Raw genomic sequence first — 57,671 nt, 5'->3', positions numbered from 1 at the left:
CCCTCACCGAAAAGCAGAAGCAGGACTTCATCGCGCTGATCGAGGCCCACGCCCGGATTCAGCTTCCCGAAGTTTCCGCCCAGCGCCTGGCCCGCATCCAGAAAGCCGGCATTGACGATGTTAAATTTGCCTGGATGGGCAGTCTCGAAAAGGGCCAGGGCCACTACTACCGCCTGCAGGGCAAGACCTTCATCGTGGAATATGACAACACCCAGAATAACGCCAACCACGTCCACGCCGCCTGGCGCGATTTCCACGGCGACTTCGGCCGCGACCTGCTCAAAGAGCACTACGCCGCCGACCACAAACACTGAGGACAAGAATGGGTCTTATGGGTTCAATGGGTCTTATGGGTCGTATGATTCATGAGGCCCTTTTTTCATAAGACCCATAACGTCCCGCCTACGTAGTCACGGGCGGATGTTGAAATCGTGACGCGCGGCAGTCACAAGGCCCCTTGCCCCCTTCTTTATATCATCGCTTTCCCGTTGCAACTGCGTTGCACGGGTCGGGGGCTGGAAAGCCCCCGCTCCATGGCCCGCCGCAATCACTGAAATAACGATACGATTTCCCCGCCTCCCACACCTGCTTGTGCTATCATAATGTTACCAACCGTATCGGAGGACATCTCAGGCATGGAAAGCTTTTCATTGACTTTTGTGGTCGAGCCCGATGGCGATCATTGGTTCGCCTGCGTGCCGGAACTGTTGGAGCAGGGCGTGTCCACTTGGGGCCACACCAAGGAAGAAGCCGGGCGTAATCTGGTGGAAGTCCTTAAGATGACGATTGAGGAGCTCCCGAAAGAAGGCAAGGATCTCTACGATTGCCTTCAACGTGCGGCAGAGGTTAAGGAGGCCGTGGGGCACTAGTCGTGGACTTTTCTCAGCTTAAGTCGCTTACCGTTCGGGAATTGATTTCCGCACTGGAAAAAGATGGTTTCCTCTGCTCACGCACCGTCGGCTCGCACCACCGTTACATACACGAAGACGGGCGGGCCGTAACGGTCACGGTACACCGTGCCTCCGATACTTTCCCGCTGGGCACCCTCTCCGTCATGCTCAAACATCAGATCAAATGGACAGAGGACGATTTGCGCCGCCTGAGACTGATCAGGTAACGCAGGGCACATTGGACGCAGGAATCGCGACTCGATGCAGCACCTGGTCATCTCACTCATCCCCTGGGACAGGCACGCGTGATCGGGCTGCCTTCTCGACTCGATGCGGCCGGAGTGTCGCGGTGCGGCTTGACCTCATTCCAGTGACGGGCGCGTGTCCGTCCCCAGCGACTCGACAAACCCCCGCGCCTTCGCCGCCAATGCATCCACCCACGGCTTGGCGTTCGCCGGTTCGTGCAGGTTGTTTTCGTCCATCCAGCGCACGACGTCTCGGACACCGTCTTCCCACTTCATTAAGTTCCGAAATTCCGGCACGTCGCGCTGGAGCGCCTGGCTGCTGTAGGCCGCGTGGTATTGAAAATTCTCTTTCAGCCACTCCGCTTTGCCCTGCGGCGTACCCGCGGCGATCTGCTCGGTTGTCATGGTCACAATGTTCGCCGTGACGCCGATGGCCTCCGCCATGCGCTCATGGAAGCGCCGCCAGGTCATGATCTCGTCGCCCACGATATTGTAGGCCTGACCAAGCACCGTCGTGCGGCCGAGGGCGCCCACGAATCCCTTGGCCATATCGTCCACGTGCCCCGGCTGCCACAAGCCATGGCCATCCCCCGCCACGAGGATCGGTCGGCCCTCCCGCAGGCGCGTGACCAGGCTCGCGTCATAGCCCCAGATGTCGAGGAGCGGCTGACCGGGCCCGTAGCAGTGGGACGGACGGAACAGGGTCACGGGAAAACGGTCGCGGGAGAACGCTTCAAAGAAAACATCTTCCGCTTCCAGCTTCTTTTGCCCGTAAGCGCTCACCGGAGTACGCGGCTCGTTTTCCAGCGCGGGAATCTTCGAAAGCGGCCCACCATAGACACACACCGTGCTGCAGAACAGGTACTGGCTCACCCGTCCGCGGAATAGCGAAACCGCGTGCTGGGCCGTGGGTCGGTCATAGGTCAACATATCGACCACGGCATCGATCCGCAGTGGAGCGACGGCGGCGGCGAAGCCCTCGAAGTCCTGCCGGTCCCCGTGGAGCATTTCCACATCGCCCTGGAGCCGTGAGGTCGTCGTCCCCCGATTGAACAGGATGGGCTCATGGCCGGACGCCAACAGCCGTTGGACGATGGCGGTGCTGATGAGGCCGGTGCCGCCGATAACCAAAACACGCATGATCTGCTCCTGAAGGGTTGGGGGCGGCGCAGGTAGTGGCGACCGCCATGACGTGCGGTATAATACCCCCATGCGCCGCACCCAGTACAGCCATTCACGAGGCTTCGCCTCACCCATGGAGGATGAAGATCGTGTTCAGTTTATACTCCCCCTACCCCCCCGCAAGCGGGGGGAACCTTTTTTGTCCCAGCCCACCCGCGGGCGAGGGGAACCTTACTTGCCCCTGCCCCCCCGCAAGCGGGGGGAACCTTTCTTGTCCCAGCCCACCCGCAGGCGAGGGGAACCTTACTTGCCCCTGCCCCCCTGCAAGCGGGGGGAACCTTACTTGTCAAAGTGAACCTCTTGGTCCCCCCCGCTTGCGGGGGGGCAGGGGGGGGCTTCTACAGCGGCACCTCACCAGGAACGTCTTCATGCGCTTGCTAATCTGCTGCCTTTTCGTCGCCGTCGGCCCCCTTTCGGGTTGTCCCGGCCCGGTTGATCCGGGTCCAACGCTTGCGGAAGTCACCATCCTCCTTCGGGACCATTTTTCCTCCGCAGACGCGGATCACAGCGGCGCCTTGAGTCTGGCCGAAGCACAGGCGCAAGTCGAAGCAATGACGGACGATCAGTTCGCCCAACTGGACACCGACAGCAATGGCGAACTCAGCGCCTCGGAACTGGGGGTGTCCGGGGGTGAAGGAGAGGGTGAGGGCGAAGGCGAAGGTGAGGGGGAAGGCGAGGGCGAGCTACCGATCTTCTATACCTACACCGTCCTGAACACCTACCCCCACGACACCGCCGCCTTTACCCAGGGCCTCGAAATCGAAGATGGCATCCTCTATGAAGGTACCGGTCTGAATGGCCGTTCCTCCCTCAGGCGTGTGGATCTGGCCACCGGCTCCGTCGAACAGCAGGTGAACCTCGACGCCACCTATTTTGGCGAGGGCATCACCGTATGGGGGGATAGCATCGTGCAACTAACGTGGCGCAACAAGAAGGGCTTCGTCTACAACCGCAACACGTTCGAACAGTCCGGTGATTTCTCGTACAACACCGAGGGCTGGGGCCTCACGAAAGACGACGACGAACTCATCATGAGCGACGGTACGAACATCCTCCGAATTCTCAATCCCGAGACCTTTCAGGAGGTGCGCCAGCTCCACGTCTATGATCGGGGCGCGCCCGTGACCCAGCTCAATGAGCTCGAATACATCAACGGCGAGATCTGGGCCAACGTCTGGCAGACCGACCTGGTCGCCCGCATCAACCCCACCACAGGTGTCGTGAGTGGCTGGATAGACTTCAGCGGCCTCCTCACCGAGGCCCAGGACGCCCGCGCCGACGTGCTCAACGGCATCGCCTGGGACAAGAACGGCAGTCGGCTCTTTGTGACCGGCAAGCTCTGGCCCCTCATGTTTGAGGTAAGCGTGGTGCCGGCCAATTGACAATTGACAATTGACAATTGACAACGAGGAGGGAGCCTTAGTACGACGAATTGGACCGATAGGACTGATTTTGTAATAACGGTCGTATCGGTCTTATCCGTCCTATCGTTGTCAACCGTCAACTGTCAACTGTCAACTGCTAACTCCTTCCCCCGCAAAAGTTTGCGAAAAACTCCCCCACTCCGGTATACTTCGGAGTTTCCGCAAGAGACTCAGGAGCCCCCTATGACCCGCAGCATGACCGGTTTTGGCCGCGTAAGCGCCGATATCGACAACGAAAGCGTCACCATCGAAGTGAGCACGGTGAACCACCGCTTCCTCGAATGCACCTTTCGCATGCCCAGCGTCTGGGCCGCTCTGGAAACGCCTCTGCGCAATCTGGTCAAGGATGCCCTGTCGCGCGGCAAACTCAACGTCTCCATCCGCCGCAGTCGGGGCCCCATGGGCCGCCCCGCGATCCATTTCGATGCGGAAAACGCCAAACAGTATATCGACGCAAGCAAAGAGCTGGCCCGCTTGATGAACAGCACCGGCGCCATGTCCCTCGACGTGCTCGCCCAGATGGAAGGCGTCTTCTATCAGGAAGAGCAGGAGCAGGATCTGGACGCGGTGAAAGATCCCCTTTGCGCGGCCTTTGTGGAAGCGCTGAACCAGTTGAATCAGTCCCGCGCGGAAGAGGGTGAATCCCTCGCCCGCGATGTGGCCGCGCGCATCACCGAGATGCAGGACGCGCTCTCGATCATCGAGGGCATGCTCCCCGATCTGGCCCAGGCCTACGAAGAGCGCCTCCGCGCCCGGGTCAACGAACTGAACGTGGACGTGGGACTTACCCAGGAGCGCCTCGCCATCGAAATCGCCCTTATGGCCGACAAGATGGATGTTAACGAGGAAGTCGTTCGACTCAAGAGCCATTTTGAGAAAGTCTTGAGCCTCCTGCGCCAGAAAGAGCCCATCGGCCGCGACCTCAATTTCCTGTCTCAGGAGTTGCAGCGCGAGATCAATACGCTCGGCTCGAAAATGCGCGATCTGGATGTCACCCGTGAAGTCCTCCGCCTCAAAGCGGAACTGGAAAAGCTGCGCGAACAGGCGCAGAACATCGAGTAGAGGACCCGCGTGGCGAAGCAAGGTGTACTTCTGGTAATTTCCGCGCCCTCCGGCGCCGGCAAGCTCACGCTGCTCAACAAGGTGCGCGAGAGCCAGGCCGGTTCTTTTGTAACGACCGTTTCAGCCACGACACGCTCACCCCGAACGGGAGAAGAGCACGGGCGGGACTACTATTTTCTGTCGCGCGAAGAATTTGAGTTAAAGCGAGAAGCTGAGGAGTTTGTGGAGTGGGCCGAGGTCCACGGCAATCTCTACGGCACCCTCTTCAGCGAGTTGGACCGCTGCCTCGCCACAGGCAAGGACGTGATCCTCGAGCTGGACGTTCAGGGCATGGAAAGCCTCAAGGAAATCCGCCACGACGTGGTGACGGTGTTCCTCATGCCCCCCTCGCTGGAGGTGCTGGAGAACCGGCTGCGCAACCGGGGCACGGATGAAGACGATGTTATAGCCCTGCGGCTGAAAAACGCCAGCGACGAATTGGCCCAGCGCCATGGCTTTGACTATATTGTGGTGAATGATAAAATTGAACAGGCGGCCAGTGATCTGGAAGCGATTATTCGCGCCGAACGCTGCCGCGCCTTTCGGCAACCTTAGGAGACTGCAAATGCCCACCCCGTTCTCGGTAGATGAATTCCAAGGCAAAATCGACAGCCTGTACCGCCTTGTGATCGTGGCCGCCCGTCGCGCCAACCAGATCAACAAGAACGAGTCCCACGGCTTCGGCACGGTGACCAACGCCAAGAAATCGACCATCACGGCCCTGGAGGAAGTGCTGGACGACAAGCTTGGCTACATCACGGCCACCCAGGAAGAAGAGAACTACCTGGAGTAACCCATGGCCGGCGACTTTGATGGCAAGGTAATCGTCCTCGGCGTTACCGGCTCCATCGCTGCCTATAAAGCGTGTGATATCGCCTCCCGGCTCGTGGAGGCCGGCGCAACCGTTCTGCCGGTCCTCTCCGCCGGGGGGCGCGAATTTTTGGGCGCGGCCAGCCTCGAAGGCATCACCGGCCAGCGCGCCATCACGGATATGTTCGAGCCGGCTCAGAACCCGGAAATCGAGCACATCGCCGTGGCCCGCCGCGCGGACCTTTTCCTCATCGCGCCCGCCACAGCCAACATCATCGCCAAAGCGGCCCACGGCTTGGCGGACGACTGGCTCACCACCACACTTCTGGCAACCCGCGCACCCATCCTCTTCGCGCCGGCCATGAACACCATGATGTACCAGCACCCCGCCACGCAGGACAACATCGCCTTGCTGAAATCGCGGGGCTGCCATTTTGTCGGGCCCGGCACCGGCGCCCTCGCCTGTGGCGAGTTTGGCCCCGGACGCCTCATCGAAACCGCCGCCATCCTCGAGTCCGCCCGCATCGCCCTGCGCAATGATCGCAGCCTCGCGGGTAAGCGCGTGCTCATCACCAGCGGCGGGAACCACGAACCCATCGATCCCGTGCGCTACATCGGCAACCGCAGCAGCGGCAAGATGGGCTACGCCATCGCGCTGGAAGCCCTCATGCGCGGTGCCGAGGTTACCGTGGTTTCCGGCCCCTGCGAGGTTCCCCCGCCCGATCTCGCCCACGTCGTAAACGCCCCCACCGCGCAGGCGATGCTGGATGCCGTAAACGCGTGCCTGCCACAGGCCGATATCTTCATCGCCGCCGCCGCCGTGGCGGATTACCGCGTGGATCATCCGGCCCAGGAGAAACAGAAACGGGACGAAAGCGGTCTCACCATCAATCTGGTGCCCAATCCCGATATCGCGGCCCACGCGGGCCTGACGCGCCGTCCGGATCAGATCGCGGTGGGATTCGCCGCGGAGACGAACGACATCCTCATAAACGCCGCGGCCAAGCTGGAAAAGAAACACCTCGACCTGATCGTCGCCAACGACGTGAAAAGCCACGATTCCGGCTTTGGAACGAATACCACGCGCGCCTGGATTCTGTCGCCCGACGGGGAACACGAGACACTCCCGCTGGTGACGAAGGCTGAGCTTGCCCGACGCCTCTTCGACCGCATCGCGACACGCATCCCCGCCGCTCCCGCCCACTAGAGCGGCACGTCTGGCCGGTTTCACTACACGAAGTACAACGTTGCGGTACTATGGACCGTCGGGAGATCGCTCCGCCATCCGTGGCATTCTTCTTGGTTTATTGCACGCAAAGGCGCGAAGGCGCAAAGACAATTGGGATGCGATCTTACCCGATTGCCGGGGGATTCACAGGCGCGCAATGACCCTCTTTCCTCTTCCCTTTTTCTTCTTCGTGCCCCCTTCGTGGCCTTCGTGGTGAAACATTGGGTTGCGGCCAACGGCTGATCCCCCCTGTAACAACATCGCCCCACCTCGCCACAGTGTGGGTGTTCGTTCCGATACCAGGGAATCCGCGGGCACTCCAGGCCCGGGGACGCGAAGCATGGATGGCGCCATCCCCTTTCTCACTCCTTGATCCGGCCGCGCCGCTAACAACGCGAGGCCATGTTTCTCATACCCTTTCCACGGTGCGCCCCCAAACCGCGCCGAATCCCCATGCAGCGCCGGGCGCGCCCCTCCCGGCGCTGCCCCTTTTTGCGCCGTCGTGCGCTTGACATTTTCCGCACGCACCCCACACTATATTTCCCCAAGGGCGGACACTTGATGCTGCAACGTGTTCCGGGCCGGTCCCATGGGAAAACCGGTCCGCGTCGCCCCCTACACCCCTGACTTGCTGAATGGAGAGGCGATTGATGGACAAGTCCGAAGCGGAACGACGCTTTCAGAAAGCTGACAAGCTGTTTACTTATGGCCGCTTTGAAGATGCGCTGGCCGATCTGGATGCCCTGGATGGGGCCTTCCCGAATAACCACCGGGTATTGAACGCTCGCGTGCGCACGCTGGAGCAGTTGCAGCGCTACGACGAGGCCCTCGCCCTGTGTGATCGGCTGGTCAACGAACTGGGCTATGAAAAAGCCCAGACCATGCGGGATCGGCTGGCCGAAGAGGTGGCCCGCGCGGGTAGTGCGCCGCAAGCCGCCTTCTGGTCCAACGAACCCGGTCCCGCGCCCTCAGGGTCCGCCACAGCGCCCCCTGCCCCGTCGCCAGTTCCGGCGGTGACCGCAGGCGACGAAAGCACGCCCGATACGCCGGCAAAGAAGCGCTTCAAACTCAAGCCGGTGCGACTCCTGATCCTGCTGGGCCTGATTGCGAGCATGTACTTCGCTTATGTCCCCTACTGGCTCGGCGGCGGGCTCATCGGGGCCTACTTCGTCATTAAGTATGTGTTGATCGGACTCATCGGCAAATGGCTCATGTACAAGATATTCACCGCACCCTTTAAGATGAAGGGCAAGGCGCTGGAGGGGGCCACCTGTCAGTTGCACGGCCATGCCTGGACGGAGAAGCCCGCTTCAATCGCCGAGGAGGAGCAGGACGGCGACGAAGACGACGTCAAACCCTTCGTACCCCTGCGCTATGTCTGGCTCGATGTCACTATCACGCCCCAGGAGCGAACCCAGGGCTTCACCCACTGGGAGCCGGGCGAGCTGGCCCTGGCGCCCCTCGGACTGAAGTACACGGGACTGGACGACATGGAAAAGTGTTTCAGTGTCCACAATATCAAAGTCCTCGTGGACGGTCAGGAAACGGAGGACGACGGCATGAAGTATCATGGTCCCATGCGCCTCAAGATGCTCTTCGGCGTGCCGCTCGACCAGGATGCCTTCAAGTTTGTGTACTACTTCGAGCAGTTCGGCGAGCTGAAACTCGCGCGCTGAACCCGACGAAGGGGTCGGACAGGGCTTTCGTGATTAGTCTATTTACCTCGGTTGTGGTCTGAGGCTCAAGGGAATCCAACCACGAATGAACGCGAAACCACATAGAACAGCCGTTGACCGCAACCAAAATTTTGAACCACGAATGAACACGAATTTTCACGAATAAGAACGTTCACATTCGCGTTCGATGAGAAAGAGGTCTTCCGGCCCGAAGGGCCACTGACATAGTAGCCCTGGGCAACGCCCAGGGAAAACGATGTAACCTGGTTCAAGCCCTGAAAGGGCGGCAGAGCACGGCCACAGTTGGCAAACTGTGTCGCCCTTTCAGGGCTGAATATTAACTAATTCAACTTACCCAGGGCGTTGCCCTGGGCTAAGCTGTGATGCCCCTTCGGGGCGCAAAACCATAATTCGTTTCATTGCGTCCGATCAATATGATACCGTGACGCGTTGGGAAAAGCAGCGGAACGAATCGATCACGATGGCACAGAAAACCACAGGCCGATACACCATCCACGACATTGCCCATGAGTTGGGGGTGTCGGCTCGCACCGTAAGTCGCGTGCTGAACAAACAGGCGGGCGTGGGCAAGGGCACCCGGAAGCGAATCGAGGACTTCATCCAGGAAGTCAACTTCCACCCCCACTCCGGCGCGCGCAGCCTCCGACGCCAGCGGCTGGACTGCATCGGTGTTGCCGTCACCTCGCCGCTGGACGTATTGCCCATCAGCAATGACATCCTCACCTGGCTCTTCTTCGAATTGAACCGGATTTTCAACGACGGCGAGTTCATCGGCTTCGACATGAATCCACCGCCACGCGACGGCCAGTACGACTACGCCCGGGGCGTGAGCGAGCAGCGATTCGGCGCCTGCGTAGTGGCCGGCCCTCTCCGCTCCGACGACTCGGTCATACGCCGCGTACACACCGCAGGGTGCCCCTATATGGTACTTGGTCGGCTCGACGCGATGCCCGAGATCAGCTCCGCCACGGTGGACTATGAGGAGGCTGCCTACCTCAGCACCCGCTTTCTTCTTGAGCGCGGCCACACCCGGGTGGGCATGCTCCTGGGGCTCGATGGTTTCCAGCCCGGTGTCGAGCGTCGCAGAGGCTATCGCCGCGCCCTCGATGAAGCGGGTGTCCCCTATGACGAGTCCCTGTTACGCCCGGCCACCTTCGATTCCGATCAGAACATTCGACTTACCCATCGCCTCCTGCTCGATCGCGATATCACCGCGCTGGTGGAGAGCAGCGGCACCGAGGACGCCTCCGGACTTCGGGAGGGCGCGCGTCGCGCGGGTCGAATGCCCGGCGAAAACCTCGACATCGTGGAATGGACCTACACCTACAAAGCGTCGGTTGTCTCCGAGGCCGTCGCCCACGTCTGGCTCCCCGTGCGCGAGGCGGGCTCCGAGGGCCTGGAGCTGCTCGCCGACTGGTTCTATGAGCGCCGCGCCGAGCCGTTTCAGGTGCTCTACCGCCCCATCCTCTACGAGACCCCCAAAGACGGCGATACGGCACCGCCACGGCCCGTGTTCAGCGTGCATAGTTGACAACACGGGGACAGTTGCCGAATGGCTCGCGACCGTAGGGACTGACGCACCCGCGTTTTCGGTGGAGATCTTCGTGATCCACAACGTATCGATTGTCCCGGCTGCGAGTCCATGATGTCGCGGGGTGTGGCTGTCCCGTCGCTCGCGGAGGTAAACCCAGTTTACGGTGCCACATCAACCAGACGACACGTTGCCTGTTGAGATGTCTATGGTGGCGACGAGTCCACTTCCCGCACGACGGGACAGCCACACCCATCAGGAAAATCGACGCCTTGTCAGAGCGGATCTTTGGTCGCAGTGCAAGACGATCCGGGCGAGTCACAGTGGGTGCGTCAGTCCCTACGCGCGTGGATGAAACTTCCGGTGGGCCTCCTGTTGCCGCGCGATACTCACGTGGGTGTAGATCTGGGTTGTACTGATATCCGCATGGCCCAGGAGTTCCTGGACGGCGCGGAGGTCGGCACCGTGATCAAGGAGGTGCGTGGCGAAACTGTGGCGGAGCATGTGGGGCGTCACGTTGCGGGAGATGCCCGCCGCGCGAACCCAGTGCTTCACCACTTTCCACACCATGCCCCGGCTCATGCGCTTGCCTTTGCCCGTTAGAAAGAGCGTGTCATCCAGGCGGGGCTGGTTCTCGCGCACCCCATGCCAGGCACGGATCGCTTCGCGCGCGCGCGCGCCCAGGGGCACGATACGCACCTTGCTGCCCTTGCCCCGGACTCGCACGATGCTCTCCGCGAGGTCCGCGTGATTCACGGGCAGATTGGCGAGCTCCGAAATGCGCAACCCACAAGAATAGAACAGTTCGAGGATCGCCGCGTCTCGTATGCCGTGGACCGCCTCGGGATCGAGGCCCGGCGCCGCGAGCAGCCGCTCCACTTCATCATTACTCAGGCTGTGGGGCAGCAGGCGCGCGAGCTGGGGCGTCTCGATGCCTTCGGAGGGATCGAGGGGCGCCAGATGCTCATCGCGCAGGAACACATGGAAGCGGCGTATGGCGCTCAGGTGCCGCGCCAGCGAGCGCGCCTGAAGCCCGGACGCAATGAGGCTGCCCAGATGGTCCAGCACATCTTCACGAACCACCTCCGACGCCGAGGTCACGCCATTGTCGCCGAGAAAGCCGATATAGCGACGCAGATCGGTCCCATAGGCCGAAAGCGTGGCTTCGGACAGGCCGGCTTCAAAGACGGCCATTTCCAGGTAACGATCGAGAGCGGTTTCGAGGAGCATTATTTCAGTTGACAGTGGACAGTGGACAGTTGACAGCGGGGGCGGGGTGCCTTGCGCTGCGCCGTGGGGCTTACTATAGCAGAGAAATGGGTCGTATGGGTCGTATGGGTCGTATGGGTCGTATGGGTCGTATGGGTCGTATGAAAGGGATTGAAGCAACTGCCGATGACCCATACGACCCCGACTCCGACCCACAGGACCCACAGGACCCATAAGACCCATCCCCCATTCTTCGCTGTCAACTGTCAACTGTCCATTGTCAACTGAAATAAAAAACCCGGCGCCTCGAAAGGCGCCGGGGAATCTTCAGCTTTTGTTACCCGAGCTTAGTTGCCCAGGGTGATTTCGAACACGGCACGGCGGTTAAGCGCGCGGTTGGCGGCCGAGTCGTTCGGCACAGCCGGGGAGCTCTCGCCCATGCTCTTGGAGCCGATGCGGGCGGCGTCGATACCGGCAGCCTTCATGTAGGCCACCACGGCATCCGCACGACGCTGGCCAAGGGCCATGTTGTACGCATCGGTGCCGACGCTGTCGGTGTGACCGACCACGACCACCGTGTCACCGGGGAACTTGGTCATCTCAGCGACGAGCTTGTCGATTTCAGCTTTGCCTTCGGGCTTCAGCGTGGACTTGTCGAAGTCGAAGAGCACGTTGTTCAGCACGATAGCGGTGCGCGTGGGAACTTCGTTCGCCTTCTGCTCAGGTTCGGGCGCTACCTCTTTGGCGGGTTCCGCCGGAGCGGCAGGAGCGTACGTGTGGTACACAATACCACGGTTGCCCCACAGCTCGCCGTCGTCGGCGTTGGAGGCGGGTTCAATCGGCCACCACCAGTAACCGGAACGGCCCTTGGTGTCAGCGGTCGGTGCGGGGGTAGCACCGGTGTTACCCCACCAGGACATATCGTCCCAATGTTTTGCGGCTTCTGCCTTGCCACCAAAACCACATACGGCGGCAATCAGGGCCAATGCAACTAATCGTTTCATGGCGGTCTTTCTCCTTCTTCGCTGCAATTTAAATTGTCATTCCGCGTCTTTTTTGGTCATACAAAGCATACATAGCTCCGTACCAACCATTTAACCACAATACTCAGGGCGTGTCAAGCAATACCCACCTGATTCGGCGGTTTCCCGACACCATACCGCCTGAGTCCAATCCGTTAGGATTCAAACTCTGGGGGCTATTCTATCATGCCGGGAAGGGGCATGCAACTTCCGTCGGGCGCCCTTGGGCGTTGTCCAGGGTACTGGAAATAAAGGGCTTGACCCGACATCAGACGGCCTCCTTGAGTCGGCCCTGAAGGGTTTCAAGTGCGCCCGCGATCACCGGGTTGTCGGTCCGGTCGATCAATTTGCGCAGTTTCGGAATGGCCCCGCCCACTTTCTTGCCGCTCCGGACGGTTCCGAAAAGGTGGCGGCTGACGGTGGACTGGGTCAGTTGGAGAATGACGGCGATATCTTCCTGCGTCTTCCCATAGTAATAATAAAGCTTCACCACTTCCTTCTGACGGGGGGTGAGGCACTTCTCGATGAAGTCGCTGACGGACGGCTTCACGTCCTCGTAGAACGACTGCATGGCGTAGCGTCGTTCGCGGTCGTCTTCGGACTCGTAATACAAAGCTTCGGTGGCGGGCACCCGGTCAAGGGTCGCCATTTCGGTGGGGATTTCCCAGAAATCGGGATTATAGCTGGCCATATCTCGGCTCTCTTTCGTCTCTGAATTTTTGTTGTGTGTCGCCCTGACCCGCGTAGAACAGGGATTCGGTAAACATAATTCGGCGCCACGTGGGGGATACGTTGGCGCGTTTTACTCGGGCGGCTACATTGACGTGTTTCATGTTGAGATTCCTTCTGGGTCTGTTTGGTTGTGGCGGGCCGAACATCGGCCAACCGGGTTTAAAAGAAAACCACAGGCTTTTGGGGGCCTGTGGCTGGGTAAGCTGTGCTATGTCTTCGCGGAATTGCTAGTGCATATGCCTCACCCGGAGCCCGGCCACGCCAATTACATTGGCATGCCACACGAATACGAGGAATCGCATCGTGTTGCATTTCGTGGCTTTTTCGCCCGGGTTGGTAAACATGGTAGGAATTCCCTGGTTGAAGTGAATGGTGCGTAGTCTATCAGGAGAGACATTTCTGCGCAAGAAAAAATTCCCGCGCGCTAGAATTCGCCCTCGCCACCGTGTTCTCTCCCCCATTAACGGGAATATGCGCACTTTCTCGGGTGTCGCTCGATCTTTTTTTTCGTGCTGGCGTCCAGCAAAACTCGAAAAACATGTAATGGTGGCGTACAAAATTGAACGGATTCTCTGGGCGACAGGGGCGCTGTACAAAAACGTACACCACATCTCCGCGCCGACCATGGCGTAAGGTACTGATACCAATAAACTTAGTGTGACAAACCAAGTCTGGCACGCTCCATGCGTTACACAGTGCAGCATTCAGGTTCTTCCCTCCGGAAAGAACCAGAGGCTTTCTTCGGGGGTCGAGGAAGCGGAAAATCTGTAACGGACGCAGTTAGATCGGAGCCCCCGTGGACGCAGTCACACAAATACTCCCCCTTCCCAGCGCAGCCCTGACGATAGCTTCGGCTCTGGGGGACGCGAGCCCCGAAGAACGCCGGCCGCGCCGCAACCTCATGACCAAGGTTCGCAGTTCCAGCCGCCCTCCGATCGATTTCAATTTCAATACGACGCCACGCATCCTGATTGTGGATGACGAGAACGGTCCGCGCCAGTCCCTTCGCATGCTGTTGAAGGAAGAGTACGACGTGTCCCTGGCGACGGGCGTGGACGATGCGCTGGGCCAGCTCAAGGAAGAGCTGGTGGACATCATCATTACGGATATCCGCATGCCGCATAAGACGGGCATGGATCTCCTGCGCGAAGTTCGCGAAGAGCACGATGACATCGAGTTCATCATCCTGACGGGCTATGGCGAGCTGGATACGGCGATGAAGGCGATAGAGTATGGCGCCTTTGCCTACCTGGAAAAGCCCTTTGATCACCGCATCATGCTGGAAAAGATTCGGGCGTGTGTGGAAAAGCGCCGCCGGGAAGAAGACCGGAAAGCGCTGGAATGCCTCACCATGGAGGCGAATCGCTTCGAGACGCTGGGCCGACTGGTATCGGGCACGATGCACGATCTGGGCACGCCCCTCTCCGTGCTGGGCACGCACCTTGAACTTCTGAGCGCCGACCCCTCGCACGAGAGCCTGATGAAACGCCTGGGAACGATGGAGTCTCAGGTCCGGCATTGCACCGAGCTGGTCCGCTCCACGATGAATTTCCTGCGCCATACGCCGGACGAACAGTCCCCTTTTGATATCAACACCGCGGTGGAAGTCTGCCTGGATGTGGCGCGGCCACTGCTTACGCGCCAGCAGGTGACGCTTCGCACGGATCTGAGCCCGGACATCTCGATCTGCGTGGGCGATTTTGTGCTGGTGCGCCAGGCGATTCTGAACCTGATTTACAACGCCTGCCAGGCGATGGAAGCCCAGGCGGATCCGCGAGAGATCACCATCACGACACGCTGCGAGACGAACCAGCTTGTGCTGACCATCGAAGACACGGGCCCCGGCATACCGGAGAAGGACCGCCAGCGCATCTTCTACACCCTCTTCACGACGAAGGGTAAGAAGGGCACGGGACTGGGCCTGAGCGTGGTGCGGAATGTGATGCACCAGCATGGCGGCGAAGTGACGCTGGTCCCCCGGGAGGGTCGCGGCGCGTGCTTCCAATTGACCTTTCCCTACCGCCGCTGAGCCTCAGGCGCCCCGGAGGGATTTTCGGGAACGATCGGGGTCCATCCAGCGCTCGAGGACTTCGTGGAGCAGGCCGGGGTTGATCGGCTTGCTGACGTAATCATCCATGCCCGCGGCGAGGCAGCGCTCCCTGTCGCCCTGGATCGCGTTGGCCGTCAGCGCGACGATGGGAATTCTCCGCCCGCCGTCCTCTCTCGCCCGGATTTGCTCCGTGGCTTCGAATCCGTCCATTTCGGGCATCTGGCAGTCCATCAAGACCAGATCGAAGTCTTCCCGGCCCACACTCTCCACCGCCTCCCGGCCATTGCAGACCACGTCGCAAACGTAGCCCTGACGCTCCAGCATGCGCACGGCCACCTTCTGATTGACGAGGTTATCCTCGGCCAGCAAGATACGGAATTTCTGCTGCCGCCGCGCCTCCTGAACATAGTGGCGGGTGACCATGGCGGGTTTTCCTTCGCCTTCCTTCTTTCCGAGTACGGCCGCGATACAGTCGAGGAGGCGCTCCGCTTTGACCGGTTTCGGCAGGAATCCGGAGAAGCCCGCCTCCTCCATCTTGCGCGCGTCGCCGCGAACGGCGAGACTGGCGAGGAGGATCAGGGGCAGTTCGCGGGCCTGAGGCAGCGCGCGGATGTGGCGGGCCAGCGCGGGGCCGTTCATCTCCGGCATACCGTGGTCGAGGAGGGCCACTTCAAAGGGTGGGACGGCGGGATCGGCCAGGAGTTCCAGGGCCTCGGGGCCGCCGGGGACACTTGATACGGCGGCCCCGCAGCCTTCCAGGATGGTGCTGATGAAGGCGCGGCTCACGGCGTTGTCATCGGCGAGGAGCACCCGCAAGCCGGTCATGTCGATGGACTCGATGACGGGTTTGCTGGCCGGCTTGAGGGGGGGCCGGAACTGGAGCGTGGCGGTGAAGGTGGTACCCCGGCCCGGCTCGCTCTCGCAGCGCAATCCGCCCTGCATCAATTCGGCCAGTTGCTTGGAGATGGCCAGCCCCAATCCGGTACCACCGTACTTCCGGGTGGTGGACTCGTCGGCCTGGGTAAAGGATTCGAAGAGGCGGCTCATGCGATCCTGCGGGATACCGATCCCCGTGTCGGAGACTTCGAAGCGGACGCGGTCCCCGTCGTCGCCATTCTCATCCAATGCGACGACCACGGTGACCTCGCCTTCGTCGGTAAATTTGAGGGCGTTGCTGATGAGGTTAAGGAGGATCTGGCGGAGCCTTCCCGGGTCGCCGTTGACACACTGGGGCACTTCGGCGTGTACGAGGCAGGCCAGCTCCAGGTTTTTCTCTTCGGCGCGTGCGCCGAGGAGTTCCAGGCATTCGTCGAGGGTATTCCGGAGGTCGAAATCGAGGGATTCCAGTTCGACCTTGCCCGCTTCGATCTTGGAGAAGTCCAGGATCTCATTCAGCAGATCGAGGAGGGACTCCGCCGAGGTCTTGATGGTGTCGGCAAAATCCTGCTGTTCCGCCGTGAGTTCGGTTTCGCGGAGCAGTTCCAGCATGCCCAGCACGCCGTTCATGGGGGTACGTATTTCGTGGCTCATGTTGGCCAGAAACTGGCTCTTGGCCACGCTGGCGGCGCGGGCGGCCTGGGCCATTTCGCGGGCATGCTCGACGGAGACCGCGAGTTCGTTGTTGAGCCGCAGGGCGGCGTCGCGGGCGCGCTCCACCTCGGATTTTCTGCGCTGGTCAAGCACGGCCATGCCGAGCTGACCGCCGATCCCTTCGAGTACCGACAACCAGAGGGCGTCGCGCCGGGGCCGGCTGTGGCAGCGGGCATAGAGGAGTCCCTGAATCTCGCCGCCGGCGTAGAGGGGTATGATGTAACTTCCGAATCGCTCTTCGAGGGCCTCTCCCTGGGCGGCGCTATACACGAGCACCTGGCGCCCTTCAATCTCGCCTTTGGCCCAGAAAGATTGGACCACCTTTTCCATATCCGGTCGCCAGGCGGGGTCCTGGTCCTCATCGTAGACCGCGGCAAGGTGGAGTTCGGCTTCGGCGGGCTCATTCAGATAAACGGCGACGCGCCGCTCGGCCTTCATTTCGCGGATGCTCGCGATGACCGGAAGGATGCTCTGGAAGAGGTGTTCGAGGCTGTAGGCGTGCTGTATGAAGGCGTAGAGGGTAGCCTGGAGGCGGAGGGCTTCGTTGTTGAATTCCAGCGCTTCCTGGGTCGCCTTGTGGGCGGTTATATCGCGGATGACGCCGGTGAAGGCGGGGCCTTCGCGGGTTTCCATGGCGGTCAGGGATATTTCGACAGGAAATTTTCGCCCATCGCGGCGTCGGGCGATCAGCTCGCCCGCCGCCAGGCCGATTTCGCTGGCGTGCTGGGCGTGGAGATCGGCGATGCTGGGCAGGAAGTCGGAGGCTTCGGTCTGGCCGAGGAGGAGATCGAGGAAGTTCTCCCCGGTCATGTTTTCGTTTTCGAAGCCGAACATGGTGCGAATTGCGGGGTTGGCCGCCTGGATCAGGCCGCGGGCATCGAGCACGACAACGCCGTCGGTGATGGTGTCGAGGACTTTCTTATACTTAACCTGGCTCTCCAGTTGCTGCTCGATCATGGTATTGAGTGCGATGGCGAGTGAGCCGACTTCGTCCCGGGCGATTATGTTGGCGTAGACACCTTCCTCCCCGCGTGCGCGCGAATCGAGGGCGAGTTCGATGGCGTGGATGGGATCGAGCACGTAGCGCCGCAGGAGGACATAGGCGAGGAGCGTCATCATGGCCATGAGCAGGGCCACCAGGCCCCCGAGACTGGCGGAGACGGTGCAGACGGCGGCCACGGCAAGAACGGCCGCGACCACGAGGGGTAGCAACACTTTCAGGGCCACCGAGTGGCGAATGGTGTCCCGCATCACGATGGCGAGCCCTCCCGGCGGGCACCCGCCTTGAGGGTGGCGCGTCCCCGTGCGGCGGGGCCATCGCCCCCGCGCGGCACCGCGGCCACAGAAAGATACGCTCTCATGGTTTACAGCCTTTTGCTCTCGATCCAGCAGGTGGTCATCCTGCCCCGAATGGCGGCGCCGCTCCCGGCGAGCCGGGATTGGCGTGGAGACCCACACTGTGAGTATAGCTCAACAGCGCCGGGGGATAAAGCGGCGGCCCCGCCACGAAAATCCGGCGATACCGGACGGTTTGGCGCGGCGGACCCGGGATGTCCGGGGGGCTGCGCCGGCGGGTGGGGGATTGTTAATATGGCCGCTCCGGATGCTACGATAGGCGATATCATTATGTAGTTCACTCGGGCCGCCTTGTGGCCAAATCAAGGAGCACTTGTATGCGTTATCTCAGTCGGGGCGTTGTTGCACTTCGCGTGGTTGCGGTAGTTGCGATTCTGGCCGTGGTCAGTTCGGGGTGCGGCTGGATCGCGGACACGGACCGGATCGTGGTTGCCAAGATTGGCGACAAGAACATTACGAGAGGCACGTTGCAGCATTACATCTACGACATGCCGGATGACAAGCGACCAATCATCCGTACGCGCCAGGACTATGTTCGGGTGCTGAGACAGTACATCGACAAGGAGATCAAGATCCCGCTCGGTATCGAGCTTGCCGCCAAAGGTGAAATCAAGGTCGACCGCGACGCCGTGCGTGAAGAGTTTTTCAAGACGGCCGGCGACAAAGAGGAGACCTATCGCCACATGTGGGCCATTCCGGTTCCGAAGCCCGGTGAGGAATCCCAGCTCATGCAGATCTACAACCTGACCGCCGAAGAGATCCAGCGGGTCAAGGACATGATCGAGCAGGAAACGGACGTGATGCTGGATAAGATTCAGGGCGATCAGGCGGTCTCTTATCTGGCTCAGAAGGCTTTCCTGGCGAAAGAACTGGTGCTCGACGAGGAAGACCTCAAGATGGAGTACGAGGTCAACAAGGAGAACTTCAAGAGTTTTGAGAGCCTCACGATTCTCGGGCTCCAGTTTCCCACGTCCGAGCCCGGATCCTCCGCCGAGGCTTCCAAGGTGCGGGAACGGTTGAATGCCGGGGAGACCTTTGAGGATATTCTGAACGAATACCTTGCAAAAGACATCCGCTATGGAATCGAGTCCGTTATCGAGAACAACCCCTCGCTCGAGCGTTTCAAGGGCTTCTGGCAGGAGGCCTCCGGCGCGGCGGTTGGCGATGTGCTCGGGCCGACGTATATGCCCGACTATGGCCGGGTGAGCAAGGATGCGAACGGCCAGGCGGTTCAGGAGACGGTGCCGGAGTGCTGGATCGTATTCAAGGTACTGGAAGCCAAGCCCGCCGAGGTGTTGCCTTTCGAAGAGGCGCGCCCCTATGTCTCGGGTCCGGTGGCCTTCACCGCGATGATGGACAGACTTTGGGAAGAAAAGGGCGCGGAGATCTTCGAGGACAAGATTCCTGAACCCCGGGGTGGTGATAAGGACATCTTTGAAAGCTAGGCTTTGTCGCCTCCGTCCGATGTCGGAATATAGCGCCCTCGCGCCAACACCTGGTTGGGATCGAGGGCGCTTTTAATTTGCGCCGCGGCCTCCCAATAGACGTCGCCCCGGCGGACGAGGCGCGCCATGCCTGCTGGACTGCTGCGGTAGGGGATGTAGCCTTCGGCGATGACGGCCTCGGCGGCGGCCGCGTAGCAGGACCGGGCACGGTCCACGTCGTCCGGCTGTGACTTGTCGAAGGAAACGTTCATCACCGCGACCATGGATCGCTCGTTGAGCAGGGTAAAGGTCATGGGCAGGTCAAAGCCGTGGCGCTGGAATATGGGAGTGACGATATCGACAACCCGCCGGGCGTCTTCCCCGCGGAGGGGCAGCACGGGCGCGAGCCAGATCAGGCCCGCCGGGGTGTCGAGTGGATCGGTGATACGTCCCTCCCACCCTTCGCGCAGTCGCCAGCCGAGGCTCTGGAGGGGCATGTCGGTGGGAATGCCCTTGAGCAGGCCATAGTTTGGTTCGAGGGCGTCGAGGTGCTTGCGCAGGGTGGGAGCCAGGCCGATTCGGCCGAGCCAGCCTGCGACGCGCCTGCCGAGGGCGAGCTTGCGATCATTGACGAAGACGACCTTGCCCATGTCGCCGAAAATCCGCTTCAGCCGACGTCGGGCCTCGCGCACCTGGGGCGGCGTTCCGGAAAAGGATCCGGTGATGTTCCACGCGCCGAGGCGGGTTTCCGCGCGCAGGGTGCGGCGCAGATCCTCCGGCAGGGGCGTCTCGCCCTTGGCGCGCTCCCAGGGGTATTGGTCCATGCTGGTGAAGACCCGCAGGTCGTTGCCGATGTGCACCGCGCTGTTCAGGATGCCGTGGAGCCGCAGGGGCCGCAGTCGATCGATGGCCTCGGCCAGTTGGTCCTCATCGGGCACGCGCACGAGGAAAAAGCTGAATGCTTCGGGCTTCGGGCAGAGCCATATGCCGATGCGCACGACGATGCCGAGGTTGGATTGCATGAATAGCCCGTCGAGGATGGGCCCCACACCGTAGGGATAGACGTGGGCCGATTTTGCGCCCGGAAAGTGGCCAAATCCCGTGTCGAGAAGACGTCCGTCGGGCAGGACCACCGTCATGCCGCAGGTAGTGCGCACATGATCCCCGTAGGCGGTGTGACCAAAACCCCGCTCGCACATGTTGCCGACGATGCTGGCATCCGGTCCGGCCCCGGTAACGTCCACCCAGTATTCCGGGGCCTGCCGGCGGACGGCGTCGAAGAGTTGCTGCTGGGTGACGCCGGGCTCGATGACCGCGTAGCCCAGTTCGCGGTTGATCTCAAAAATCCGATTCATGCGCCCGAGATCAATGATGGCGGCGTCGTCCACCGCCGCGCAGGCGTCGCCATAGCCCCAGTTCTTCCCGCCGGAGATGGGATAGACGCCGTGGGCATGCTCCTGGGCAATGCGAACGATAGCCTGCACATCTTCCGGCGATTCGGGATAGAGCACGCAGTTGGGCGTGGTGCCCTGGGGCTGCATGGTGCGGGCAAAGCGGGCGATGGCTTCAGAGGTGGTGTCGACTTTCGCCTGGCCCAGGGTCTGTCGCCAGGCATCGATGGCGGGGTGCGCCATGGTTCAGAACCGGAAATGGACGAAGAGCCGCCCGAAGTTCTTGCTGTCTTTTTCGACGCGGTGGTAGAGCGCCTTGATCTCGCCGCGTTCCAGGAACCTGAGGACGCTTTTCTTCAACTGGCCACTTCCCTTGCCGGGGATAATCTCCACCAGCACGATCCGCTTCTCCACCGCCTCGCGTATAATGCGGTTCAGTTCTTCTTCGATGCGTCCGCCTTTGTTGTAGATGTCGTGGAGGTCGAGTTTCAGCTTGGCCATGAATTCAGATCCAGAGTTCGCCGCTTGCTCCAGCGGACGTCATGCGTTACCATCAGCCCGGGCGCTTCGAGAGCACGGAGCGGTCTGGGGAAGTATAGCGGATTCGCGACCTGAACGCGAAGGAGAGCGCGATGTTGAATGGCATGGACTGGATTGTAATCGGCGGCTATTTCCTCGTCGTCTTTGCTGTGGCGTGGTGGGCCTCGCGCGGCGAGAAGAACCACGAGCGCAACAGCGCCGACTACTTTCTGGCCGGGCGCAACGCGGGCTGGTTTGTCATCGGCGGATCCCTCTTCGCCTCGAACATCGGCTCGGAACACCTGATCGGCCTGGCGGGCACGGGTGCGGCCAGCGGGCTGGCCGTGGCCCAGTTTGAGATTCAGGCCTCGCTGATACTACTGCTCCTCGGCTGGTTTTTCGTGCCCTTTTACCTCCGCAGCGGCGTCTACACCATGCCGGAGTTCATGGAGCGGCGCTACTCCCCCACCGTGCGCTGGTATCTCGCCCTCATCTCCGTCGTGGGCTATGTGCTGACCAAGATATCGGTCACCATTGCCGCCGGCGGCATCGTCTTCGAGTCGCTGATGGGGATGAATTTCTGGACCGGTGCGATTCTGGTCGTCGTTGCCACGGGGGCCTACACGGTCCTCGGCGGCCTTCGTGCCGTGCTCTATACGGACCTGCTGCAGGTCTTCGTGCTCGTCGGCGGCTCCGTTCTGATTACCGTCGTCGGGATTAATCAGGCCGGAGGATGGACCGCGCTTCGGGAGGCGGCCCCGGCGGGCTTTTTCTCCGTGTGGAAGCCCATGACCGATCCGGCCTTCCCCTGGACCGGCATTCTCTTCGGCGCGCCCATTCTGGGCGTCTGGTACTGGTGCACGGATCAGTTTATCGTCCAGCGCGTGCTCGCCGCTCACGGGGAAGACGACGCGCGGCGGGGCACGATAATGGCCGGATTCTTGAAGCAACTCCCGTTGTTCATTTTTGTTATCCCCGGGATTGTGGCCTATGTGCTGAGCCAGCAGGGGGCGCTCACCCTGGAACGAAGCGACGCGGCCCTGCCCACGCTCGTGGCGACGGTGCTCCCCATGGGGCTGCGCGGCGTCGTGGTCGCCGGACTCCTGGCGGCCCTCATGAGCTCCCTGTCCTCCGTGTTCAATTCCTGCTCCACCCTCATCACCTGGGACATCTATCGCAAGATGCGCCCCGACGCGACTGAGAAGACCCTTGTGCGCGTGGGCCAGTGGTCCACGGGCGTACTCGTGGTCCTGGGACTTCTGTGGATCCCCCTGATGGCCCATGTCTCGGAACAGCTCTATCAGTATCTCCAGAGTGTGCAGGCCTACATCGCCCCGCCCATTGCCGCCGTCTTTCTCATTGGCCTCCTCTGGGGACGGGTCAATGCCCAGGGCGCCATTGCCTCGCTCCTCACCGGCTTCCTCCTTGGGATGGGACGGCTCGCGCTGGAATTGAACAAGGACAGCCTCTCCGGCTTTGCATTGGAACTAGCCTCCATCAACTTCCTGCACTACGCCTGCCTGCTTTTTGTCGTGTGCAGTGGCGTGCTCGTACTGGTGAGTCTGGCGACCCCGGCCCCGAGTACCTCGCAGGTTCATGGACTCACCCACGCTACGGTCAAGGGCGTTCCAACGCTGGGACGCCCCGTATCGGCATCGTGGCGCGCGAAGGATGTGGGTCTGAGCCTGGTGCTCTTTGGTATTGTGGCCTTTTTGTGGATCTACTTCCGGGGGTAATTCCCGGAGATCTTGTATTGGTTATAACAATTGACACGGGCCGGGCCTGTTCCGCTACGATGGGCGCGAAAGGAAATCAACCCCATGACACGCTTTCTACCCCTGATCCTTACGTCGATTGCAGGGCTCGCAAGCACGGCATCCGCCGCCGAGCCCGTTACCATGCCGGAGAATCTCCTGCTGGCGCCCACGCCAGCCAATCCACGCAATTCCGAAGGTGACTTCATCGCGCTTAAGGATGGCCGAGTACTTTTCGTCTACACCCACTTCACCACGGGAGCGAGCGACTATGCGGAGGCCCACCTGGCCTCGCGCGTGTCCAGCGATGGCGGCCAGACGTGGAGCAGCGAGGATCGGGTTGTAGTGGCTCACGAAGGCGGACACAATGTCATGTCCGTCTCGCTGTTGCGACTTCAGAATGGCGCCATCGCCCTGCTCTATCTGCGCAAGGTCGATTTCGACAATTGCCTGCCCCAACTGCGCATTTCCACCGACGAGGGCGAGACCTGGTCGGAGCCCACGGCGTGCATCACGGAGCCCGCGGGGTACTATGTGGTAAACAACGATCGCATGGTCCAGCTCAAGAGCGGCCGCTTGGTCATTCCCGCGGCACGGCATGTCCTCAAGGGCGAAGAAAAGTTTCAGCCGGGCAAAGCGCTTTGCGTGCTCTCCGACGACAACGGCAAGACCTGGCGCATGAGCCAGTCGCTGCTGGAAGCGCCGACGGAGATCTCGTCGGGCCTTCAGGAACCCCTGGTGCTCGAAATGAAGGATGGGCGGCTGCTGATGATCTGTCGCACGAACGGCGGCGCGCAGTATCGCTCTTTCTCCGCCGACGGCGGCGACACCTGGAGCGCGGTGGAGCGCACGAATCTTCTCTCCCCCACTTCGCCCGCCACGGTGGAGCGCATTCCCGGCGGCGACGACCTGCTGCTGGTCTGGAACGACCACACCGGCATCTCAGAAGAATTGAAGGATAAGCGAACGCCCCTTCGCGCCGCGCTATCGCAGGACGACGGCAAGACCTGGCGCGTGGTGAAAACATTGGAGGACAATCCGGCGGGATGGTATTGTTATACCGCCATGGATTTCGCGGAGGGGCATGCGCTCCTCGGCTATTGCGCCGGTATCCGCGGCAAAGAAAACAATGGCCTGCAAACGACCAAGGTCACCCGGCTCAAGCTGGAGGATCTGTACACCAACCTGGAAAACGCCCCCGTAATCCAAGAGGAATTTTGACCATGAAAAACCTGCTTGTCGTATCGTGTATTGCCCTGGTGGCCTGCGTCGCGGGCTCCGTACTGCGCGCCAGCGCCGTGGAAGAGAAAGCACCCATGAAAGTATTGCGCCACATCGTCATGTTCAAGTTTTCCAGCGAAGAAGCGGCCAAAGAAGTTTCCGCCGCTTTTGTGAAGCTGGAAGAAGAGATCGACCAGATCAAGGGCTTCGAATGGGGCACGAACGTGAGCAAGGAAAACCTGGACAAGGGCCTCACCCACGCCTTCACCCTGACTTTCCACAGCCAGGAAGACTTGGACGCCTACATCGTCCACGAAGCGCACAAGAACTTCGCCGGGAACCTGGGCAACAAGGTGACCGACGTTTGCGTGTTTGACTACTGGGCGGAATAAGGGCAATTGGGAGCGCCCGGGATCTCGACGAGATCCCGGGCGCTTTGCTTTTGGGCGGGGGAATGGGGCGTATGGGACCTATGAGAAGGACTTCCTGAATGCCCGCGCGACCCATAAGACCCCTACCATTGACATCCCGGCGTCCGGCGTGCAGGATAAAGGCACTCGCCATTTTCCATTGCCCTGAAGGAACCCGTCCGGATGAAGTCATTATTTGTGTTGCCCATTCGTTTGTGCCCGATGGCGTTCGCCGCGCTTGCACTGACCCTTCCCGTTTTCGCCCAGGTTTCGATTGTGAGCGAGGGCAGGGCTACAGCCGCCATCGTCACCGCCATGCAGCCCACACCCACCACGCAGTATGCCGTGAAGGAACTCACGGAGCATGTGGAGAAGGCCACGGGGGTCCGGCTGGCGGTGGTCACGGAAGCGGCAATTCCGGAGACGCTGCACACCCGCGTCTTCATTGGCGATACGGAGACGGGACGACGACTGGGTATCGAGCCTGACCAGTTGCCCCGTGAAACGTACCTGATCCGTTCCGTGGGCAATGACCTGTTCATCGCGGGGCGCGACGCGGGCGGCGATCCAATGTCCGACAGCAATCCCGATTCGGGGACGCTCTTCGGCGTTTACGAGTTGCTGGAGCGCTTCGTCGGCGTACGCTGGCTCTGGCCCGGTGAACTGGGGACTTATGTGCCGGGAACCGCGACCATCGCTTTCTCGGCCGTGAACGAGACCAAAGCGCCTGCGCTCCAGTTTCGCCGTTTCTATCTGTCGCATATCCATTCGGTCATCAACGGTCAACCCATCGACGCGGACAATGCGCGCGTGGGCTTCAGTGTGGAAGGCGCGGCGGCCTACGCGAAAGCGCTGGAGGTGCTGCTGCGCCGGCACCGCATGGGCGGGATGGACATCAAGCCGCCGACCGGCCACTATTTCCACGGTTGGTGGAAGCGCTATGGCAAGGAGCACCCGGAGTGGTTCGCGCTGCGCACCGACGGCACCCGAGGCCACCCTGACCCCGACTACGACAACACGCCGATGTGCGAATCGAACGAGGAATTGCAGGACTTCGCGATTGACCAGTGGGACGGCCAGGGCGTGCTGGTGCTGGGCCCGGTGGACCGTCCAGGCCGCTGCACCTGTGCGAATTGTCGCGCGTGGGACGGCCCTCAGCCCGTGAATCCGCCGTGGTTTGCCTCCTACCACTATGGCGCGGACCCGCGCAGCGAGGGACTGTATGGCGGGGCGACCTCGGACCGCATGGCGCGCTTCTGGAAAATCATGCAGGAAAAAGCCCGCAAGAAGAACCCCAACGCGCAGGTGTCGATTTCCTTTATCTATGAGAACGAATTCACTGCGCCGGTGACGGGCGTCACGCTCAATCGGGATTTCTACGGCGAATTCGTGCAATGGCAGGACCCGCACCTGCGCTATTTTCCCATGCCGGACGAGGCCGTGGAATGGCTCAAGGAACAGTGGCTCGGATGGCGCGCGACGGGCATCCGGATGGGCTACCGCCCCAACTACCTGCACGACGGCTACGTGATGCCCCACTTCGAGACCCGACAGGAAGGCGAGTTCTTCAAGTTTGCCGTCGAGCACGGTATGGAAGGCGCCTCCTTTGATTCCCTGACGGGTCAGTGGGCTGCGCAACTGCCGCGCCTGTACATGCATTTGCGACTTTTCGAGAAACCGGAACTGGAGCTGGAGGCCATGCGCGCGGAGTTCCTCGCCGCCTTCGGCCCCGCGGCGGACGCCATCGACCGCTATTACCAGTACTGGGAAAACTACGCTACGGAAAACACCCTCCCCTTTACGGAGCTGTATCGGGAAGTCGAACGGCGCTACGCCAACTACGTGAAACGCGCCCACCATATGTTTCCGCCGGAATCTTTTGCCCCGGCGGAGGCGCTGCTGGAGGAGGCTCTGGCCGCAACGACGAGCCTGCCCGACACCCAGTTTGCCGAGCGGGTCCGCTTCGTCCAGCTTGGTCTCGAACACGCCAAACTTGCCTCGCGCCTGGCCGCAGTTTACGACGGAGAAGAATCACTGCCACCGGAGAAGGTGGGCGAAGGCTTGGCGGCGCTTGAGGCGCTGGTGGCCTTCCGAAAGGCCCATGAGCTCAGCTTCTTCTCGGATCTCTTCCACGCCACCGCGTACTGGGAACGCCCGCGCATGAACCTGGATGAGCTGATTAAGCAATGATGGGTCTTGCGCGCCCCGCGACCCGATGGGACGAATGAGTCTGGCTTGACGTTGGTATATCAGGTTGGAGATCCCGCCATGAACAGCCCGTACTTTTCCGCCGCACCAATGAGCGCCCTGATTCGCGGGACGACCATCTTCACCTATGCCCTGCTTGCGGTCATCATCGGCTTTGGCCTGTTTACCGGTCCGAGAGAGCTTGCGGTCTGGACCCTGTCGATGGTGGTTATGCCGCTTGGTTTTATGGCAATCGGCCCGATTTTCATGGTCCGTGGATACTCCCTGGAGCCTGACCGGCTTCGTATTCGGCGGCTGGGCTGGAGTTCCACCGTCGATCTCCGTGATTTGCGCGATTTCAGCATCGACCCGGATGCGATGAAGGGGAGCTGGCGCATTTGCGGCAATGGCGGGCTCTTCTGCTACTCAGGTTATTTCCGGAGCCGGAAACTGGGTAACTTCCGGCCTTTCGTGACGGATCCCAAGCGAGCCGTGGTCCTTCGTACGGCGCGGAAGCCCTTGGTCGTCTCGCCGGAAGATCCGGAGCGCTTCGTGGCGGCGCTTACGGAGCAATTCGGCGGCTCGGACTCGGCCACGTACGACCAGGAATAAGCTGGAGAGAATTCCTTCGGGGTGCGTTCAGTCGCCCCTGGCATACATTCTGATGTCTTGCACGCAAAGGCGCGAAGTCGCAAAGAAAGTTGGGACGCAAGCTCAAATCGGCCCCGCCTTGTTCGCCGGGAGGAATCATGTACGCAGAGCGCTTCCTTACCTGCTTGTTCTTCGTGCCCTTCGTATCTTCGTGGTGAAAAATCTTCCGGCCATGCGGGCATGGAAAATCTCGGAGAACTCTCGATCTGCTCCACGTCTTGGCGCCCCATTTTCGAGGTCTTATGAGACCATCGGTGAGTTTCAGTTATTTTCGTGGTCAACTGAAAGAAAAAGGCCACGGAGCACGCTGAGGCGCGGAGCGTAAAGCAGACGAGAGACTTCCGTCCCAAGAGCCAGACCTCTTCAAGAACGGTGTCGCGGCCAACGGGGGCTGCCTCTGGTATTTTTTGTCCCGCTTGGCGGGGCTGCGGCGTCTTACAAGACAGGATCGCGGAGGCGGCGGCAGCGCGGGCGATGGGATTGGGAAATCGTGCGCCCGATTATCCGAGAGTAGCCCACGATGCCCGGCCACGCGATTGCGTTGCGACCTTTGCCCCGTACATTTTTGTACAAGCCAAGCTACCCTATTGAGCCGAGGAAAGTTAGCCCTGGATCCGCCTCGTTGAGGTTCTGCTTCGTTTGTCACCCCGCGCGGGCGCGATGTGGGCTCAGATCCTTGTCGTAGGGGATCGGTGCGGACTGTATCCGCACGGCCCGGACATCGCGCCCGTGCATTGTTTCTTTGGGGGCTCCGTGGACTTGCGTTGCTGAGGCGTGCGACGCGTCAGGAGTATGAGGAGACCAGCACGTTTTCGAGCTTGTAGTTCAAGTACACCTGTTGCTCGGACTTCGGCTTGGGCTTGGGCTTGGCTTCGGCGCCGCCCACAATCTGGGCCGCTTCTTCCAGGGTCACGGGCTGGGCTTCAGCGGATTCTGAATTCAAGTCGTCTATCTTTACAGTTGCCATAGTGGGACTCCTTTCGTTGATGTCTGGTGTTTCGCAGTGAAAATTGAATCGTTAGAATCGAACGGAGCCGTCGCCAAGGGCCACGTTGACGCCGCCGATGTGCTTGCTCTGGACGGAGACATCGCCTTTGATGCCTTCGTACTGCATGTAAATCGGGCCACCTTTCACCTGGGCAGCTTCCTGCTCGTTTACGGCGGTTGTGTCGGTCAATTCGTTCAGTTTAATGGTGCTCATGGCAGGTTCCTCCTCCCCATCGCGGGGCGTTGAGTTGATGAAATCGTTAACAAAGAATCAGGACTTGGGCGTGGAAAAGCTCATCAAGATTTCACCCTTGTGGTCAGCCCGCTTGCTTTCGCCGTCGATACCATCGAACTTGATGTAGGCGGCGCCCCCCTTCACATTTTCAGCCTGGACTGTGGTGACTTCCGTGGTCTCGTTCAAGTCGGTGATTTTGATCGTGCTCATGGTTTCTTCCTCCACCCGAGTTCGGGATTTTTGTTTGGCCCGTGCCTTTCATCGGCACATGCTCACGCTAAGCGCCTTCCGTGCCAAGTGCCACCCCCGCCATGCAACATCCTTTACTCCAATCACTTAGGCTTTGGGATTGCCTCCGTGATACGATAGCGGAACTCGGATTCGCTGGGTCTGAAAATGTAGCCAAACGCTACCATGGCCCGATATCGAATCCATGCATGCACGAATTCAGGATGGCGCGCACGGGGCTGGCCCCAGCGCCGCGAGGACCCCTTCATGTTCATAACCACTGCCCTGGCCCTGCTCGTCTTCGCCCTCCTGCTCTGGGGGCTCAGCCTGCTGATGCGCAACGCCAGCATCATCGACTGCTTCTGGGGCCTCGGCTTCATCCTCGTATGCACCGTCGGACTGCGCCTCTACGACCCGCCCACCCCGCACCAGGTCCTGCTCGCGGGCATGGTTTTCCTCTGGGGCGCGCGCCTCTCCCTTTACCTCACGTGGCGCAACTGGGGCCAGCCGGAGGACTACCGCTACAAGGCCATGCGCGATCACCACGGACCCGCCTTCGCGTGGAAAAGCCTCTTCACCGTGTTCCTGTTGCAGGGCTTCCTCACATGGTTTATCTCCCTGCCGCTGCAGGTCGCAATCGCGTCGGAATCGCCCGTGCCCTGGGATGGCCTGGCACTGGTCGGCGTGGTGATTTTTCTCGCGGGCCTGACCTTCGAAAGCATCGGGGACTGGGAGCTTGCGCGCTTCAAAGCGAAGCCGGAGAACAAGGGCAAGGTCATGGATCAGGGACTCTGGCGCTACACCCGCCACCCGAACTACTTCGGTGACGCCCTACTCTGGTGGGGCCTCTTCATCACCGCCCTCCCCGCGCCCAACGTGATCTACACCGTGCTAAGTCCCATCGTGATGACGCTGCTGCTCATGAAGGTCTCCGGCGTGCCCCTGCTGGAAAAGCGCATGGCCGAGACGCGACCAAAATACGCGGAGTATGTGCGGAAGACACCCGCGTTTTTTCCTGGGCGGCCGAGGGACTAGGGCCGGAGCTTTCGCTCCTGAATTCCTGGTAATTCCGTCAAACCGAATTGTGCAGAAAGTCGGTGCGTTCCATAGTTGGCGCAATCTAGAAAAAATCGACTTTCCCCTGCGGATGGGCGGCAAGAGAATGTGGCACAGCCGTCCCGGCTGTGTTTTCTCGCTTACTCGAAGTCACTTTCGACCATTGTTTGCACCAACTCCTCGAGAGGAGAATCGGGTGCAAACATGGGTTCTCGTCGATGCTATCCAGCTTCCCCCCCGCACCCAATCACAGCCGGGACGGCTGTGCCACATTCCTTTGCGATCTTTGCGTTCCTTCGCGGCCAAGTTTTCAATTCACCACACGGACCTACAGGTAAAGACGACGCCATTGACAGTTACCACAGCATGTGTTACTGTCGGGATGCACTAGCGATATAAAAATTTTTCCCTCACTCATCCGCAAGGTAGTTGTTATCCGGAGATCCTCCCATGGCTCGCACGTTGGTCTTCGCAACGCTGCTCGCTGGACTTTGCATTTCGCCCCCGGCACTCAACGGCAAAGTCTCCTCCAACTCCGGCGCATCGGCCCAGACCGTCCAGCAGACCGTAACGCGCGCCACTGCATACTTGCGAACCGAAAGCGCGGCCTGGCTGAGCTCACGCACCTGCGCCGCCTGCCACCACATTCCCATGGCCCTTTGGGCGCTGAGCGAAGCGGACCGGCGGGGCTATGAAGTCGATAAGCAATTCATTACTGATACCACCGAAACCGCGCTGGGCAGCGTGGAAAAACTGATGGCCGTGGGATTGCAAGCGAATCCGGCCAATCCGCCCGACCCGCGCCCGATGGCGGCGGGCGTGAACATCGGTGCCGCCTTCATGGCCGCCGTAGGGTCATCGCTGCTACCGCTGGAACCGGGCCAGAGAGACACCGTCACTTTCATCGCCGACGACATCGTCAAGAAGCAGCGCGGGGACGGCTCCTGGGAGTTCTTTCTCAGCCGCTCACCGGTCAACGAAAGCCAGACGACGGATGCGGTCTGGATCATCATGGCGTTGCAGGCCGATAATCGACCTGGCGCGCTGGATTCGCGCCGTGGGGCCATCGAAAAAGCTTCGGCGTGGTTGGCGAACGCATCGCCGCCCGATAATCTCCAGGACAAGGCCCTGGGGCTGCTCCTGGCCAGTCGCGCGGGCAAATCGCGCGCCGAGATGCAAACGCCCATCGACGAAATCCTCGCTCTCCAACTGGAAGACGGTGGTTGGGGCCAGAAAGCAGACATGCCCAGCGACGCCTTCGCCACAGGCGAGGTCTTGTACGTGCTCTCCCTCGCCGGGTATACGCCTGCCGACGCCCCCATACAACGCGGCATAGATTTCCTCGTCACGACGCAAGCGGAGGACGGCAGTTGGCTGATGACTTCACGCGCCACGCCCGACGGCAGCCCGGGGAGTTCGAAGCTGTTGACGCCGATCACCTGCGCCGGTGCGGCATGGGCTACGTTGGGATTGGCGAGTTTGGTGCCGAATGGGCCGTGAACGAGGGCGGGCTGGATTTTGTGGTGCAACTGAGAAACGCGGCATTCAAGACAAATCAACTTGCCGATTCCCTACTCGAATTCAGAAACCAAATATAAATCTCGCACCAAATAGAATAGAAGGAAACCCAACAAACACGAAAAGAAACCGCAATCTGTCGCGTCGAGTCCACGGAGACAATTTCTCGTCCGTGCGTTCAATGGGTACAGTAACCCTTCGCTCAAGTTCAGCGATGAACGCAGGCATATTCGCGAGAGGATGGACTACCAACGCGTTCCCGTGCTGATCCTCAACGAGCACTCGATACTCTCCATCACTTGGCCCTCTACCCGCGACCACCTTTGACACCAAAGACAAAGTGATAACCGGGAGCCATACATTTCCTTGAAGTATATGGCTGAGGCTGTCACCGTCAATCCTGTATAGCCCCCCGAGTCTCGACAGAATGGGCGTGAGTACCACGTTGAATAGAACCATCACGAAGATTGTTGCCCCCAGTAGTGCGCCGAGACCAGGAAAGTTCTCTCCTTCTACAGGAACTAACCAGATCATGGAAGGGGAAGAATCCAATAGTACCAACACAAAAGCCAAAATGCTTCCCGATCTTCTTATATGTGAATTCATCCACTTTCTGGTTTCAGGCGAATAGCAGAAATCCATTGACACCGCGCAGCTTTCCCGATCTTCCGACATGTCAATTCGAAATCTCCCTGGTCCCTGGTCGCCGCGTTGTTCCGCAAATCGGACACGGGTCCAAGACTGTTCTTCCGTTGGGCAACCTCTGGCCCCAGTACTTGAGTGCATACGGCATTTTCAAACCAAACCCGTCCGACGTGTCGTCGTGAAGAAGAAATTCTTCGAGGCCAACATCCCGAATTCTGTCCAGCCGCGTCATGGCGTCCGCCAGCGAATGATACGGAATCCCACCGTCCAGCGAAGACTCCATAACATCGTCCGCGTCTTCGCTTTGCTCGTATTCATCCGACCATGTCCAGTGCGCCAACGCTTCTATTTGCGCTTCGATAAGGGCAATGTTCGCTGCATCCTGCGACAAGGCCAGACCCGACGCCGCTTGCATCCGGACACTCTCTACCGTGTACGATGCACTATAGTCGTCCACTGCATGGGGCACGTTGACCCATGTCCCAATCAGCTCTTCCGCGCCTTCCTTGGTAAACGCCCGCCTGAGCGTTGACGTTGCGGAATCAAGCTCGAAGAAACCAAGTAAACCCACAGCCGCCGCCTTCCCATAGACGTTGACATAGCCATGGCCTTTACTTGCGTCGGCGTCTTTCCAGAGGTCTGGACGACGAATATAAGCGAGTATGGCGTTTAACGAAGCCTCATCCCTGCTATCGCTCAGCCATGCGAGCATGCTGCTAATGGAGCGCCAGCGATTCTTATAGGCCGGGTCTTTCAGCATATCGCGCAGCAGTGGAAGGCACTCCCGATCTAGCCCACTCGTCGCATCTGCGTAAAGCGTATGAATAGGGATTTCTTCGGTGCCGACAAGAACGAGAATCTTCTGCATCATCACCTCCTTCTCATCCGGCACTCGCATGGAATCAGCGCCGCTGACCGGCAGATACGGCTCAAGGGGAACTGCCCTTGCTGGAGATGGTTTGTCTCCTTCATCCGCGACCAATTCGACTTCGACCGGTGACTCGCCCGTTTCAGGATCCTGATCGCGATCAATTGTGAATGAGTTCCGCAACAGAAAGATCCCGCACAAAACAGTGAGCAGTCCCACTGATGCACCGACCAGCACCGATCTCGAGTTTGCCATAGGCTGCCGCCCCGTCCTTCGTTCTACGTAATCGCAAATTCAATGCTACGGAAAGCGCCGCTTTCTTTCTACGTATCCGCAACTTCAAGACTTATTGTGGCTCCAATTCACTCCAGAGATATCGCTGCCCGACTCCTCGGAAACTTTCTGGGTTGAGAGAAGTCTCGGTCCGGGGTTGAGAAACACACGTGACGACGCGCGCTCGTCCTCGCGAAGCGCCTCGACAATTCTATCTAAATCATTGCCATACTTTGCCGCGTGGGCCTTGACAATTTCGCGAATTTCTTCAACAATCGGGTCTGGAATGATTGGCTAAACCTCCACTTTCCCAGAGCGGCGCAGTCTAATGGGTTCACGAAGTTCCCTCAGTCAAAGGTTTGTACGGCGTCGACTCTTCCGAAGCCCTCGTTACCCGAACGCGCTTGGCTTCGAAGTTGACAAATTCTCGACCCGATGCGCGCTCCATCTCCTGGTAGGCTTGCACTATTCGCTTAAGATCGTTTCCATACTGCGCCGCGTGTTCTTTGCGGTACTTGCGAATTTCTTTCACAATTGGGTCGTCAATCATCCTTACCTCCTTCCGCAACACCTTCCAAGCGCGTCAAAACAGTGCCGTGAAGATGGGCTTCCCTTCTTCAAAACCTACTCAGTTCTTGGACTATCCACCATAGGGTTCCTCGCTCTCCGACACATGCTTTATCGGTATCCGCCGTGGTCCCGGGTTAAGCACTGGCCGCGTGGATAGCCGCTCCTTTTCACGAAGCGCCTCTACGATTCGATCGAGGTCATTTCCGTATTTTGCCGCATGCTCTTGTCGAATACGGCGTACTTCTTCAACAATCGGGTCTGGAAACATCGTTTTTACCTCCAAGCTCTTCGGGCGAACACAGCCGCGGACATTCGTAGCCATTCAATCTGATTATACTCGCAATGGCGTCTTTCGTCTCAGCATTGTTCATGTGGCGAAAGTTCCATGTCAGCAAGTACTCAGCGCCTTGCGACGCAGCAATGCCGATATGCAGCGCATCTTCCTCGCTTCCCGCCGGTACCGTTCCTTTTGAAATCAGGAGCCGGGCAATCAAATTTGCCTCATCTGTGATGGAAAGGCTGGGAATATCCGAAACCCAGGACAAACGCCTCGCGGCAGCCAGAGCGTCTCCGTCTGAAATTTCCTCCTCCACAAGCGTCGAGATGCGCAACTCGAATCTTCGTCGTTGATTCTCCCACCAGTCCCGCGTTATCGCCTGCCGTGCGGCAACTACCAAATCCCGACTCGGCCTTGCCGCGAGGTAGCTGATGACTGATGTCTCGACGTAGACCGTGGGCTTCATCTCTTTGAACTCGCTCCGCATTTTCCAGCCGCAACTATTGCCTCTATTAAAGCACTCGGGCCGGGTACTGTCAACAGCAATCGGACTGCGCGCAACTGCGTTGCGCGGGACGGGGGCTGAAAGCCCCCACTCCATTCTTCCGTATGGATATGGAAAGGCCCGCGATCACTGTGTGACCGCGGGCCTATTGTGGAGAAGCTAAACTCTGGGTTATTTCGCGTAGGCGATGCGGTAGATCACGCCGGCCTGTTCGCCGGAGACGAAGAGGGCGCCGTCGTTGGTCACGATCACGTCGACCGGACGGTCCCAGGCTTCTTCGCGCTGGACCCAGCCGGTGGCGAAGTCTTCGTATTTCTTCACATTGCCGTCTTTATCGAGGGTCACGGTCTTGATGGCGTAGCCGATCTTGATGGTGCGGTCGGTGGAGCCTTTGAGGGCGATGAAGAGACGGTTCTTGTACGCCTTTGGAAACTGGTCGCCGGTGTAGAAATTGAGGCCGAGGGGCGTAACGTGGGCGCCGAGCTTCTGGACGGGCTTCACGTAGTCGTCGGGATTCTTGCCCTTGCCATTTTCCGGATCGGGCACGTCGCCGCCGTGGATGTAGGGGTTGCCGAAGTGCTGGCCGGGCTGGGTGACGCGATTGAGTTCGCAGTCGGGCCGGTCATCGCCGAGTTTGTCGCGGCCGTTGTCGGTGAAGTAGAGCGTGCCGTTTTCCGGGCTCCACGCGAGGCCCACGGAATTGCGCACGCCCATGACGTAGGGCTGGATGTCGGAGCCGTCGAGGTTCATGGAGGTGATGGTGCCCAGGCGCGGGTCGTTGAAATCGACGGTGGGATCGCAGTGGTCGCAGGGCGCGCCGATACCGAAGTACATGCGTCCGTCCGGGCCGATGGAGAGATCCTTGGAACCGTGGGCCGCTTCAGCGGGCAGGGCGTCCGTCACGACCACGGGCGCGGGAATCGACGCGAGGTTGGCCTCTATGTTGTCATAGCGGAGGATGCGATTGACCTCGCCAACATAGAGTGATCCGTTGTGAAAGAGCACGCCGTTCGGACTCTCCAACCCGTCGGTGATGGTGTGGGTCTGGTCCACCTTCTTGTCGCCATCGGTATCAACCAGCGCGTAGACCGTCTTCTGGCCGCGGGTGCCGACGAAGAGGGTACCATTATCGCCCTGTGCCATGAAGCGCGCACCGGGCACGGTGTCGGCGTAGACGCTGATGGTGAAGCCCTCCGGCAGCTTGATCTTGTCCAGCGGGAGGTCTGCGGCAAAGGCGGCGCCGGCCGTGACGAAGGCGGCGGCGGTGAGGGAAAGCAGGGCGGTGGCGGATTTCATTCGATAAAGACTCCATTGGGTAGGTAAAGGTTCGATTCCCCGTTCGGCCCACCATGCTACGGGATCCGGGTGGCGCGGCTCAAGCAATTGCATGGTTGTGGCAATTAGCAGCTTGGAATCGCGCTCTCGCGGAGGGCCCGCTGGCGAGTGGCTGTTGTGACTGAAAGCTTCGAATTTTTATCCTTGCGCTTGGGACTCTTGTGATATAGTCGTCTAAGTCGACACCCGACGCACGGCATGGCCTGTAAGACCTGCTCGGCTCGACTGCACAGGACTGCCTTGCGCGCTTTTTCAGGAGGGCTTATGAAGCAATTGTTAATTTTCGGGTGCATTGTCTTAGTTCTTGCGGACGCGGCCTCCTCCGCTTGGAGGAGAATCAGCTACCGGGAAATCTCGCCTTCAAAGAGTCCCGGAATTACTGTATTCGCTGAAAATGATGGCAATACGTCTACCGTAGTTTGGGAAGCGACCTGGCGCTTTTCGCCAGATCAAGCCAACATCGTGGTGTGGAATGAAATCGCCGAAGATGCTGGCTGGCTGCAGACCAGACGCTGGAAGAAAAGCGAAGAAGTCTACATGTTCACGACTGATCCCGTAAAAAGAGTCGTCTGCTCCTGCACACCGCAGCGAAGTATCGTGGATCAGAGGAAGCAACCGACGACCAGCCTGGTCTCACGAAAAACGGTCGCATCGTATTCCAAGCCTGTCGCTGACGGCCTCAAGGCGACCAAACCCGGACCTGCGGGAGTGCTACAGGGCCCTGAACACAAGAACTGTACGAGTGTTGAAGTAACAGAAATGGTTGCAACCCTGACGAAGAGTGGATCCGTCAATCGAGAGTTGGCGGATGAGCTAAGAAAGTTGGCGGATCAGTAGCATGCCCATCGGGAAGTGACCGATTTTTCCAAGGCCCGCGGGATGAGAGAATCCTTTTACTTGTACTGCTCTCGGATGACTCCATGAACCTGCTCCCCTTCGTGGAACTCAAGCTCCCCCTTCCGCTGCTCCTCGGATCAGCGATCGAGTTCTCTTCGGTGCCATTCTGGCATCGGAAGCGACTCATTCTCGTCCGCGATAGAATCCCAAACATCTTCGACAAGTAACAGTCTGTCGGCGAGTCCGATTTTCCCAATTTCGCTTTTCAGTTGATCGATGGTCATGCGATGGGACCTCGAGACCAAGTGCTTGGCCCTTCTATGCAATTAAAGCATTCGCCTGGCGGCATGTCAATAGGCCTCGGCTTGCAGCATCGTGACTTACAGGACGGATTCGACGGATAGGACCGATTGAGGTATCCGTCCTATCGGTCCCATCCGTCGTATCGGTTATACCAGCGCAAATCAGAAAAGAAAAGTCCCCTTCCCGCCCCGATCAAAAAAATCACCCGCGCCTCATTTCGAAGCGCGGGTGATCGCAGTTCACTATATCCGGCAATCGCTTATTTCGCGGCGGCGGCTTCCAGCGCGCCATAGCCCCTGGCCCAGACGTCTTCGCGGGTGATCTTGCCCGCGTCGAGTTGTTTCAGGATTTCGCGCTGCTTCTGATAGTCCTTGTTCTCCTGGCCCGCCTTGCTCTGAAGCATGCGCCAGGCCTTGCGGCGTTCGACGTTGAAGAGGACCATCTGACGGGACAACTTCATGGGGATGATCTTGCCGTTGGCCCCTTCCACCTTGACGAAGGCGCCGAAATCGGGCACGAAGGCGCGGTGATTCGGATCCAGGTAGCGGCGGTTGATGACGTCCGTCTGATCCATGCACAGTATCAAGTTATCCAGCAATACCATGCCCTGGATTTCCTCTTCCGACGCCTTTTTGATGTGCTGGCGGAAGCGGGCTTCCGTCGCGGCCCAGTGGGCCACGGTATAGTTGTACTTTTCCTTGGTGGCGGTGTAGGTCGCCTCCATCCAGTCCCGCTCCTGGTTGCGGTTGCCCTTTACACTCAGGGCCTCGCCATAGGTCTCGCCCAGGGCCGGATTGAAGGTGAATTCGGGCAGGCCGCGGGAATCGCGGACCATCTTCGCCTGCTGCGTGGCCATGTCGTCCGCCACGCCGTGTTCCGGCTGGCAGGTGGTGTAGGCCAGGAAGAAGGCCGTGCCGCGGTAGGTGAGGCCGTCCAGCAGGCACTTGTAGAACTTGGGCTCGTCCGCCATGGACACCTGGGCGATGTAGGGCGAACCGTGGCCGCTGGTGAAGGACTCGGCGATGTTCTTCATTTCGATCAGCTTGCCCTGAGAGGCCTTGCCAAACTGATTCATGTCGAAGCCGCCGGTCATGGGAGACGCGTCCGAGTTCTGGCCGCCGGTGTTGGAATACACCTGGGTGTCCAGCATCAGGCACTTCACGTTGGGCCGGTTCTGCACGATAACCTTGGACACGTTCTGGTAGCCGATGTCGCCCATGCCGCCATCGCCGCCGACGCACCAGACCTTGGGCAGTTCGGCGATTTCCTGATCGGTCATCAGCGTATCGGTGAAGTGGGTGTAGTTGAAGTAGTCCTGCTCCGTCATCACCGCGCCGCCCAGCAGGTGGTCGGCCATGCGCTCGGGCGTGATGGAGAAGCGCGCGTTTTCAATCATGAAGCTCTCGCCCATGAGCCAACTGATCGTGGCGCCGTCCTGGAAGAGGGAATTCATCCAGGGATAGGGGTGGGGATTGTTCGGCGGGGTAGAGCCGTACACGGTATTGCATCCCGTGTGCGCGCCCATGGCCATGACGGACATGCCGTTGGACAGGCGGCCGTCGAGGGCCTGAAGGCTGTCGTGGTTGAAGGCGGTCTGGCGGAGCGTGGCCACCATGGCCTCGATCACTTCCGCATCGCTGATGGGACCATGGGCCTCCAGGCGCGCGAGGGTATCTTCGTCGGTTTCGCCGCCCAGCCCCAGAATAATGTGGGCCACGGAGCGCTTCATGATGGCGTGGGACTGGGGCGCGTCCTTCGCCCAGGCCTGAAGCTGGGCGATACCATTTTTCTCCAGTTCGTCGGCCTTCTTGCGCAGACGGCGAGCCTTGTTGTGATAGAGGGGGCGCATGTAGGCCTCGGTCACGGAAGCCAGCGCGTGGAGCACGGACTTCTCGCCGCAGCCGGCGCAGGCGCCATCGCCGGAAACCAGCGCCTCGTAGTTCTTGCGCACCATGAAATGATTGCGCAGGGCGGCCTGGCGCGACTGCTCGGGCGTTTCCGCATCGTACAGGCCGAGGTACTTGTTGGGCGTCTCGGGCAGGAGGTCGAAGAAATTCTGTGCCGAGGTGATACCGGAATTCACTTCTTCATTGTCCGGCACCATCACCAGCGCGTTATGGTCGCCGCACTCGGTGACGCACTCGCCGCAACCCTTGCAAAGATCGGAAACGAAGATGGAGAACATGCCGCCGGCGCCGGTCTCTTTCTTCTCGCGGCTGGCGAACACGGCGTTTACCTTGGAATAGGCCACCGGCACCTTGCTCAGCACCGCGTGCAGTTCCGTCCGGGTCTGGCCCGTGGCGTAGCCCTGCAGGTCTACCTCGTCCATCACCAGTTCCACATAGGAAGGCGGGCTGTCGCTCTTGGCGTTTTCCAGCATTTTCGCGCGGACGGCCGAATCCAGCGCGGGCAGGGCGGCCAGCAGCTTCTCGCGGCCCTCCTTGTCGCTGATGTAGTGATTGATGGCCGTGCTCAGAATCGTGGAGAGATCCTGGGCCGTGTTGGGCAGGGCGGTATCCGGACAGGCCGCGATGCACTCCATGCACTGGGTGCAGTTCTCGGGAATCCACCGGGGCGTCTCGCGGCGCGCGCCATACTTGGACGCGGTCGCACCGGTGCCGGCCGCCATGATGCCGACCGAAGAGAGGGGCGATGCGGGCTGGTCATAGCCCAGACCGGCGCGGAACTCATCGTCAAAGGTTTTCAGCTTGTACATGGGCACGCGCTCGGGCTGTGCCGCGGGCGTCTCGCATCCGCAGCGTGTGCCGCAACCGCCGATGGCTTCCAGCGCCACACCGCGCATGCTGGAGGCGTCGATAGCGGCGATCTCGCCGTATTCCACGCGCTGAAGGCGTTCACCGCCCTGGATCATTACCTGCATGTTGGATTGTACGACGGCTTCGCCGAAGCGACCGAACTTCTTGTTGTACTGGGCCAGCACCAGTTCGCGGAACAGTTCTTCCGAAATGCCGAACTGGGAAAGGAGCGGGGAAACCTTGAAGAAAGCGCCCAGGAAGGCGTTGCCCTGCATGCGCAGTTGAAGATCGTGACGGTCCGTCGCCTCCTTGGCGATCTGAAAGCCCGGCAGGATGAAGACGTTAATTTTCTTGTCCACGATCTGCTGGCGATACTTCTTGGGGATGCGGGTCCACGCCTTCTCGGGCGTCTCATCCGATTCCCACACGAGGGTGCCGCCTTCGGCGATGCCTTCTATGGGGTTGATGTGGGTGAAGGCCCGCGGGTCGCAGCAGAGCACCACGCTCACGTGGCGCAGATCGCAATTCACGCGCACGCGCTCGGGGGCCGCCACCAGGAAGTACGAAGTGGGCGAACCCTTCTTCTCGGAGCCGTACTTCGGGTTTGCGCTGATATGAATCACTTCGCCGGGCTGGCCCAGCTCATCTTTCACGCCATCGCGGTCGGCCACATGGGTACCAATCTCGCCGATAATCTCGGCCAGGTTCTTGCCCGTGGTGATCATGCCCCAACCGCCGATGGAGTGGAGACGCACGGCGATGGACTTCTCGGGGAGAAGCGAAGGCGTTTCCGCCGAGCGAACATTGTAGGGGTGTTCGATGCCCAGCGTGAAGAAGGACTCGCCATCGGCCAGGGACTTGCCATCCTGACGCTTGATCTCGCCCTGGGTGTACTCATACGCGCCGATGATGTCTTCGGGTCGGAAATCGCGCGACCCGAGGCCATAGATGCCGCAGGCAATGTGGGGCATCTCCTCAATCGCGGGGATACCGGCATAGGCCAGTCCGTCGTAGTTCTGGCGGGCCTTGCTGAGGGCGGTGCGCAGGTCGCGCGCGATGGGATTGTCGCTCGCCAGGGGCTCGTCGGTGCGCTCCAGCACGATTATCTGCTTCTTGCCCTTGACCGCGTTTACCAGGGCGGCCTCGGGGAAGGGACGGATCACGTTGAGATGGATCGAGCCCACCTTCGCGCCGCGCGTGGCCCGGAGATGGTCGCAGGCGGCTTCAATGTTCTCCGCCGCAGAACCCATGGAGATGTACACGGTGTCCGCATCTTCCGTCTTGTACTCGGAGATCAGCCCGTAGTGGCGGCCGGTGAGCTCGCCAAATTCCTTGTAAGCCTTCTCCAGGAAGCCCAGGATCGGCTCAATGAAATTGTTCCGGCGCGCGGCCACGCCGTTCATGTAGTGTTCCTGGTTCTGCACGGGCCCGATCATGGCCGGGTGCTTCAGGTCGATCACTTTGGGCACGCGCAGGCGCTTCGGCCCGAAGAGTACCCGCTGGGCCTCGGTGGGGCAGTCAATCATGTCATCGGGTGAGCCGAGGAATTCGCGGATCAGGTCCGACTCGTGCTTCAGGAAGGTCCGCTCCAGATGGGAGGTCAGGAAGCCGTCCTGGATGTTGATGCCGGGTGTCAGCGACAGTTCGGTCACCTTGCGGATGATCAGGGCCTGGTCCGCGGCCTGCTGCGCGTCCTTGCCGAAGAGCATGATCCAGCCCACGTCGAGGGCGGCGTAGATGTCGTCGTGACCGCAGTGGACGTTGAGGGCGTGCTTGGTGAGCGCGCGGGCGGCCACTTCGATTACCATGGTGGAAAGCTTGCCGGGCGCATGGTAGTACTGCTCGATGGCGTATACGATGCCCTGGCCGCTGGTGAAGTTCACCGTGCGGCGACCGGTTACCGAATAGGCGATGGCGCCGCCCTGGGCCGCGTGTTCGCCTTCGCACTCGATGGCGATCTTCTGCCGGCCAAACACGTTCAGCTTGCCCTCGGCGTAGGACTGCTGATAGAGCTCGCCCATTTCCGTGGAGGCCGTAATCGGGTAGAAGATACCGCCATCGGTCACGCGGGTCTCGGTATGGTACGAAACAAGCTGATTCCCGTTGGTGGTGATACGCATGCCCGGATACTTGGGTTTCGACATGGACTGGTGCCTTTCCTTCATTGCCCGTTCCGATTGCTCGAAATCGCGCGCCGCGGGTAATCGTAACCGCGGGCGTATATGGGGGCCGCCTGCAAAAAATACAGGCGGGTTCCTGGTGGATATCTGGATCCGCAATCCGGGACTCACAGCCCTTGCACTCGAAGGTATCCGGATTGCAGCGGGGTATTCTACTGTATGTTCATGGTTTAATGCCAACCACTTGTGGCGTACCGCCCCGCGGTGTTCTGTTCCAGAACAGGCCGGAGGGCCGAAGGGAGGAATCGCCGGAGCGTGCTATACGTAACGATTTGCCAACGCGCTCCATTCCCGTTGGTTTGCCTCCGGGCCGGGCCACTTTCGAGTTGATTCAACCGCGCCTCGACCATTAAACTCTTGACAGCGCGGGTGGGCTCGTGTTCCCCGATGTGGCGTACGCGTGGCAGCCCCACTCGCCCCACTTGGAGAGAAGTCCGTGAACATGCCATTGCTTCGCCTAATCCTTGCCACCCTTGGACTTGCGTCCCTCGCGGCCAACCTGAGCGGGTGCCCGCCTACCCCCGAGACCACCCCGCCCTCGGCCGCCTTCACGGCGACCCCGACTTCGGGCGCCGCGCCCCTGACCGTGGGCTTCACGGATCAGTCCACCGATGGCACCAGTCCCATTACCACCTGGGCGTGGTCCTTCGGTGATGGGAACATCAGCACGGAAGAGAACCCCACCTACGCCTACGAGACCGACGGGACGTATACCGTCTCCCTGACCGTAACCTCGGAGGATGGGTCGGACACGGAAACCAAGACGAACTTCATCACCGTGGGGACCGGGACCCCCAGCGCGCCCACGGCGGACTTTTCGGCAACCCCGACTTCCGGCCCCGCGCCACTCACGGTTCAGTTCACCGATGATTCGGTCGATGGCAGCAGCCCGGTCGAGGCCTGGACCTGGGATTTCGGCGACGGCGAGACGAGCACCGAGGAGAACCCTTCGCACGTCTACGAGAATGCCGGAACCTACAACGTCTCGCTGACGGTGACCTCCGATGACGGAAGTGACGAAGAGATTCGGGCCAATGTGATCACCGTGACCTCCGGTTCGGGCACGGCCCCGACGGCGGCCTTCAGTGCGGACGTGGTGACAGGCAACGCGCCGCTCACGGTCCAGTTCACGGATGAATCGACCGAAGGCACCAGCCCCATCACGACCTGGCGCTGGGATTTCGGTGACGGCGGCACCAGCGAAGGGGAGAACCCCTCCCACATCTACAGCGCGGCGGGCAGTTACACCGTGAGCTTGACGGTCACCACGCTGGATGGATTGGACACGGAAACTAAGACGGACTTCATCACGGTCGCGGAAGAAACCGCCATGGAGCCCGACACCTCCACCTTCGAGGTAACCCTTGCCGCGGCGGTGCTCCGCGTGCCCGAGGCCGAGCTGGAGAACGTCATCCTCCAGTGGAACCCGGAGGAACACGCCTATCTGCTGGACAAGACCGAGACCGACCGGCTGGGGCTGAACATTGCCCTGGGCGAACCGCTCATCCTGGACGGGATCGATGTGGGCCGCATATCCGTGCTTGATGTAACCGGCGACGAGATCTATCTCGAAGTTGAAGAAATGCCCCTCAACGAGATCTTCACCGACGGTGAAATTTCGTGGGACTATGGGGTTCAGTTCACGGCGGAGACCGTCAAGAGCATCGAGATCCCCGGCGTGGGCGAGTTCCCCGTGAAGGCGGACACGCCGATCAACATCAACTTCGAGCAGGGCGACTATAAATACGAACTCGCGGTGGTGCTGAAGAAGACGGCCGCCGATTTCGAGTTTACGGTGACCAAGGGCATCGGCGCGGGCGTGAAGGCGCGGTTCACCGCCAAGGGCCAGTTCGAGCAATTCCGCAACAAGAACCAGATTCTGTTCGAGAGCGGCCAGCTCACCAATTTCGGTCATGAACTCAAGGGTCTGCGCGGCAATACGGACCTCAAGCTCGTCATGGCGGGATCCGGCACCGACGCCCTCGACTTCAAGCTGCCCATTCCTATTCTCAAGATCCCTTTTGCTATCGCCTATATCCCCGCCACGCTGAGCGTCGGCGCCCAGTTTGTGGCCAACGCGGTGGTGCCCCTTGACGGCAGCGCCCAGGTCGGAACGGTCTTCAAGTACGACAGCGACCTCGGGTTCTCCTTCAACGGCACCGAAGTAACGGCCGGCGGGCGCGCGGGCAACACCACCTTCGGCGATGCCATCCACCAGACCGGCGCCTCCAGCGCCATCTCCGCCAACTTCGGCATCGGTTTCCCCCGCGTGACGCTGAGCATCGCGGGCGGCACCCTCGTGCCCTGGGCCCAGGTCGCGTTTCTCGTCGGCGGCGCCTACACCCCCGGCATCAACCCCTGTCAGTCGGCGGACGCCCTCTTCCAGGGCGCCGCGGGTTATAACTTTGGCATCCTCGGCTTCGAGCTGGCCTCGGGCAGCAAGAAGCTCTTCGAGCACAAGAAGGAGTTGCTCCGTGCCGGCATCTGCACGAAGTCGGCCCTGGACGACGACGCGGCCGACTGGCTCACCAGCGATGGCCTCATTGAACTCGACGCCCCCATCCTCGTAGGGGCCGAATAAAACAAGATCGGCCGCGCTTTTGCCTGTATAATCGGCGGCCAGAATGAACGTTGTTACGGACAGCGGAGGTCTCGCGCCTCCGCTGTTTTTTGTTCATACTCGGCCCACGCTTTTGCAGCGTACGAACAGGGAGATGGTCATGACCAAAAATCGATTGGAAGCCTTCAGCGACGGCGTGATCGCCATCATCATCACGATCATGGTGCTGGAACTGAAAGTGCCTCACGGTACGGATCTCGCCGCGCTGGCGCCCCTGCTCCCCGTGTTCCTGAGCTATATTCTCAGCTTCGTCTACGTCGGCATTTACTGGAACAACCACCATCACCTGCTCCACGCCACGGAAAAGGTCAACGGTCGAATCCTGTGGGTCAATCTCCACCTCCTCTTCTGGCTCTCTCTGATCCCCTTCGTGACCGGGTGGATGGGCGAAAATCACTTCGCCACCCTGCCCGTCGCCCTCTATGGCGTGGTCCTTTTCATGGCCTCCGTGGCCTACGTGATGCTCCAGTGCGCACTCGTCAGCGGACAGGGCCACGAATCCCGCCTGGCGGGCGCACTCGGGCGCGATCGCAAGGGGAAAGCCTCCCTGCTGCTCTACGCCGCCGCCATCGGCCTCGCCTTCGTCAGTCCCTGGATCGCCGGAAGCCTCTACGTGATCGTGGCGCTGATGTGGTTCATCCCCGATAGCCGAGTCGAGAAAGCGCTGGGTTGAAGGCGACGGGACCGTCCTGCACGCAAGGGCACCCGCAAAGCCAAGGTCACCGCGAGTCGCGCAGCCCCTGCGGAAGAGCGGCAACGATCAGGCGTGCGGGACCGTCCCGAATTTCACTAACTTACAGGCATGATCTGGTGCAGTTGGAGTTTATTCCGGGTGCCACCCTCAAACACAATCACGTAGCGAAGGAGTTTGATAACACTTCAGACGAATGGGGTCGAGTCGCCGACTTCTCGCCACGGCTTGATACTGCAACAAAAATGCGAATGGCTGGGAGCGTCGAAGACGCTCCCAGCCGTGCACGATCACGTTGCAGGTTCGGGAGCCCGTTGCAAGGCTGTGATCACGTCAGACGACCAGAATACACACGCCAACCCATCAATATCGAGAATCAAGTGTTTCCAGCCAGGAGGCGTATCCAAATCGGAGTCCAAAGGCCGCGATGGATCTTGCGTAAAGCGTGATTCGGGCGATCACCTGAAGCTCCGATTCGGTATCCATATCACCAACGCGTTCATCCCCCACCCACGCCGCCATAGCTTCACAGAAGCCAGCACAATAGCCCGCGAGTTCGAGCGTCAGTCGGCAAAACTGGCGAATGTACAGTTCGTACTCTTCGTCCAGATCGTCCAGCAATATGTAGTTATCCCGAAACGAACGATACAGGTCGTCTTCATGCGCATCGAATTCCGATAGTGGCAGTACCGTCAACCTACCCAGTGGATCACTCTCCAAGCGATAGTTGCGTATCCGAATATACTGGCGGCGAAGATCGGACGGCCACCGCCCGGCAACGGATACTGAGTCAAGTCGATCGTGGAATAAGAGGCGCTCGATTTCGATGGTTGATGCGAACAGGCCCAAGTGATCGGATGCCCGGTCCGGTTGAAAGACGAGCACGTGAGAAATGGCGAGAAGGAGGTTCGAGAAGGTCCACGGCCTCAGGTCAGTTTCGTATTCGAGGTCATTGTCATACTCCCCGGCCAGGGGAAAGCGCTGCTCCATGTCGGACAAGATCGCAACGCGACGGGCGACGTCTTCGCATTTTTCCCACATATCGGTCACCGACAATCCAAGAGAGCATCCTTCGGAAGCGCCCTCGGCCCGGCGTTCGAGTACTGCATTGAAATGTGCCTCACAGCGCGCCTCAATTTTCCGGTCAAAGGCTATCTCAAACATCCTGATCTATTTCCCGTTTGAAGTACTCCACCTTCTCCCCACCCGGATGGACAAATACCAGCCGCGCACACACCGGGCACGCTCGCAGGCTGCCTACAAGTCGAGCGCTCTGGGCAATGGCCGTGAGGCTCTCTTCACGAGTCGACGCCTCGCGGATCTTTCGCTCCGATGCAAGAAATCGCCCGTATTTTGCATCGGAGATAACTGCGAAGGAGGTGCGCTCCCTGACCCTTGGCTCGGGAATGAACTGGTGTCCGCAAAGGCATATCATGGGAAACGCTATCCTCCTTGGTAGTATTCAGCAAATTGAAAAAATCAGTAGCCACCGGTAGAACCGGTGGTATGAGGAAGGCTCCTAAAAGGAGCCGCGGTGGATTGAATGTAAAGTCACGTTGGGTTTTAGTCCCGCAGGGACGGCATATCGTAGCCCAGGTCGAAGACGCGCCGTGGTGGGCGCGTCTTCGACCTGGGCTACGATATGCCGCTCCTTCGGAGCTAATACGGCGGAAGTATATACTGTCAACGGCGGTTAGTCTCCCCCATTATCGTCACAAAGATTGACGGTGGAACGGCGGAGCCTGATGAATTCTGGCCCATCCGGCTTGCGGGTACTTTTCTGATGTTTCGGAAGTCTCCTGGGACGTTGACTTGACCCCGGCCAATGGACCAATTCCGGCGTGGTTCGCTGCTGAGTTCGTGGATGCCCAAGACCGCCAGCGCTTAATTTTCTTATTCGCGTTTATTCGCGTTCATTCGCGGTTCAAATCTCACGCCAAGAATCTGGGAGCATTTGCGTAAGATTGCGGTTAGCCTTTGCAATCGAGACAGCGTCGCCTCATTTCCCATAACCCCGGTTAAGTCGATACACAAAAGCCAGCACCTCGGCTACGGCCTTGTAGAGCTCCTCGGGAATGGCCGTGTCCACGTCCAGCTTGGCCAGCAGCCCCACGAGATCCGGGTCTTCTTTGATGTGGATGCCCTCGGCGCGGGCGATCTCCATGATGCGCTCCGCCAGGAGCCCCTGGCCTTTTGCGATCACGCGCGGGGCGGCATCTTCCTCGGCCTTGTAGCGAATGGCGACGGCCTGCTGGCGCTTTTCGGGGGGCGCGGGATCCATCATGCTTCCAGATCCAGCTTCTGATAGGGCGCGAGGAGGGTGATGAGCGCCTCGTCCCGGTTGCCGTCCCACAGGGTCGCGGTGACGGTGGCCCTGGCGAAACCGGCCTCCGCCAGCGCCGCCTCCAGCGCGGGCGCCTCGCTTTCGAGCAGCGCGAGTACCTCGGGGTCTTCCACGCGGAAGTGGCAGCCGCACTGATTGCCCGCGCTCTGCAGAGCCACCCAGAGCGCGCCGAGTTGGGTGGTGTCCAGGTCCAGCACGGTGCGATGCACGGCGGCGCCATTTTCGCGGCCCGTCCCCGACGAATCCTGAAAGGTGTGAATCTGCGCCCGATTGAATCCATGACTTTCGCGGACGGGTAGCTCGATGAATTGATAGGACTGGTCCAGCGCGCGGAGGTTCTGCATCTCCGCGCCCGCGGCCCGCTCGTGAATGCGATGGGCGAGGGCCTTGAAAGGCTCCAGCTCGCCTTCCTCCTTCAGCGACTGGAGCAAGGCTGGATCGGAGAGCAAGCGATCCGCGAGGCTGGCCGCTGAATCTTTAAGCGACGACAGCCCCTTGGTATCACCCCCGGCTTTCAGGGCGGCGGCGAGGCGCGCGGTGGCCGCCTGTTCCGCCCGGCTCCGGAGCACGAGTGCGTGCCACGCGGCGCTGTCCGTCGGAGGCACGAGACCGAGCCACTGGGCAATCGCCTGGACGGTCCCCGGCCCGAGTCCGCTCTGGTTTGCGGCGGACGCCAGAATCTGGCTGAACTGTTCCAAGTCCACGCCGGGCGCGCGCTCGGAGAGCAATACCGTCAGCAGGGGCTGGAGAGACGAGAGTGTCGCCGGTGCATGGCGGGGAATCATCCCGTGAATTCGCGGGGCGAGTTCCAATTTGCCCAGGGATTCAAGGATCGGTGCGAGGACGCGGGCGAGGTTGGGCTGGGTCGTCGCACCCGTCGTCGACCCAGTGGCCGTTTCCGGCGTAATGGTCAGTTGGGCCCCGGCCGCCGTGGTCGAGAGTTGAAAGGTCACACGCTGGCCCGGCATCAGGCCGGTACCGTCATCCAGGGGAATCTGGAGCCGGCCCGCGGCAAGTACGAGCACGTTGTCCTGCAGCCGCACGACGGCGGCATAGGTCTGACCGGGCTGGATCGATTTCGCCACCGGCAGGGCCGCAATGGACTGGAAGAACTGGGGAATCCCGCTCACCATGGCGGTCTCGCCCCCCCATCGCCCCGGGTCCGCATCATGGTCCGGGCTGGGACTGGCGGGCGAGACTGAGCATCAGCCGCACTTCGCCCTTGCCGATGCCGAGCTCCCGCGACACCTCGGCGACGGTCATACCGGCTTCGCTGTATTCGAGCACGCGCTGCTGGAGCGGTGCGGAAAACTGCACTTCTTCCGGGGCCCCGCCGTTCCCCCGCATCGCGGCGGCCATGGCGCGGGTCTGGCCGGGCATCTCCACGGGGGCCAGGGGCGCGTCCTGCCCCATGGGCATATTGAGCAGGGCCCGGAAGGCCTCGCGGGCGGCCTCTCCATTGCCGGAGACTTCAAGATCGGGTTCTTCTTCATCAACGGGTACAGCGGGTCGCGGGGTCGCCGCCGCGGGTCTGGGCGCGGGCGCGGTGCGCGGCGCCTCGGCGGATGCGCCATTGCCCCCGGGATTCGAGTTGAAGCCAACCAGGTCTTCGGCTATCCACGAGGAGTACGGTGCTTTGGTCACGCCGGTATCCGCCAACTTGGCTTCTTCCGCCTGCGTCAATGCTTTGGGCGCCGGCGCGGGGCGGGGCGGCATGGGGTTTTCCGGTCGGGGTGTCGGTCTGGGTGTCGCCGCGGGCATATCCCGCACGTCCGGCGTGGCCGAGCGCACCAGGATCGACGACGGCTGCCTTGGGGTGACGGTGGCGCGCGGAGCGGATTCCGTGGGCCGCGCTTCCAGGGGCTTGGGGGGGATGGGGGCCGGGGCGGGGCGTTCAACCGGGCGCGCGGGCGCGGCAACCACATCCGTTGCCTTGCCGGCGTGGCTGAGCTGGCGGAAGAGTCCGTCAACCTTGATCTGGGCCTCTTCCAGCTCGGCCACGATGCGCTGCTGCTTCTCGTAAAGCTGTTTGTTCTTTTCCATGCTCAGGTTGAGGATGTGCTTCACCTGGCCCATCTTGTGCTCCAACTCCTCGTTGAAGTCTTTGGCGAGCGCTTTCTGCTGGCCGATGATATCGCGCATGGTCTGAAACAGGATGGTCATATCGGTGATGTCGGCGCGGGCCTGCTTCAGGCGTTGCTCCGTCCGGGCCTCATTGCGGCGCAACATGACGCCGAAGAAGAGGGCGGCGGCAAAGCCCACCGCGCTCAGGAAGTACATGGTGCCCTGATGTTGAAGGAGTTCCGTCATTGATTTGCCTGATTACCTGTTCCGTGGCGGGACGATCCGGCCGCCGCTCCGGGCTCGGGCCAGAATTCCGCTAGATCTCTATATCGAGGCGGTGCGCGCTGTCGTCATCCGCCACCACTTCTTTTTCGGCCGCGTTGTAGAAGTGCCGGGTCCGGGTGTCCTCCGGCGCTTCCTGCCCGCCGCCCTGGCGCTTCCGCCGCCCGCTGAAGGGGGTTCTGCGGCGCAATTCACGATCAACCTCGTCGTTCTTCCGCATGGCCTGATGGACCTGGGTCTCCGCGCTGGCCCGTGCATTGGCCATTTCGGCGGCGGCGCGGGCCTGGGCGGCGAGGGAAACCCGGTCGGCGATCTGCTGGATGCGCTCGGCCGCCGTGGCGCGTCCTATCTCGGTCTGTGGATCGATCGGTTGGGGCATGGGAACCTCTGCGGGGGCGCCGTTACCGCTCTTCGTTGACGGCCTTTCGAAGGGCCTTCATGGCGGCGCTGTGAATCTGGCAGATTCGGGACTCGGAGACATTGAGCACCACGCCGATTTCCTTCAAGGTCAGTTCTTCATAGTAGTATAAGTTTAGCACTTTTTGCTGCTGGTCGGGAAGTTCGAGAATCGCGCGGACCAGGGCGGTCTTGCGCTCTTCCAGTTCGAGGCCCTCCGAGGGGTGGGCCGCGTTGGAACTGCCGACGACTTCGTGCTTGCGCGTATCGGAGTGATCGTCGGAAGGGAGATAGTCGTCCAGCGAGAGGACCTGGGCGGTTTGTAGCTGGGCCAGGGTGTCTTCCACGTGCTCGGGGGTGGTCCCGACTTCGGTGGCGATGGATTCGATGGAGGGCTCTCGGCCTTCCACATGGCGCAGCTTCTCCCGGGCGGCGCCGACCTTGCGCGCCATGGTGCGCAGGGAACGCGGGGCCCAGTCGAGGGAGCGGATCTGATCGATGATCGCGCCGCGTATGCGGATCGAGGCGTAGGTGGAAAATTTGATGTCCTGGGTGTGGTCATACTTTTCCACGGCGTCCATGAGGCCCATGCAGCCCCAGCCCACCAGATCGTCCATTTCCACATTACTGGGCACGTGAATGGCCATACGGCCCGCGATATACTTCACGATACGCATATGATGCAGGATCAGGGCGTCCCGCGCCGTGGCGTCGCCTTTTTCCTTGTAACGCCGCCAGAATTCTTTCTCGTCGGATTCCGTCACCGCAGACTTTCAATACGTTCGCGCGCGCTGACGATTTCGGTGATGCGCAGGCCGAATTTCTCGTCCACCACCACGACGTCGCCGCGAGCGATCAGTTTTCCATTCACCAACAGGTCCACCGGCTCGTCCACCATATGCCCGACTTCGATGATGGAGCCGGGCCCCAGCTTCATAATGTCGCCGATGGGCATTTCCACGTGTCCGAGGCGGGCCGTGGCGATGAGGCCGATGTCGAGGACCATGTCCAGATTGCCATGGGGGATGTAGGGGGCCGGGGCCGGTTCGGGCGCCGCCGCCGCCGCGCCCCCCCCGGCGGCGCCGCCGAATCCGCTGAGGATGTCGTTCATCTCGGCGGGGCTCAACTCCGCCTGTGCGCCCAGCTCCGCGCCGGGTTTGGCCCTGAGCTGGTCCGCGGGCACCATGGCCTCCAGGCTCTGGCTGAGCAGGGCCATGCCGGAGCCCGACAGCCCGGCGTTGTCGGTAAACGTGAAGGGTACGATGGATCCGTCCGGGCCGATCAGCTCGACCAGCGGCCCCGCGCCCTCCACGCCGTCGTCGAGGAGGAGGACTTCTTCGAGTTGCTCCACATTGCGGCCGAAGCGCTCCATGAGGTTGGTCACGCCGCCGCCCAGCGCGGGGTCGGCGATTTCCTGAAGCATGGAGCGCTCGTCGATGGTGAGCGCGTCTCGGGCGACGAACTCCTGCTCCTGGATCATGGCGGCGAAGCGCGCCGCGTCGGCCACGGTAAAGAGGAGGGCGACGGACCCGAGGTTGTTGCGAATCCGGCCCTGCATGATGACGGGGAACTTCGTCAGGCTCTCGACCGCCCTGGGTTCGTCCAGTTCCGCGGGTGCGCCGACGTTGTAGTCGAAGGAGGTGCTCAACATGGCATCGAGCACGTCGAAGGCGCCTTTGAGGAGGCCCGTGGCTACGATGTTGGCTGCGATTGGATTCATGCCGTCTCACTTATTCCTGGTAAAAATTTGTCAACTGCACCGCCGAACTCTCCCGCCGCCGGCCGGGCCGGGCGAGAAACTTGGGTTTGTGTCCGATATCGATTTCCAGCGGGTAGTGGGGCGACGTATCCAATTGAATCACATCGCCCACGCTGAGACTGGCGATATCCTGGATCGACAGGCGGGCGCGCCCGAGGATAGCTTCGACGGGCACCTTGCTTTTCATCAGGGTCTTCTTGATGGCGCGCTGGGTGATGATGGTCATTTCTTCGCTCATGCGCCGGGAGAAATGGGCCTGCTGGGAAATCTGATCGAGGATGGGGTTCAGCACGAGCAGGGGTATGCAGAAATTCATGGTGCCCACGGTCTCGCCGATGTGGACCTCGTAGCCGACCAGGATCACCATTTCACTGCCGGCCACGATCTGGACGATAAGCGGGTCGCTTTCCTGCTGGAGCACGCTGAGGCGAAACTCGATCAACTGCTCCCAGGAACGGCGAAGGCTGTCGAGTAACATCATGACGATTCGCTGGATGATGCGGTTCTCGATCTCGGTGAGTTCGCGCGGTTCCGGCAGGGTCATTCCCTTGCCGCCGAGCACCCGGTCCACGATGGGAAAGACCATGGAGGGACTCATTTCAATGACGGCGGTGCCTTCAAGGGGCGACATGTTGATGATCGACAGGGCGGTGGGCCGCGCGACGGAGAGGATGAATTCGTCGTAGGTCAATTGGTCGATGGAGGTCAGGTCCACGCGCACCACGGTACGTAGAAAGGGCGGGAATAGAATACTGACTTCGCGGGAAAAGGCTTCGAAGAGACTTTGAAGTCCCTTGAGCTGTTCCTTGGATACGCGTTCCGGTCGGCGGAAGTCGTAGGCGGTCAGGTGAACTTCCTGCTGCGCCTCCTCTTCGGCATCGCCAATCTCCCCTTCGGAGACAGCGCCGAGAAGCAGATCGACTTCGTCCTGGCTGAGAATATCGGCCATGCTAACCCTTCATCCCGATTTCAGTTACGCGTGGGTCCAATGTGAGGCGAGTATAGCACAGGGTAGGGGGCTGCGCAACAACACCCGGTGGGATAAGGCATTTATTTTGAGTTAGATACAGCGGGTAGAGCGCCGGTCGCGGGCCATGGCCGGAATTGATTCGAACGTCGCCCGTCAACCCCGGCGTACCCGACCCCGTTCTTTATGCAGAATCGCATCCCTATTTCAGGATTTGGCGCTTGCTTACCCTCGGGCGCCGACGCGGGTCAGGTCCCCCAGACCTGGTCCGCGTTCTTTTTTGCCCATTTATCGGGTTCCCATCCAGGCGTTCAGCAGGCGGCGTGCGCGGATTCCCAGGGCCGAATCCTGAAGGCGGAGTCCATCCAGCCGTCCGGAAACCTTGTCCTCAAATGACGTAAGCGTATCGGTGCTGTCGATCCAGATCCGCCGGAAGGCAAATGGGCCGTCGTCGGCATGGACCGGACCGTAGCGATTGGAAAAGGCGAGTTCAAAGCCCGCGCGCTTCACCGCCGCAACACTTTCGGCATCATAGTCCAGCGCGGAGCCGTAGGGATAGGCGAAGGTCCGGATGGAAAATTCAAGAATGGCCTCCAGATCCGCCTTGCAACCGGCAATCTCCTCCATCTGGCGCTCCGGTGTCAAGGAGGCAAGGCGTGGATGACTCCGGGTATGGCCGCCGATCATCAGGCCGCGTGAAGCAGCCTCCCGCAATTCTTCGGCACTCAACAACCTGCCGCTGTCCGGCTCCTTTTCGCGGGGCAACGTCGCTCCGAGACATCCCGAGACGACAAAAACGGTTGCGGGAAAGCCGTAGTGCTCCAGAATGGGCAGGGCATTGATTAGGTTGTCCCGATAGCCGTCGTCGAAAGTCAGGGCGACGCCCTCCTCGCCGGTGGCGGCCGATTCGAGGGATATCACGTTCTGATTTGCGGCGAGCCAGGCCATCTGAACCGCGAAGGCCTCCGGCGTCACGTTCATTTCGTAGCGCCGGTAGCCGATGCTGTGGTAGGTGAGAATGCGGGTCCGAGACGTCTCTCTGAGAAAGATAGGCCCCAGCGCGCCAATCGTGGACTTCGTCAACTGCTTGATGCGGTTCTTCAAGCGCTGCCCCTTAACCACGAGGCAATTCCTTCGCCGTCAGGAGCCCCCAGCCGTAGCCGAGGGCATAGCTGCAATAGGCGCCGAAGCGCATGAATTGGAAGGCGCCCAGCGCCTTGACCAGGCGCAGTGGAAAGCGGGCGCACCGGTAGGCCAGGGTGGTGCGGGGCTGAAAGGCGGTGTCGTGGAGCTTTTCATGGGTCTCAAAGACGGATGCGCGCTGAAACTTGTAGGCATAGGCGGAACCGAATCCGTTGCGGAAGAAAATTCGCAACAGCTTGCCCCAGCCCGAAGGCAACGGATGATAAATCCGCGCCTGGGGCGCCAGCACAACGCGGTATCCCGCCTCCCGGATGCGAACGCGCAGATCCGGGTCCAGGCCGCGCAACAGATCTTCCCGCTCGCCACCGACCGCGTCGAAAATGCCGCGCGGAATCGCACAGCAGCCGTGGCAGGCCAGATCGCTGTCGGTTACGGTGTTCACGACCGGCGTGTGGAAGCGGGGAAACTGAAGGGCCGCTTTCTTCTGGAAGTCATTGGCGTCTGGAAAAATCACGATGCTTGCCCCCGCCATACCGATTTTCTCGTCATCATCCAGGGTCTGTATGATACGCGCGAATACGTCGTCATCGGCCAGGAGACTGTCGTCGTCAAGAATCATGAGGACCGCGCCCCGGGCCTGGGCCGCGCCCTGATTGATGGCCTTTCCCTGGGGCGAGACCCCCTTGATCACGATGACCTCAAAGTCCGTAAAGGACTGACGCCCCACGCTTTCGAGCAGACGGGGAACACACCCGTCGCGGTGTCCGTCCCAGGAGGGAATAATGACGGAAAGCCGGGGTGTCTTGGGGGGTGAATTGTCCATGGCGGGAGTATACGATATTCAGTTGAAAGTTGATACTTGGCAGGCTTATGGGTCTTATGGGTCTTATGGGTCTTATGGGTCTTATGGGTCTTATGGGTCTTATGGGTCGTATGGGTCTTATGGGTCGTATGGGTCGTATGGGTCGTATGGGTCGTATGGGTCGTATGGGGTTGTGGGAGACCGGGCATTTGCAATCGGCTACCGGCAATCAACTGTCAACTATCAACTATCAACTGTCAACTGTCAACTGTCAACTATCCTGGAGGCCCTGTTCGTGCGCCAGTGTTTTACTTATACCCTGCTGTTTCTGGCGCTGCTCTGGGCGTTTCCAATATTTGCGACGGAGACGATTGAGGGCAAGGTCGTGTCTGTTGCGGATGGGGACACGATCACCGTGCTCCAGGGGAAGGAGCAGATCAAGGTGCGGCTTCATGGCGTGGATGCGCCGGAGAAGGCGCAGGACTTTGGAACGGCTTCGCGCAATTTCACCTCGGACCTGTGCTTTGGCAAAGAGGTTACCGTCGACGTGAAAGACACCGACCGCTACGGCCGCAAGGTGGGTATCGTGACGGTACCCGACGGTCGGGTGCTGAACCAGGAGCTGATCAAGGCGGGGCTGGCGCACTGGTACGAGGCCTATGCCCGGAACGATTCGCTGCTCAAGGGACTTCAGGACGAAGCGAAGTCTGCGAAACGGGGCGTATGGTCGCGCCCGGATACGGTCGCGCCCTGGGACTTTCGCAAGGAGAAACGCGAGCCGTCGGCGGTGGCGCCCAGCAAGCCCTCCCCGGCTCCGCGCACCTCGAAAGTCCCCGCGAAGACCGATAGGAAGGTAAATGAAGTCTTCATCACGGAGACGGGCTCGAAGTATCACCGGGGCTCATGTCGTTCGCTGAAGAAGAGCAAGCGAGCGGTGTCGAAATCGGATGCGCTCTCCCTTGGGCTGGAGCCCTGCGGTATCTGCAACCCCTGAATCGAGGGGCGCGCTACATCCGGAACCGCGAGCTGCCCCGGCGCCGGAAGGTCATGGTGGCGCCTTGATGGGGAACGGGTGGAATGTGCTCGGGTCCCGACTGGCGTTCGGGGGCGGGCTCGTCCAAAGGTCCCTTCACCGCCGCCAGCGGAGCGGGCTCGGGGAACGGCAGGAACTCTTCGGGGATTCGTTCGGGTACGGCGACGCGCCGGCGTCGCGTGGGGAGGGTGCTGGGGTTGAAGGCGTCGTGGGTCGACGCGGGCACGGCGGCGGCGGCTGGCACCAGACAGTAACCGATAATGTCCCCCAGATCGATGAGGAAGGCCAGCGCGAGGAAGAAGAGTTCCTTCCACCCTACCGTTTCGAAGTCAAAGAGCTTCTCGAATACGGCGAAGAGGGGATTCTCCACCGAAACCGATTCGGGCATGGCCACACCCGCCAGAGCGCCCGCGTTTTTCACGGCCACACGAAGCTGGTCCTGCAACTGGAGGACTTCATCAATGGTTTTCGGCTGGCTGCTCGCGAGGAGGGCATCGGCCTGTTCCTGAGCGATCAGGGCCTCCTCGATGCTGGAGACCTCCACGGCTGTTTCCTTTTCGAGAACGGTCAGGCGGTGATCTTCCTGCCTGGCGCGTCGTCCATAGCCCGCAGGGTCTTCGCGAAGGCCTCGAATCTCGGCCTCCAGCTCGCCTTCCTGACGGGCGAGGGCCTTTTCAGTGCCCTGCTTCTGCGACAGGAGCTGGGTACGTACCTCGGCGAGGTAGGTATCGTAGGTGCTCTTCACCTTGGCCGTGGAGTGCCGTAGAAAGAACTCGCGGTCACCTACCCGGTAGAGCACGTCCATGTTGAAGGTGATGGAAATGGAGGCCACAACGGTCATGCCGATGAGCCCGAAGATATTCAGGCGCTTTTGTCCATCGATAATGGCCAGCTTCAGGGCAAAGAGCATGAGTCCGATGGCGACGGAGAGCCCGAGGGCGAATATGGAACAATCCCAGGTGTAACCCCGCCCCAGCGGGATGGTTACCACCGGTTCGGGCATGATGGAATCCTTCAGACTCGCGTAGGTGGTCCACATGGAAACAATGGTGAGGAGCACGACGGCGACGAAAATGGCTAATTTGGATATTCCGCCCATGAAAGCAAGACTCCCTTTGGTATGGAAACTGGTGTTATGGATTCCGATGCGCCCACTCAGGGTAATCCACGGGGAGGGGGAAAGGTTCCAGGGTAGTTGATAGTTGATAGTTGATAGTTGATAGTTGATAGTTGATAGTTGACCGTTGTCAGCGAATGCCCGCTGCACAACAAACTCATAAGACCCATTCGACCCATGATGACGTAGCATATGTTCTGTAAATTGAAAATGCGACCACGCATTCGTTCCAATCTTGGGTAGCTAACCAAGAACA

The 57,671-nt window shown here is 60.6% G+C and carries 50 protein-coding genes (1 of these 50 running past the window's edge); 23 read left to right on the top strand and 27 right to left on the bottom strand.

The window, feature by feature from the left end; all coding sequences use genetic code 11:
* The 3 genes from JNK74_19525 to JNK74_19515 all read left to right on the top strand — a co-directional run.
* Positions 1-314 carry the 3' end of a DUF3500 domain-containing protein gene (locus JNK74_19525; protein MBL7648375.1) on the top strand. It extends 694 nt beyond the left edge of the window, so 314 of the gene's 1,008 nt are visible here — the last part of the coding sequence; its start codon lies beyond the left edge, outside the window; it ends in the stop codon at positions 312-314.
* A gap of 321 nt (positions 315-635) precedes the next feature.
* Positions 636-869, top strand: a complete 234-nt coding sequence (locus JNK74_19520; protein ID MBL7648374.1) for a hypothetical protein — start codon at positions 636-638, stop codon at positions 867-869.
* A 2-nt stretch (positions 870-871) separates the two neighbouring features.
* Positions 872-1,117, top strand: coding sequence for a type II toxin-antitoxin system HicA family toxin (locus JNK74_19515; protein ID MBL7648373.1), 246 nt, complete (start codon positions 872-874; stop codon positions 1,115-1,117).
* Positions 1,118-1,252: 135 nt separating this feature from the next.
* Here JNK74_19515 and JNK74_19510 read toward each other — a convergent pair whose 3' ends face one another.
* Complete coding sequence (locus tag JNK74_19510; GenBank protein MBL7648372.1) at positions 1,253-2,275, bottom strand: NAD-dependent epimerase/dehydratase family protein; 1,023 nt, start codon at positions 2,273-2,275, stop codon at positions 1,253-1,255.
* A 593-nt stretch (positions 2,276-2,868) separates the two neighbouring features.
* On the opposite strand from JNK74_19510, the gene JNK74_19505 reads away from it, so the two are divergent.
* From JNK74_19505 to JNK74_19475, 7 genes are all read left to right on the top strand, one after another.
* Entirely contained in the window at positions 2,869-3,699 is an 831-nt protein-coding gene (locus JNK74_19505) for a glutaminyl-peptide cyclotransferase (protein ID MBL7648371.1), read from the top strand.
* Between the two features lie 225 nt (positions 3,700-3,924).
* Positions 3,925-4,803: a YicC family protein gene (locus tag JNK74_19500; protein MBL7648370.1), complete on the top strand. Its 879-nt coding sequence runs from the start codon at positions 3,925-3,927 to the stop codon at positions 4,801-4,803.
* A 9-nt stretch (positions 4,804-4,812) separates the two neighbouring features.
* The gene (gene gmk / locus JNK74_19495) at positions 4,813-5,397 is read left to right on the top strand and encodes a guanylate kinase (protein MBL7648369.1); all 585 of its coding nucleotides are present in this window, start codon (positions 4,813-4,815) and stop codon (positions 5,395-5,397) included.
* A 10-nt stretch (positions 5,398-5,407) separates the two neighbouring features.
* Complete coding sequence (gene rpoZ, locus JNK74_19490) at positions 5,408-5,635, top strand: DNA-directed RNA polymerase subunit omega (GenBank protein ID MBL7648368.1); 228 nt, start codon at positions 5,408-5,410, stop codon at positions 5,633-5,635.
* A 3-nt stretch (positions 5,636-5,638) separates the two neighbouring features.
* Complete coding sequence (gene coaBC, locus JNK74_19485) at positions 5,639-6,859, top strand: bifunctional phosphopantothenoylcysteine decarboxylase/phosphopantothenate--cysteine ligase CoaBC (GenBank protein ID MBL7648367.1); 1,221 nt, start codon at positions 5,639-5,641, stop codon at positions 6,857-6,859.
* Between the two features lie 671 nt (positions 6,860-7,530).
* Positions 7,531-8,556, top strand: coding sequence for a hypothetical protein (locus JNK74_19480; GenBank protein MBL7648366.1), 1,026 nt, complete (start codon positions 7,531-7,533; stop codon positions 8,554-8,556).
* Between the two features lie 481 nt (positions 8,557-9,037).
* Positions 9,038-10,108 (top strand): LacI family DNA-binding transcriptional regulator, encoded by a 1,071-nt coding sequence (locus JNK74_19475; GenBank protein ID MBL7648365.1) that lies wholly within the window; start codon positions 9,038-9,040, stop codon positions 10,106-10,108.
* 339 nt (positions 10,109-10,447) lie between these two features.
* Here the strand turns inward: JNK74_19475 and JNK74_19470 are convergent, their stop codons facing one another.
* The 3 genes from JNK74_19470 to JNK74_19460 form a co-directional block, all read right to left on the bottom strand.
* Positions 10,448-11,338 (bottom strand): tyrosine recombinase XerD, encoded by an 891-nt coding sequence (locus JNK74_19470; protein ID MBL7648364.1) that lies wholly within the window; start codon positions 11,336-11,338, stop codon positions 10,448-10,450.
* Positions 11,339-11,664: 326 nt separating this feature from the next.
* Positions 11,665-12,321, bottom strand: coding sequence for an OmpA family protein (locus tag JNK74_19465; GenBank protein ID MBL7648363.1), 657 nt, complete (start codon positions 12,319-12,321; stop codon positions 11,665-11,667).
* 286 nt (positions 12,322-12,607) lie between these two features.
* Positions 12,608-13,030, bottom strand: a complete 423-nt coding sequence (locus tag JNK74_19460) for a sigma-70 family RNA polymerase sigma factor (protein ID MBL7648362.1) — start codon at positions 13,028-13,030, stop codon at positions 12,608-12,610.
* A gap of 837 nt (positions 13,031-13,867) precedes the next feature.
* Here JNK74_19460 and JNK74_19455 point away from each other — a divergent pair.
* Positions 13,868-15,100, top strand: a complete 1,233-nt coding sequence (locus JNK74_19455; protein MBL7648361.1) for a HAMP domain-containing histidine kinase — start codon at positions 13,868-13,870, stop codon at positions 15,098-15,100.
* Positions 15,101-15,103: 3 nt separating this feature from the next.
* Here JNK74_19455 and JNK74_19450 read toward each other — a convergent pair whose 3' ends face one another.
* On the bottom strand, positions 15,104-17,965 hold the full coding sequence (locus JNK74_19450) for a response regulator (GenBank protein ID MBL7648360.1): 2,862 nt from the start codon (positions 17,963-17,965) through the stop codon (positions 15,104-15,106).
* A gap of 419 nt (positions 17,966-18,384) precedes the next feature.
* On the opposite strand from JNK74_19450, the gene JNK74_19445 reads away from it, so the two are divergent.
* Positions 18,385-19,512, top strand: a complete 1,128-nt coding sequence (locus tag JNK74_19445) for a peptidyl-prolyl cis-trans isomerase (GenBank protein MBL7648359.1) — start codon at positions 18,385-18,387, stop codon at positions 19,510-19,512.
* Here the strand turns inward: JNK74_19445 and JNK74_19440 are convergent.
* Together JNK74_19440 and JNK74_19435 are read right to left on the bottom strand one after the other, a co-directional pair.
* Positions 19,509-21,125: an FAD-binding oxidoreductase gene (locus JNK74_19440; GenBank protein ID MBL7648358.1), complete on the bottom strand. Its 1,617-nt coding sequence runs from the start codon at positions 21,123-21,125 to the stop codon at positions 19,509-19,511. The genes JNK74_19445 and JNK74_19440 overlap by 4 nt on opposite strands.
* A 3-nt stretch (positions 21,126-21,128) precedes the next feature.
* Positions 21,129-21,383, bottom strand: coding sequence for a Smr/MutS family protein (locus JNK74_19435; GenBank protein ID MBL7648357.1), 255 nt, complete (start codon positions 21,381-21,383; stop codon positions 21,129-21,131).
* Positions 21,384-21,514: 131 nt separating this feature from the next.
* Here JNK74_19435 and JNK74_19430 point away from each other — a divergent pair, with 131 nt between their 5' ends.
* The 5 genes from JNK74_19430 to JNK74_19410 all read left to right on the top strand — a co-directional run bounded on the left by JNK74_19430 (position 21,515) and on the right by JNK74_19410 (position 27,585).
* Positions 21,515-23,137 (top strand): sodium:solute symporter, encoded by a 1,623-nt coding sequence (locus JNK74_19430; protein MBL7648356.1) that lies wholly within the window; start codon positions 21,515-21,517, stop codon positions 23,135-23,137.
* 84 nt (positions 23,138-23,221) lie between these two features.
* Positions 23,222-24,376, top strand: coding sequence for an exo-alpha-sialidase (locus JNK74_19425; GenBank protein MBL7648355.1), 1,155 nt, complete (start codon positions 23,222-23,224; stop codon positions 24,374-24,376).
* A gap of 2 nt (positions 24,377-24,378) precedes the next feature.
* The gene (locus tag JNK74_19420; protein ID MBL7648354.1) at positions 24,379-24,768 is read left to right on the top strand and encodes a Dabb family protein; all 390 of its coding nucleotides are present in this window, start codon (positions 24,379-24,381) and stop codon (positions 24,766-24,768) included.
* A 201-nt stretch (positions 24,769-24,969) separates the two neighbouring features.
* Positions 24,970-26,976 carry a DUF4838 domain-containing protein gene (locus tag JNK74_19415; protein ID MBL7648353.1) on the top strand — a complete coding sequence of 669 codons (2,007 nt, stop codon included), beginning with the start codon at positions 24,970-24,972 and terminating at the stop codon, positions 26,974-26,976.
* A 78-nt stretch (positions 26,977-27,054) separates the two neighbouring features.
* The gene (locus JNK74_19410; protein ID MBL7648352.1) at positions 27,055-27,585 is read left to right on the top strand and encodes a hypothetical protein; all 531 of its coding nucleotides are present in this window, start codon (positions 27,055-27,057) and stop codon (positions 27,583-27,585) included.
* Positions 27,586-28,408: 823 nt separating this feature from the next.
* Here JNK74_19410 and JNK74_19405 read toward each other — a convergent pair.
* From JNK74_19405 to JNK74_19395, 3 genes are read right to left on the bottom strand one after another with little or no spacing between them, the layout of a single operon-like run.
* The gene (locus tag JNK74_19405) at positions 28,409-28,591 is read right to left on the bottom strand and encodes a hypothetical protein (GenBank protein MBL7648351.1); all 183 of its coding nucleotides are present in this window, start codon (positions 28,589-28,591) and stop codon (positions 28,409-28,411) included.
* Between the two features lie 51 nt (positions 28,592-28,642).
* Complete coding sequence (locus JNK74_19400; protein MBL7648350.1) at positions 28,643-28,825, bottom strand: DUF1559 domain-containing protein; 183 nt, start codon at positions 28,823-28,825, stop codon at positions 28,643-28,645.
* Between the two features lie 57 nt (positions 28,826-28,882).
* Complete coding sequence (locus JNK74_19395) at positions 28,883-29,056, bottom strand: hypothetical protein (protein MBL7648349.1); 174 nt, start codon at positions 29,054-29,056, stop codon at positions 28,883-28,885.
* Between the two features lie 285 nt (positions 29,057-29,341).
* Here JNK74_19395 and JNK74_19390 point away from each other — a divergent pair, with 285 nt between their 5' ends.
* Positions 29,342-30,109, top strand: coding sequence for a DUF1295 domain-containing protein (locus JNK74_19390; protein ID MBL7648348.1), 768 nt, complete (start codon positions 29,342-29,344; stop codon positions 30,107-30,109).
* A gap of 471 nt (positions 30,110-30,580) precedes the next feature.
* A complete protein-coding gene (locus tag JNK74_19385) occupies positions 30,581-31,630 on the top strand; it encodes a terpene cyclase/mutase family protein (protein ID MBL7648347.1) in 1,050 nt (349 codons plus the stop codon).
* A 694-nt stretch (positions 31,631-32,324) separates the two neighbouring features.
* Here the strand turns inward: JNK74_19385 and JNK74_19380 are convergent.
* The 4 genes from JNK74_19380 to JNK74_19365 all read right to left on the bottom strand — a co-directional run bounded on the left by JNK74_19380 (position 32,325) and on the right by JNK74_19365 (position 36,082).
* Positions 32,325-33,416, bottom strand: coding sequence for a hypothetical protein (locus tag JNK74_19380; GenBank protein ID MBL7648346.1), 1,092 nt, complete (start codon positions 33,414-33,416; stop codon positions 32,325-32,327).
* A 352-nt stretch (positions 33,417-33,768) separates the two neighbouring features.
* Positions 33,769-33,984: a hypothetical protein gene (locus JNK74_19375; protein ID MBL7648345.1), complete on the bottom strand. Its 216-nt coding sequence runs from the start codon at positions 33,982-33,984 to the stop codon at positions 33,769-33,771.
* 265 nt (positions 33,985-34,249) lie between these two features.
* Positions 34,250-34,747, bottom strand: coding sequence for a type II toxin-antitoxin system VapC family toxin (locus tag JNK74_19370; protein MBL7648344.1), 498 nt, complete (start codon positions 34,745-34,747; stop codon positions 34,250-34,252).
* A 210-nt stretch (positions 34,748-34,957) separates the two neighbouring features.
* Positions 34,958-36,082, bottom strand: coding sequence for a PQQ-dependent sugar dehydrogenase (locus tag JNK74_19365; protein MBL7648343.1), 1,125 nt, complete (start codon positions 36,080-36,082; stop codon positions 34,958-34,960).
* A gap of 303 nt (positions 36,083-36,385) precedes the next feature.
* Here JNK74_19365 and JNK74_19360 point away from each other — a divergent pair, with 303 nt between their 5' ends.
* Positions 36,386-36,958 carry a hypothetical protein gene (locus tag JNK74_19360; GenBank protein MBL7648342.1) on the top strand — a complete coding sequence of 191 codons (573 nt, stop codon included), beginning with the start codon at positions 36,386-36,388 and terminating at the stop codon, positions 36,956-36,958.
* Positions 36,959-37,095: 137 nt separating this feature from the next.
* Here JNK74_19360 and JNK74_19355 read toward each other — a convergent pair whose 3' ends face one another.
* Both JNK74_19355 and JNK74_19350 read right to left on the bottom strand, forming a co-directional pair.
* Positions 37,096-37,242, bottom strand: coding sequence for an addiction module protein (locus tag JNK74_19355; protein MBL7648341.1), 147 nt, complete (start codon positions 37,240-37,242; stop codon positions 37,096-37,098).
* Positions 37,243-37,520: 278 nt separating this feature from the next.
* Positions 37,521-42,182 (bottom strand): 2-oxoacid:acceptor oxidoreductase family protein, encoded by a 4,662-nt coding sequence (locus JNK74_19350; protein ID MBL7648340.1) that lies wholly within the window; start codon positions 42,180-42,182, stop codon positions 37,521-37,523.
* Between the two features lie 457 nt (positions 42,183-42,639).
* Between JNK74_19350 and JNK74_19345 the strand changes: the two genes are divergently transcribed.
* Both JNK74_19345 and JNK74_19340 read left to right on the top strand, forming a co-directional pair.
* Positions 42,640-44,778, top strand: a complete 2,139-nt coding sequence (locus tag JNK74_19345; protein ID MBL7648339.1) for a PKD domain-containing protein — start codon at positions 42,640-42,642, stop codon at positions 44,776-44,778.
* Between the two features lie 139 nt (positions 44,779-44,917).
* Complete coding sequence (locus tag JNK74_19340) at positions 44,918-45,490, top strand: DUF1211 domain-containing protein (GenBank protein MBL7648338.1); 573 nt, start codon at positions 44,918-44,920, stop codon at positions 45,488-45,490.
* A 381-nt stretch (positions 45,491-45,871) separates the two neighbouring features.
* On the opposite strand, the gene JNK74_19335 is transcribed toward JNK74_19340, so the two are convergent.
* From JNK74_19335 to JNK74_19290, 10 genes are all read right to left on the bottom strand, one after another.
* The gene (locus tag JNK74_19335) at positions 45,872-46,672 is read right to left on the bottom strand and encodes a hypothetical protein (protein ID MBL7648337.1); all 801 of its coding nucleotides are present in this window, start codon (positions 46,670-46,672) and stop codon (positions 45,872-45,874) included.
* Between the two features lie 835 nt (positions 46,673-47,507).
* Positions 47,508-47,792 carry an EscU/YscU/HrcU family type III secretion system export apparatus switch protein gene (locus JNK74_19330; GenBank protein MBL7648336.1) on the bottom strand — a complete coding sequence of 95 codons (285 nt, stop codon included), beginning with the start codon at positions 47,790-47,792 and terminating at the stop codon, positions 47,508-47,510.
* Complete coding sequence (locus JNK74_19325) at positions 47,789-48,985, bottom strand: flagellar hook-length control protein FliK (GenBank protein MBL7648335.1); 1,197 nt, start codon at positions 48,983-48,985, stop codon at positions 47,789-47,791. The genes JNK74_19330 and JNK74_19325 overlap by 4 nt, the downstream gene beginning before the upstream one ends.
* Positions 48,986-49,019: 34 nt before the next feature.
* Positions 49,020-50,162, bottom strand: a complete 1,143-nt coding sequence (locus JNK74_19320; GenBank protein MBL7648334.1) for a hypothetical protein — start codon at positions 50,160-50,162, stop codon at positions 49,020-49,022.
* Between the two features lie 70 nt (positions 50,163-50,232).
* Positions 50,233-50,577: a hypothetical protein gene (locus tag JNK74_19315; protein MBL7648333.1), complete on the bottom strand. Its 345-nt coding sequence runs from the start codon at positions 50,575-50,577 to the stop codon at positions 50,233-50,235.
* A gap of 22 nt (positions 50,578-50,599) precedes the next feature.
* A complete protein-coding gene (locus JNK74_19310; GenBank protein ID MBL7648332.1) occupies positions 50,600-51,358 on the bottom strand; it encodes a FliA/WhiG family RNA polymerase sigma factor in 759 nt (252 codons plus the stop codon).
* A complete protein-coding gene (gene fliN, locus JNK74_19305) occupies positions 51,355-52,314 on the bottom strand; it encodes a flagellar motor switch protein FliN (protein MBL7648331.1) in 960 nt (319 codons plus the stop codon). The genes JNK74_19310 and fliN overlap by 4 nt, the downstream gene beginning before the upstream one ends.
* A 10-nt stretch (positions 52,315-52,324) precedes the next feature.
* Complete coding sequence (fliM, locus tag JNK74_19300; GenBank protein ID MBL7648330.1) at positions 52,325-53,302, bottom strand: flagellar motor switch protein FliM; 978 nt, start codon at positions 53,300-53,302, stop codon at positions 52,325-52,327.
* 306 nt (positions 53,303-53,608) lie between these two features.
* Complete coding sequence (locus JNK74_19295) at positions 53,609-54,442, bottom strand: polysaccharide deacetylase family protein (protein ID MBL7648329.1); 834 nt, start codon at positions 54,440-54,442, stop codon at positions 53,609-53,611.
* Positions 54,435-55,286: a glycosyltransferase gene (locus tag JNK74_19290; protein ID MBL7648328.1), complete on the bottom strand. Its 852-nt coding sequence runs from the start codon at positions 55,284-55,286 to the stop codon at positions 54,435-54,437. Before JNK74_19290 ends, JNK74_19295 begins: the two co-directional genes overlap by 8 nt.
* A 274-nt stretch (positions 55,287-55,560) precedes the next feature.
* Between JNK74_19290 and JNK74_19285 the strand changes: the two genes are divergently transcribed.
* Positions 55,561-56,259, top strand: a complete 699-nt coding sequence (locus JNK74_19285; GenBank protein ID MBL7648327.1) for a thermonuclease family protein — start codon at positions 55,561-55,563, stop codon at positions 56,257-56,259.
* 13 nt (positions 56,260-56,272) lie between these two features.
* On the opposite strand, the gene JNK74_19280 is transcribed toward JNK74_19285, so the two are convergent.
* Entirely contained in the window at positions 56,273-57,397 is a 1,125-nt protein-coding gene (locus JNK74_19280; GenBank protein MBL7648326.1) for a hypothetical protein, read from the bottom strand.
* Between the last annotated feature and the right edge of the window lie 274 nt (positions 57,398-57,671).

The sequence above is a fragment of the Candidatus Hydrogenedentota bacterium genome (assembly GCA_016791475.1).
Taxonomy (GTDB): domain Bacteria; phylum Hydrogenedentota; class Hydrogenedentia; order Hydrogenedentales; family JAEUWI01; genus JAEUWI01.
This window is presented reverse-complemented; position numbering and strand designations above follow the sequence as displayed.

What these genes read in the sequence shown, in the direction of transcription:
- JNK74_19520 (MBL7648374.1), top strand. Translation starts at nt 636, where the DNA reads ATGGAAAGCTTTTCATTGACTTTTGTGGTCGAGCCCGATGGCGATCAT.
- JNK74_19510 (MBL7648372.1), bottom strand. Translation starts at nt 2,275, where the DNA reads ATGCGTGTTTTGGTTATCGGCGGCACCGGCCTCATCAGCACCGCCATC.
- JNK74_19505 (MBL7648371.1), top strand. Translation starts at nt 2,869, where the DNA reads ATGACGGACGATCAGTTCGCCCAACTGGACACCGACAGCAATGGCGAA.
- JNK74_19500 (MBL7648370.1), top strand. Translation starts at nt 3,925, where the DNA reads ATGACCCGCAGCATGACCGGTTTTGGCCGCGTAAGCGCCGATATCGAC.
- rpoZ (MBL7648368.1), top strand. Translation starts at nt 5,408, where the DNA reads ATGCCCACCCCGTTCTCGGTAGATGAATTCCAAGGCAAAATCGACAGC.
- coaBC (MBL7648367.1), top strand. Translation starts at nt 5,639, where the DNA reads ATGGCCGGCGACTTTGATGGCAAGGTAATCGTCCTCGGCGTTACCGGC.
- JNK74_19480 (MBL7648366.1), top strand. Translation starts at nt 7,531, where the DNA reads ATGGACAAGTCCGAAGCGGAACGACGCTTTCAGAAAGCTGACAAGCTG.
- JNK74_19475 (MBL7648365.1), top strand. Translation starts at nt 9,038, where the DNA reads ATGGCACAGAAAACCACAGGCCGATACACCATCCACGACATTGCCCAT.
- JNK74_19470 (MBL7648364.1), bottom strand. Translation starts at nt 11,338, where the DNA reads ATGCTCCTCGAAACCGCTCTCGATCGTTACCTGGAAATGGCCGTCTTT.
- JNK74_19465 (MBL7648363.1), bottom strand. Translation starts at nt 12,321, where the DNA reads ATGAAACGATTAGTTGCATTGGCCCTGATTGCCGCCGTATGTGGTTTT.
- JNK74_19460 (MBL7648362.1), bottom strand. Translation starts at nt 13,030, where the DNA reads ATGGCCAGCTATAATCCCGATTTCTGGGAAATCCCCACCGAAATGGCG.
- JNK74_19445 (MBL7648359.1), top strand. Translation starts at nt 18,385, where the DNA reads ATGCGTTATCTCAGTCGGGGCGTTGTTGCACTTCGCGTGGTTGCGGTA.
- JNK74_19440 (MBL7648358.1), bottom strand. Translation starts at nt 21,125, where the DNA reads ATGGCGCACCCCGCCATCGATGCCTGGCGACAGACCCTGGGCCAGGCG.
- JNK74_19435 (MBL7648357.1), bottom strand. Translation starts at nt 21,383, where the DNA reads ATGGCCAAGCTGAAACTCGACCTCCACGACATCTACAACAAAGGCGGA.
- JNK74_19430 (MBL7648356.1), top strand. Translation starts at nt 21,515, where the DNA reads ATGTTGAATGGCATGGACTGGATTGTAATCGGCGGCTATTTCCTCGTC.
- JNK74_19425 (MBL7648355.1), top strand. Translation starts at nt 23,222, where the DNA reads ATGACACGCTTTCTACCCCTGATCCTTACGTCGATTGCAGGGCTCGCA.
- JNK74_19420 (MBL7648354.1), top strand. Translation starts at nt 24,379, where the DNA reads ATGAAAAACCTGCTTGTCGTATCGTGTATTGCCCTGGTGGCCTGCGTC.
- JNK74_19415 (MBL7648353.1), top strand. Translation starts at nt 24,970, where the DNA reads ATGAAGTCATTATTTGTGTTGCCCATTCGTTTGTGCCCGATGGCGTTC.
- JNK74_19410 (MBL7648352.1), top strand. Translation starts at nt 27,055, where the DNA reads ATGAACAGCCCGTACTTTTCCGCCGCACCAATGAGCGCCCTGATTCGC.
- JNK74_19405 (MBL7648351.1), bottom strand. Translation starts at nt 28,591, where the DNA reads ATGGCAACTGTAAAGATAGACGACTTGAATTCAGAATCCGCTGAAGCC.
- JNK74_19400 (MBL7648350.1), bottom strand. Translation starts at nt 28,825, where the DNA reads ATGAGCACCATTAAACTGAACGAATTGACCGACACAACCGCCGTAAAC.
- JNK74_19395 (MBL7648349.1), bottom strand. Translation starts at nt 29,056, where the DNA reads ATGAGCACGATCAAAATCACCGACTTGAACGAGACCACGGAAGTCACC.
- JNK74_19390 (MBL7648348.1), top strand. Translation starts at nt 29,342, where the DNA reads ATGTTCATAACCACTGCCCTGGCCCTGCTCGTCTTCGCCCTCCTGCTC.
- JNK74_19385 (MBL7648347.1), top strand. Translation starts at nt 30,581, where the DNA reads ATGGCTCGCACGTTGGTCTTCGCAACGCTGCTCGCTGGACTTTGCATT.
- JNK74_19380 (MBL7648346.1), bottom strand. Translation starts at nt 33,416, where the DNA reads ATGGCAAACTCGAGATCGGTGCTGGTCGGTGCATCAGTGGGACTGCTC.
- JNK74_19375 (MBL7648345.1), bottom strand. Translation starts at nt 33,984, where the DNA reads ATGATTGACGACCCAATTGTGAAAGAAATTCGCAAGTACCGCAAAGAA.
- JNK74_19370 (MBL7648344.1), bottom strand. Translation starts at nt 34,747, where the DNA reads ATGAAGCCCACGGTCTACGTCGAGACATCAGTCATCAGCTACCTCGCG.
- JNK74_19365 (MBL7648343.1), bottom strand. Translation starts at nt 36,082, where the DNA reads ATGAAATCCGCCACCGCCCTGCTTTCCCTCACCGCCGCCGCCTTCGTC.
- JNK74_19360 (MBL7648342.1), top strand. Translation starts at nt 36,386, where the DNA reads ATGAAGCAATTGTTAATTTTCGGGTGCATTGTCTTAGTTCTTGCGGAC.
- JNK74_19355 (MBL7648341.1), bottom strand. Translation starts at nt 37,242, where the DNA reads ATGACCATCGATCAACTGAAAAGCGAAATTGGGAAAATCGGACTCGCC.
- JNK74_19350 (MBL7648340.1), bottom strand. Translation starts at nt 42,182, where the DNA reads ATGAAGGAAAGGCACCAGTCCATGTCGAAACCCAAGTATCCGGGCATG.
- JNK74_19345 (MBL7648339.1), top strand. Translation starts at nt 42,640, where the DNA reads ATGCCATTGCTTCGCCTAATCCTTGCCACCCTTGGACTTGCGTCCCTC.
- JNK74_19340 (MBL7648338.1), top strand. Translation starts at nt 44,918, where the DNA reads ATGACCAAAAATCGATTGGAAGCCTTCAGCGACGGCGTGATCGCCATC.
- JNK74_19335 (MBL7648337.1), bottom strand. Translation starts at nt 46,672, where the DNA reads ATGTTTGAGATAGCCTTTGACCGGAAAATTGAGGCGCGCTGTGAGGCA.
- JNK74_19330 (MBL7648336.1), bottom strand. Translation starts at nt 47,792, where the DNA reads ATGATGGATCCCGCGCCCCCCGAAAAGCGCCAGCAGGCCGTCGCCATT.
- JNK74_19325 (MBL7648335.1), bottom strand. Translation starts at nt 48,985, where the DNA reads ATGGTGAGCGGGATTCCCCAGTTCTTCCAGTCCATTGCGGCCCTGCCG.
- JNK74_19320 (MBL7648334.1), bottom strand. Translation starts at nt 50,162, where the DNA reads ATGACGGAACTCCTTCAACATCAGGGCACCATGTACTTCCTGAGCGCG.
- JNK74_19315 (MBL7648333.1), bottom strand. Translation starts at nt 50,577, where the DNA reads ATGCCCCAACCGATCGATCCACAGACCGAGATAGGACGCGCCACGGCG.
- fliN (MBL7648331.1), bottom strand. Translation starts at nt 52,314, where the DNA reads ATGAATCCAATCGCAGCCAACATCGTAGCCACGGGCCTCCTCAAAGGC.
- fliM (MBL7648330.1), bottom strand. Translation starts at nt 53,302, where the DNA reads ATGGCCGATATTCTCAGCCAGGACGAAGTCGATCTGCTTCTCGGCGCT.
- JNK74_19290 (MBL7648328.1), bottom strand. Translation starts at nt 55,286, where the DNA reads ATGGACAATTCACCCCCCAAGACACCCCGGCTTTCCGTCATTATTCCC.
- JNK74_19280 (MBL7648326.1), bottom strand. Translation starts at nt 57,397, where the DNA reads ATGGGCGGAATATCCAAATTAGCCATTTTCGTCGCCGTCGTGCTCCTC.